The organism is Vibrio sp. R15-SG3-ISO1B, from assembly GCF_059833835.1.
Window position 1 is genome coordinate 56,797 of the sequence record NZ_JCBDGG010000033.1, and the last position, 48,067, is coordinate 104,863.

The following is a 48,067-nucleotide window of genomic DNA, read 5'->3' on the forward strand; positions in this document are numbered from 1 at the left end:
CCAATAAGGGGGAGAGCAGCAGTTCTACCTTGCGCCAATGTTTGTTCATCCACAAACTTTGTAAGATGGCAAAGGTGATGGCGCAGGCAAGATAGGTACTCACCAGTGCGCTGGTCAGGGTACTGCCGATGGCGCGTCCCACTCCCGGCCATTGCAACACAGTGTCATACGCAGCTAATGTGATTTGGTCAAAGCCGATGACCGGCATATACCCCAAAGAAGAGTGCATCACACCCAATATGCCGGGCATAATGGGCATGATGCAGATCAGTAAAACAATGAAATACGTCGCTCTAAACATCTGGCTCTCGTATTGGTTTGCTGGCTACTGGCCGTAGCGTTTCTGCCACTCGACTTCGAGTGCGGATTGCCAACTTGGGTGCGGCTCCGCCACAGATTTAAACAGCGTTGTATTTTTCGCGCTGCCCTGTAACACCTCATTCTTAAGCACTGACGGATCGCCCCACACATTCAAATCTCCTTTGCGTGATTGCGCTTCTGGGCTGAGTAAGAAGTTAATCGCCACCTTGGCGCCCTCGGGCGCATTGGCGTTCCAAGGAATCGCTAAGAAGTGAATGTTAGACAGGGCGCCGCTCTCCATCGCATAGGCCGCCGTGGTTGGGGCCAGCTTTCCGCTTGCTTGAGCGGAAAAAACCGCATTGGGATTAAAGGTAATCGCCAAGTCTAACTGTCCGTCGTCGAGCAATTGCAAAGTCTCTGCGGTACCTGATGGAAATTGCTTCCCTTGACGCCACGCGACCGTATGAAACTCATCGAGATATTGCCAAAGTGATGCCGTCACTGCATCAAACTGGGCCTCAGACACGGGCTTGGCGAGCGATGGATCATTGTTAGTCAGTTCAATCAACAGCGCTTTTAAAAAACTTGTGCCGTGAAATTCGGGTGGGCGAGGGTAGCTGACACGATTAGGGTAGGCCTTAGCGTAGCTTAACAGTTCACTAAAAGAGGCGGGCGGATTATTCAGTGTGGTGGTGTCATGGATAAACACCAGCTGTCCTACCCCCCAAGGTGCTTCAAGGCCAAGTGTTGGCTCTGAAAAATCACTGTCAACGGGCAGTGATTTATCGACATACTGCCAATTGGGCAGCGATTCAACAAATGGACCATAAAGCAGAGCGTTGTTTTTCATCGATTTAAAGTTTTCACCGTTGATCCACACCATATCAACGCTGCCCCCGATGTTTTTGTCTGCCGTTTTTTCAGCAATCAGGCGAGTCGTGGTCTCGGCAATGTCCGTCACTTTGACGTGTTTCAGAGTCACGCCGTATTGACGCTCTAGTTCAGAACTTGCCCAGCGCAAGTAGTTGTTGATCTCCTGGCTGCCACCCCAAGCATGAAAATAGACAGTTTGCCCTTTGGCTTTTTCAACTACCTGATTCCAGTTGTCGGCCGCTAGGCTACTAAACGTCACAAGAAGCGAGGTGAAGAGTGTGATAAACCTTGTCATGAGTATCCTTTCTGATGAACGTATTGAATGGTTGCGATAAACAAGTAGACCGGAGCCGCATTGCGATTCATTCATTATGAACGAAAAAAAACAAAAGTTTTACGGGCGAAAGAGAAATGTGGGTTAAATCAAGGCGCTGCGTTGGAAATAAAACTTGCGGACAATAAAAAGCAGCGCTTTGAGCGCTGCTTATCAATACACGTTGATGAGCGTGATGTGTTAGAACTTGAAACGCGTGGTAAACATCAATTGGTCGCCGTAGAAGTCGTTGATTCGAGCTTCTGCACCGAGAGAGAACAATTCGGTGGAGTGGAAACGTGCGTAGACAGAGCCTAACCATTGGTCTTTATCGTCGAGCGATAAGTAACCGCCGCCACCGCCGACTTCAAGTTGTGGCCCAAGCCACTGACGAACGCCTAAGTTAAGCTGCATGCCTGTTTCAGTGCTCTTGTTGTTGCGACCATTGAAATCCACCATACGGAAGAGCATCGAACCGGTCAGATCCGCCCAGTTGTTGATCGGTGCGTGAAAGCCAAGACCGACCGCTGAGTCGTAATCGCCTTCAAACTCTGAGTCAATGCGAGCAATAAAGTGTGCGTTAGGGTGGATGGACTTGCTCACGCCACCGCCGAAGGTCACTGGGCTTGCGCCGATACGAGCTTCGAAGTAGTCGTAACTAAAGTTACTCATAACCGCTGGGCTGTTTGGGTCCTCAGCAAATGATTGGCCAGATGCAAGCACTAGCGCCGCTGCTAAAATTGTTTTACGCATAATGGACGATAAACCTTTATCTTGTTAATTTCCTTGGTCTTTAGCGAGAGTGTCGCTATGACGATGTGTCAACATAATAATGCATCATAGCGAATGCCACTACACTAAATGTCATTGTTTTGTCGATATATCTAGCATTTAGCAAGTGATATGCCAAGATTTAGCCAGTGAATGGCTAAGGTGGTCGTTTATTCACCCAAGTCCAAACGGTTTTTCGCTATCGCGGCAAAGATGGCTTCTGTATCGAGCGTCGATGCCCAGTGGAGCGGATTGGGCTCATTGTCGATTACAAATTGGGTGAGTTGCTCTTTGATCACGCTTCGCAACTCCTCTCCGCGCCAGGGCTTCGCGATGTAAAAGTCGAGGCTCGAGTGATTAATCGCTTCCACGGTATCTTCTAGCCCCGCTTGTCCGGTGAGAAGTAATTTTCGCGTCGACTTTGTCTCTTCTTGCTCATTCAATTCAATCAGGAACTGGATGCCCGTCTGCTCTGGCATAATGTGATCGCAGAGAATCAGCGCCAAACGGGTACCTTCTTTAGCCGCCGACTGAATGATCTGTTTGGCTTCTGCGACCGACTCTGCCGCCTCGAGTACAAACGTCTCTTCAAAGCAATCCAAATCTTGCACTACGCTATCGAGGACTTCTCGCTCGTCATCCACGCACAAAATGAGATAGTTGTTCATACATGAGTCCTTGTTGTGTGAGACATGGGGTTGACTGGCAGCCAAACCGACATCTTAGTATAGGGGGCCAACTCTGGGTGATGGTGGCACTCCTCTTCGGTGAGTGAGACCACTTCTATCCTGCCACCGTGTTGCAGGACAATTTGCTGACAGACCGATAAGCCAATACCTAGGCCAAAATTGCCTTCTTTTTTGGTGGTGAAATTGAGAGTAAAAATTTTATCCAGTTGCGCTTTGGGAATACCACATCCGTTGTCTTTAAACGCCACTTCTAGCCAGTTGTCGTCATGAAGGGTGGTGGAGATCTCCAACACACCTTTGGCAGGAAAGACATCAATCGCGTTGGAGATAAGATTGGTCCACACTTGTTGCAGCGCGATAGGCTGACAGGAAATGAGAGGGATGTCGCCATAGTGCTTTTCAACATGATGGAATTTTAATTTGTTTTCAAAGATCACTAAGGTGTCTTCCAACCCTTCGTGTATGTCACTCAAATGAAAAGATTCATCATCGGGTCTCGCGTAACCTTTCAGGCTCTTGACCATATCTGCAATGCGCTGCGCGCAGACATGGATCGAGCGCAGAGTAGCCCCCGTGAGTTGATAGGCTTCGAGATCGGTGAGTTGGCTTAGCGTCTGCTGCGGGTGACGTTTTGCGCGCGTTAACCACTCTTCATCCTCATTAAGCCCTAGCTTGACCAGCTTTTTTGCCACGCGGCGATCAGAGACGCGCTTTTCAGCGGCGGCGGCGAGCTCGCGCTCTTGTGAGGTGGAGCGGGGCCGTGCAGTCAGGGCATGAGTGAGAATCTCGCTCCCCAATGCTTGTATCGGCTCGTCCCCTTGATGGGCGATCAACTGATGGATTTTGTCAGTGATGGTATCTGTGCCGCGCAGTATTGCGGCAATCGGGTTATTGAGCTCATGGGCAACCCCTGCAACAAGTTGTCCCAACATGGCCATTTTTTCTCTTTCGATCAGTTGTTGGTGGGCCAGTTCCAGCGACTCCAGGGTTTTTTGCAACTCAAGTTTGGTGGTAATGCTGCGTTGCAAACGGCGATTGAAATGGCGCAGTAGTAAATTGGTAAATAGTGGCAGCAGCGCAGTATTGGAGTGCATGACTTTGGCGAAGACGTCACGATCGAGTTTGATGACTTCTGTTTTCGTCAAAGTTATGGCGGTCGAGAATGACGCTTCGCCGGTGACAAAGGACATCCCGCCCACGATGCTGCCCTGACTGTGTCGGACGACTTCACGCTGAATGCCGAGATCATCTTTTTTGTACAGTGCCACTTGGCCTTCGGTGATGAACCACAGAAAGCGGTTTTCCTCGCCTTCTTTGGTTAACAGATGGTCGGCGGAGTAGGTACGACATGCGTTGGTATCATCTTGGTCAGCAAAAAATTCGCGCAGAGCACCGGTCACTTGTTCTGCTAATTGTTGGTCGGTCAGCGTGTGGTGATCGCTGATAAAGCCCTCGCGATAGCTTCGCATCTTCTGATCGATGTGGGCGCGAAGTAGGCGGTGTTGGTCTAGAACTTGGCTATAGCTGAGCAGATTGTCGCAATCGTTTTCGAGCACGAATGTGGTCAGTTCTTTCAATGCGGTACGTTCGACCACATTATCTTGCAAAGGCTTGGTTAAGCAGTGGTCAAGGCGGCCATCATTGACTGCGGATAAAATGGCTTGAATATCCTGCCCACAACTGACGAGCACTTTTCTTGCTAAGCGTGTTTGAGGGGACTTATCAAGGTGAATCAAGAAGCTGGCGCCATCAAACTGCTCATGGTGACTGGCGATCACTAACGCCATCTCCTGTTGTCTCTCGATGCAGAACTCGAGAATCGAGTGGGCGTCCTCGATGGTATCGGCAGTGTAAATGTCGAATTTAGGCGCAAAGGTCGCAAGTTCACGTCGCAGGATTTCAACGCTCACAGGGTTGTTGTCAAGGCACAATAATGCGTAATGATTCACGGCGTTTTCATTTTTTGGAAACCAACACATGATCCACTGTAACAAGCCTTACCAAACCATGTTGAGAGCTGAGTAATAGAATCTTTGCCAAAATCGAGAGAAAGACAATACTCTGATTTATCTCAATGTTTTTTGGTGTAGACTTGGGACAAATCTCCTTATCGGACACGTACATGCATCAGCTTAAAAAGATTGGCGCCATCGGTGGTGCCATTTCTCTCGCCCTTTGTTGGCCATTGGCCGTGGGGCAAATTGGTCAAAATGTTATTCAAGATGGCATTCGTCACCTAAACAGCGCGGCCATCAGTGCCGACGTCGTCAGTTACGATAGAGGCTACCTTTCCTCAAAGGTGACCACCCGCTATGTGATTCACGATCAAGAGCTCGCCGCCCAAATGGCTCAAGATGGCTTACCCAGCGAGTTTATCGTTCACAGTGATTTGACTCATGGCTTGGTGAGCCTTGACGCCGATTCGGTCATCGAAGGGCTAGAAGCCATTCCATTGACGCTGCACACCTCAACCCAACTCAACGGCAATACTCGTTATACCGTATCTATGGACAGTTGGAATTATGTCGCGCAAGGGGCCGATAACGCGGTGTTGTCGATGTCGCCATCGACGCTGAGCGGTCAGATCACTGTGCTAGGTGAAGTGAGCTACGAGCTGGATATGCCCGCTGCGGATATCGACTTTAACCACGGCGAGTCGCTGCATATTGTGGGTTTAAAAGGCAGTGGAAGTGGTAAGAAACAGGGCAGCTTTTGGTTAGGTGAGCAGACCCTATCTGTCGATGAAGTGACGTTGACGGATCCGGCTCAAGCGGTGTGGCTTGGCCTCAAGCAAGGTCAATACCGCGTCACCAGCTCTATGGACGAAGTGAATCAAACCGTCAGCAGTCAGCATGTTGTTCGTCTTAACGATGTTATCGGTCAAGAGGGCGAAGTGAAAAGTGTTGGTTTCGATCTGACTTTTGGTGGTTTAGATATGGAATCGTTCGACCATTTAGTGAATATCTATCAAAACAACCCTGTTCTCAGTGAAAATGAGATTGAGCAAGCAATTTCCCAAGTTGAGACCCTGTTTACCAAGGGGTTTTATCTCACTATGAACAAATTGGATGTCGATTTGGGTGACGGCGCAGTGTTCGATTCTACTTGGACTGTGGCAGTACCAGAAGGTACCTCTGGCATCTCACAAAACCCTATGATGGTAATCCCAGCGTTGACGGGCGAGATTAATACCTTTTTCTCCAACCAACTTGTTGAACAGTATCCGTTTATTAAGCAGGGTGTTGATGAAGCGATTGTGATGGAGTTTATCTCACAAACCCAGCAAGGCTACCAAATCCAAGCCACCCTCGAGCAGGGGAATTTGGTGTTTAACAATGGCCAGAAAATACCCTTGATGACTTTGTTTCTCTCTGCAATGATGCAGCCATAGTTAGGAAAACAAACCACTAAGCAAGAAAAGAGGTCGTAACACCTCTTTTCTTGCTTTTTATCTCGCAGAAAACGTGTTATTAATCCTAGCAATCTCTCAGAATGATCAAGGAATGTGAAATGGACAACGTATATAACTTCAGTGCAGGTCCAGCGGCGCTACCTAAAGCCGTGATGGAAAAAGCGCAAGCAGAATTTGTTAACTGGAACGCGCTTGGCACTTCGGTTATGGAGATCAGCCATCGCAGTAAAGAGTTTATTCAAGTCGCTGAGGAAGCTGAGCAGGATTTACGTGATCTGCTTAATATCCCAGACAACTACAAAGTCCTTTTCTGCCAGGGTGGCGCGCGCGCTCAGTTCGCTGCTGTACCGCTTAACTTGCTCGGTAATGCGCGAAAAGCCACCTACATCGATGCCGGTTACTGGGCACAAAGTGCGATAGAAGAAGCGCAGAAGTACTGTGATGTTGATGCATTCTCTGCAAAAACAGAGAAAGACGGCAAACTTGCTGTTGTCGCCGCGAGCGAGTGGCGTATCGATGCAGACAGTGCTTATGTCCATTTTTGTCCTAACGAAACCATCGATGGTATCGAGATCAGCGAACTGCCCGTGACTGACAAGCCGATTGTGGCGGACATGTCCTCCAACATTTTGTCACGTGAGATTGATGTGTCGAAATATGGGGTGATTTACGCAGGCGCGCAGAAGAACATTGGCCCAGCCGGTATCTGTATCGCGATTGTACGTGATGACTTACTGGAGCTTGCCAGTGAGGTGCTGCCAAGCTTTTTAAACTACAAAATTTTGGCGGAAAAAGAGTCGATGTTTAATACACCGCCGACGTTTGCTTGGTACCTCTCTGGGTTGGTGTTTAAGTGGTTGAAAGAGCAAGGGGGCGTGGCGGCTATGGAGAAAATCAACCAACAAAAAGCCGCGACACTCTACAACTACATTGACCAGTCAGATTTTTACATCAACAACGTGCATTCCGACAACCGTTCACGCATGAACGTGCCTTTCCAACTGAAAAAGCCGGAGTTGGACAGTCTGTTCCTAGAGCAAGCGAAAGCCCGCGGTTTGGTCGCACTCAAAGGTCACCGCGCGGTCGGAGGGATGCGTGCATCGATCTACAACGCGATGTCGCTCGAGGGTGTACAAGCCTTGGTGGACTTTATGGCTGAGTTTGAAAAAGCCAACGCATAACGGTATTTCTACCGCGTTGCTTAAAATAGAGATTAAAAAAAAGGGGCGTTTGCCCCTTTTTTGATCATCATTTATTAGCGGTGTTTGGGTTTTCGCTTGCCTTGGCCATTGGATCGGCCTTGCTCTGCAATCACATGATCGCGTGAGGCTTTACCCGCTGGCGCTTTGCCTTTCTTATTTCCGCTGTTTTTACTCGCTTTACCTTTTTCACTGCCATGCATTTTTTCAAAGCCAGGCTGAGATTTCGTGTGCTTAGTAGCAAAGCGATTGGAGCCGTGACGTCCGGACTTTCTGCGTTGTGCAGGCGTCTGGGCGGAAATGTCTTCAGCCGGAACGAGACAACTCGGCTTGTCACCGATCAGGTGCTTTTTACCCATGCTGATCAGCGCTTCACGAATCAGTGGCCAGTTTTGCGGATCGTGATAGCGCAGCAGAGCTTTGTGCAAACGACGCTGGCGCTCTCCTTTCGCAACGGGCACCACTTCACGCTGCTTATATTTAACGCGCTTGAGTGGATTCGTCTCTGAGTAGTACATTGAGGTCGCATTACACATCGGTGATGGGTAGAAGTTCTGCACTTGATCGCACTCAAAGTCATTCTTTTTCAGCCAAAGGGCGAGATTGAGCATGTCTTCATCTTCTGTGCCAGGGTGGGCGGAGATGAAGTAGGGAATCAGATATTGCTTCTTGCCTGCTTCTGCACTGTATTTTTCGAACATCTCTTTGAAACGGTCGTAGGCACCCATGCCCGGCTTCATCATCAGATCAAGCGGACCTTTCTCGGTATGCTCTGGTGCAATTTTCAGGTAGCCGCCCACGTGGTGCGTAACCAACTCCTTAACGTACTCTGGGGATTCAATCGCCAAGTCATAACGCACACCAGAGGCGATCATCACCTTGTTGATCCCCTCGACTTTGCGCGCCGCGCGGTAAAGGTCGATGGTGTGCTTATGGTCAGTATTGAGTTTATTACAGATGCCAGGGAAGACGCACGATGGACGACGACAGTTGATTTCCGCTTTCGGATCGCTACAGCCGAGGCGATACATGTTAGCCGTAGGGCCGCCCAAATCAGAAATAGTTCCGGTAAAGCCAGGCACTTTGTCTCGAATTTCTTCCAACTCATTCAAAATAGACTCTTGAGAGCGGTTTTGAATGATGCGGCCTTCGTGCTCGGTAATGGAGCAGAATGAACAGCCGCCAAAACAGCCACGCATGATGTTGACTGACGTCTTGATCATGTCATAGGCAGGAATTTTTGCTTTGCCGTACATCGGATGAGGCACGCGTGCATAAGGCAGACCAAACACGTAGTCCATCTCTTCTGTGGTCAGAGGAATTGGCGCTTGGTTGACCCATAGCTCTCGGTCACCGTGTTTTTGAATCAGAGCGCGTCCTGAGTACGGGTTTGTCTCAAGGTGCATGATGCGACTGGCGTGCGCGTAAAGTATGCGGTCATTGTTGAGCTTTTCAAAATGAGGCAGGCGTACTGCGGTGGTTTTCGCATCGTGGCGCGAAGGGCGAATCGTGATCGGTTGTGGCTTTGTCTCTTCTTGTTTCGCTTTGGTGTCGCACTGCTCTTCCACCACGTAAGGGTTTGGCGGAATAAACGCCTCTTTACGGGGCTTCTCAATACGTGATGAGTCGATGATGGTGTAACCTTCTGGCTCGGCCGCCAAGTTCACCGCGGTACCACGAATATTGGTCATATCCGCGATCGCTTCGCCGTCGGCTAAACGGTGTGCGACTTCAACCAGTGCGCGTTCTGCGTTACCAAACAGCAAAATATCGGCTTTGGCATCAAACAAAATGGAGCGACGCACTTTATCTGACCAGTAGTCGTAGTGCGCAAGGCGACGTAAGCTGGCTTCAATACCCCCCAGTACGATAGGCACACCTTTGTAGGCTTCACGACAGCGCTGCGAGTAGACCAGTGTGGCACGATCTGGGCGCTTGCCCCCTTCGTTGTTTGGGGTATAGGCGTCATCATGGCGTAATTTGCGATCCGCTGTGTAACGGTTGATCATCGAGTCCATGTTGCCAGCGGTGATGCCGAAAAAAAGGTTAGGTTTGCCAAGCGCCATAAAGGCGTCTTTGGTTTGCCATTCTGGCTGAGCAATAATCCCGACACGAAACCCTTGGGCTTCCAAAAGACGCCCGATGATGGCCATACCAAAACTGGGATGATCTACATAGGCGTCGCCTGTGACGATGATGATGTCACAGCTATCCCAACCTAAAGCATCCATTTCCTTGCGACTGGTCGGAAGGAATGGCGCGGTGCCAAAACACTCGGCCCAGTACTTTTTGTGTTGGTGAATCGGGGTAATATCGTTGAACATATTTTGCTCTCTGTGCCAGGGAGCGCGAATTATAGCGGCTTGTCATTCATCTATCTACCTCAACATAGCCCTCATTTTTTTACGTATAAACACGGCAGGTTAACGGATAATTTCGAGCATCCAGTCTAAAATTAACCTCATCAACATAAACCACACAGGTGTTTACGAGCATGGAAGAGAATTTTCAAGTGCATGCGCTTGAAACCACAGCAGAGCCTTCTAATCACCCCAAGTACAGCACGTTTGATTGGCGTTTGGACCTTAACAACCAGACTTTTAGTTGCGATCCCGATGCGATGCAGCTGTTGTTTGGTCAGAATGTGGCGAGCGTTTCGGCGAAGCAGTTATTCAAGCTGCTTCCTACGTTACACCGTAAGCGCTGTCATAGTGTGTTCAAGTCGGTGCTGAAAACCGGTGAGATGGACAGGTTCCATTGTTGTTTGCTGATCCCTCATGCCGTGTTCGCTTACGTTGAGTTTGACGTCAACAGAGAAGCGACCAACGTGCTTTCAGGCTGCTTTTCTCCACGTCTGGTGATCGGTTCCCGCTCGGACGCCAGTGACCTGTTTTGCTCCGCATTTGAAAGTGAGACGCGCGGTGTGGTCATCACCGACGCGCAAACTCGCATTTTGGCGTGTAATCGTCGCTTCGAACAAAATACTGGCTATTTACTCAATGAAATTGTGGGTTTGAAAACCAGTATTTTTAATGCCGACAAGTTGAGTGACGAATTTTATGAAGCGATGTGGGCGAGTGTCAATCGTTGTGGGGCATGGAGCGGGCCGATCATCACCTTGAAAGCGGATGGCTCCACCGTACCACAAGAGCTTTCAATTACGGCAATTGAGCGTGCCAGTGGCGAGCGTATCTATATTGGTGTTACGTCTGATCTCTCCATGCAGCTCGATAAAATTGATGGCTTGGAAACCGATGGTATTGATCTACTGACCTTATTACCCTCGCGAGACAGTTTCATTGCCGAACTGGAGCAGCAATGTGAACAAGCGCCGGATGCGTTGAATGCGGTGATGTTGGTATTGCAGCCAAAGTTTCCTGCCGATAAAGCGCATCAAGTCAAAAAGCAATTTGCCAGTTATTTGATTGAGAGCACCAAAGTGGCAAGCTGCGGCTATTTGGGTAATGGTCGTTTTGCGGTGTGTTTGTCGATAGCGGAATCCACGGCCGAAGGGCGAATTCGAGAAGTACGTAAAGCGGTGAAGAACTTTTTTCACCTTTTCAAGCGTGCCCAAGGGGAGATTGCCTTGGCATTGCGTGACGGATTAACCGGGGTATCGGTGTTGGGTGTCGATGCGAATAACCCTTCGCGTTTGATTTCACATGCGACTCAGGCGTTACTGGAGCTCAACCAGAGTGAAGGCAAACGTATTGCGTTTTTCGACCGAGAGATGCATCAAGCGCAAGAGCGCAAGAAAGCGTTGGAGGAGTTCGCGATCAAGTGCGTGAAAGGTGGTCTGGTGGATGTCCACTTCCAGCCTTTGGTTGATATTAAATCGGGTCAGATTGATAAGTTTGAAGCGCTGTGCCGTTTTCCTATCAATGATCAATTGAACACTAATACGCAAGAGATGGTGAGTGTCATTGAAGATCTCGATTTGATCGTCGAGCTCGACGATATGATTTGCCATCGAGCAATGTCGATGCTGCCCGAATTACAAAAGCGCTTTGGCGCTCAAGTGGGCTTGTCTGTTAACCGCTCCCTCAACTCAAAACACGATATTGGTGAAGTCTTGGGCCGTACGGTGCAGATGGTGGACAGATTGAAAATTGACCCTGATCGATTAACCATAGAGTTTACCGAAAGCGCCTATTTTGAGAGTGACAGCTATCAAGAATCGATGTTGTCGGCGATACGAGAGGCAGGTGTGCTCATCGCCGTGGATGATTTTGGCACAGGCAGTGCGTCATTTGAGTATCTCAATCGCAGCTATTTTGATGTGTTGAAGATTGATCGGGTGTTTGTGAGTGGCATCAGTGAAACCAGCCGTAAGTACCATTTGGTGGCTTCCATCACTAAGTTAGCGCAAAAGCTTGGCCTCAGGGTCGTGGCAGAGGGGGTGGAAACGGAACAAGAGTACCAGGTGATTGCCAGTCTTGGCGTCAATTATGTTCAAGGCTACTACTTCTCAAAGCCGATGAGCCTTGATGACCTTAGACTGGTTGAGGACTACTGCCAATTGCCCGACGCGCCACGATCAAGCAGTGGTGAGCCATCATTAGCGGATTTGGTGTCGCCCAATGTCAGCCACCTTAGCCCCACGGTGGCGCTGTCACTGATTTATCAGAAATTTCAGGACAAAACGATACAAGCCTTACCTGTGATCGATGAAGGGGAATGTCTGGGTGTGATAGAGCGCGCTTCGATGAATTTACACCTGACGCCCACCATGGGCACCGATTTAGAAAGCAGCAAAGAGCGCAACATGTGGCTGAAAACCGCGAACCGTATTATGTCGCCGCCTGCGGCGATCATCTATTGGCAAACCCCGCTCGATAGTATGGCGGCACTGTTGGAGCAGTACCCGCACTTTCCCTGGGTGTTGGTCGACAAGGAAGGCGCGTTCAAAGGCATTGTCGAGCAGCGCACTGTATTGAAGCATCTCACCAGTCTGTTATGATTCGCGCCTTGTTCATTCAATTATCTGACAGATTATGATTCCTGATTTGCTTGCCTCTTTCGCACCGATGTTGCTCGGCGCGCAATTGATATTAACCCTTATTCTCGTTAAAGGGGACATCTGCCCGGGCCAGCGTGGGCGTATTCATAAGGTATTACCCGCGATCGCGATTTTGTGGTTAGCGGTCGCCTCCTTACGTATTGAAGCCATGATGGTGGTGTTCGCTATCGGCTATTTCTATTCTCAGGTTCAAACTAAGAAAACACGAGTGCAAGGACCGTTATGGGTGATGTACTTGGCGAATGGTTTAGCGCTGGCTTACGTTGGAATCATGATAACTGAACAATCGAGCTTTGCCTCTGGATTGAGTGTTTTGGTTCAGATTGTGTTGCTAGGCGGATTGTTTGCCCATTTGCTGTTGACGGTGGCAAAAACGAGATTGCAAGCGTTTCATCGAATTTTACCTGTCGCGGGGGTGGCTTCTGCGATGATGATGAGCATTGCTGTGCTGCTTAAAGCGTCGGCATTGGACGAGCAGACACTCACCATGGCAACGCAGCCGTTGCTGGTCAGTTTTGCGCTGCTTATCAGTGCTGTGGTGGTCTGGAGCTGGCATATGTTGCTCAGTAAAAGCATCACTAAGCCGCAGTTGGCGGTTGCACTGGTGATGCTGCTGGGTGCGGTGACGGTTAACCAGGGCTTATTCGTTCTTTAGTCTCGGTCACTGTTATTTTTCTGCTGAAGGTCTAAGCTTGTGTTATCAACACGACAAAGGAGCGCAGCGATGGATCTTAGTAATGTTGGCCGTTTCGATAGCACGATTTTACTTGGTATCGTGAACGAGAAACTGAGACTGGAATGTGACAGTCTCGAAGAGTTGGTAAGCACCTATGAAATGGATGCAGAGACAGTGATTGGCAAATTGGATGTGCTTGGCTACCAATATGACCCGCTCACCAACCAGTTCAAGTCGAACCAACGATAGGACTTCACTCAATTCAGCGTCGATGTCGGTTCAATGCTTGACAGCGAAGCCAGGTATCGGCGCGACGAACTGTCTCGGTGTAACCTTTAGAGGTTACACCGTTTTTATGCCCTCTAAATGACTTTTCGACTGTTGCCGAGCGGTATGGAAAAACGCTTGTAAATAGCGTTTGCCCTTATCACTGTCTCTGGTAGCCGCGAACAGCCGACGCCACAGTCCGGATCCCAAAGGAATACTGGTGATCAAACCCTGACGAGAAAACTCACTGATTGCCCAGTTAGGTAACGCCGCGATACCGAGCCCCGCGGACACCATCTGCACCAACATCAGCGTATTGTCTGCTTGTTTCCACTTTGCCGGCTCCACCCCTGCCGGAGTCAAAAAGTGTTTCACTACATCTAAGCGTTTTTTCTGCACTGGATAGGAAATCATGGTTTCGCCTTCAAGATCGCGTGGCTCGATACGGTTTTTTGTCGCAAGCGGGTGCGTGGTCGAGGTGATCAAGCGCATTTCGAAGTCGAAGAGTGGTTCATAGTGAATTTCAGAGCGTGGTTGAATATCTGAAGTAATGACCAGATCCAACTCGCCACTGATCAATGCGGGTAGGGGTTCAAACGAGAAACCCGATGAAAAATCGAGTGTGACACTGGGCCATGCAATTTGATACTCACGCAGCGCAGGCATCAACCACTGAAAGCAGGAGTGGCAGTCTATCGCCATGTGCAGGCGTCCGTTGACGTCTTCTTTGAGGCTTGCCAACTCATTTTCTGCGCGCGCAAGCTTGGGCAGAACCTCATCGGCGACACGAAGTAAGATTTGTCCTTCAGAAGTGAATTTCACCGGACGAGTTTTACGCAAAAAGAGCGGACTGCCTATGCGAGACTCGAGATCTTTGATTTGATGAGAAAGGGCCGATTGGGTCAAGTGCAGTGACGTTGCGGTTGCGGTGAGTGATCCGGTATCTCGCAGTGATACTAATGTTTTCAGATGCTTAAGCTCGATCATTAATTTATTTCAACCTTTCCCTGTCTCAGATGAATAAAACTAACTTACTCGTTTTTTATGGGCGTGTAAACATCTAGACGTCCAATTTGATTTAATATACATTCTATAACAACAACGCCGACCCAATGGGTCGGCGTTGTTGTTGTAGGGATTGGTTTACAGTGCTTGACCATTCACCGTGACATTAACGTCAATGTTGCCACGAACGGCGTTGGAGTATGGACACACTTGGTGAGCGATTTTCGTCAGTTCTAGTGCTTGCGCATCGTCGAGAGCGAGTGCGACGTTCAAGCTCACGGTGAGTGCAAAGCCACCTTGCTCATTTGGACCGATACCGACTTCAGCGGTCACTGGCGCTTCTTTCAATGTGACCTTGCCTTCACGCGCAACGTGGAGCAGAGCGTTAGAAAAACAGGCGGCATAACCTGCGGCAAATAGTTGCTCTGGGTTGGTCGCTGCACCGGTACCACCCATCTCTTTCGGATAAGCAAGGCTAAGCAAAAGTTGACCGTCGTCAGTTTGAACCTGACCGTTACGGCCAGCAGATGCGGTTGCTTGAGTTTTGTAGAGTGTGCTCATAGGTATCTCCTTGGTTATTTAAGTTGTGCGCAATTTAATTGTTTGCAATCATATATCGAACCCAAGTTGTTTTGCAACTATATTGTGCACAATTTATTTTTAAGGTTAATGCTATGGACACTTGTCATTTGACGCCCCCCTTGAGTGATGAGGATAAAATAAAACTCGAGAATCAAGTCTGTTTTCCACTATACAGTGCGGCTAACGCAGTTGGCCGAGCATACAGACCGCTACTGGATGCATTGGATCTCACTTACGCGCAATACCTAGTGATGATGGTGCTGTGGGAGCAAGATGGCGTCAGTGTCAAAGAGCTGGGTGCTCGGTTATACCTCGATTCAGGGACCTTGACGCCACTGTTAAAACGTTTGGAAAACAAAGGGTTTGTAGAACGAGCGCGCAGTGAGAGTGATGAGCGCGTGCGGGTCCTCAATCTCACCTCGCACGGAAAAGCGTTGAAGCAGCAAGCCCTTACCGTGCCCACTGCGCTGTCATGTAAAATCAATTTACCCCTGGAAGAGATGGTGATGCTCAAGCAGCTATGTGAAAAAGTGCTTGAGCGTCTAGGTGAGTGAGGGAGAACGCCTCACTGCGTATCGTTACAACACTTCTTCTTTGTTAAAGAAACGGTTGAGCACACTCGCCAAGGCCTCTTTGGTAGCTGGCTTGGTGAGGCGACCATCCATCAGCTTGGCCATTTTCGTTACACTGGCGCTCTCTGCCTCTCCGCTGAGCGCAATAATAGGAATGCTTGGGTAAGACTCCTTGATGCGTCTCGAGGCTTCAAAGCCATCCATGACCGGCATCTGGATATCCATAAACACCAACTCAACGGGATTATCGTGAATGATGTCGAGCGCGGTTCGACCGTTATTTGCCATAATCACTCGATAGCCCAGTTGTTCCACGTACAGTTTGACTAACGCGCGTTGCACTTCTTTATCATCCACCACCAACACCACTGGCGCGCCCGGAGCGGTAGGGCTCGAAACCACTTGGCGATCACGCGGTTTTACTTTATTTGGAGGCTCAGCGGCGGGCGTTGATTTATTCGGCGTTATAACGGGCTTTTGCGTGGTGGGGGGAAAGCTTAACGTGAACTCCGTAAATTTACCTTGTTCTGAGCGGCACTGAATTGCCCCACCAAACGCTTTCATCACGCGTTGACAATAGCCCAGACCTAGCCCGCTACCACCACTCTTACGGTGACTGAAGAAATCATCAAAAATACGCTCAAGAAGATCCGCTGGAATACCTGGGCCAGTATCAGTGACAACGAGCCGGTTGTCGTTCTCCCCAAGCACGGTTTCAATGGTGATGTGGCTATCTGGGTAAGAGTCAAAATAGTAAATGGCGTTGCGAAGGAGATTGAAAATAACAAAATTAAACAGTGTCTCGTTTACCTTGGCGACAAAATCTTGATTCAGTTTTAGGTGGACACGGCGGCGAGTGGGTTCATCGTCAAAGCCATAGTTTTCGACAGCGCTGCGCACGCAGGCGCTGATCGATGTTGCCAACGCGGGCTCTTGATCCAGCGAGGCACTGTTCACCTCTCGCAATATGATATCGATCAGCTGGCGGCCACGCAGGACGGCTTGCTTGCCGCTGTCGACGTGTGTCATCAATTCAAAATGGGCGGGCAAATGGCGAATTTTTAAGTTGAGATGCTCAAACTCATACTGCACTTGGCTGAGTGGGTTACGCATTTCATGTGCAATGGAATTGGCTAATGCCTGAGACTGTTTGACCTTACGTTCGTAGTTGATGTGCGCTTGAACTTTGGAGAGCACCCGTTGCAGCGCTTCAAGTTCCTCATAGGAGAAGTTTAATCCGCCATCTTTCTCACTTGAGACCAAGACATGCGACAGTTTATTTCGACCTTCATAAATAGGCAGAACTAGGGCGGATTGTGTCTTTTTCATCGCTGAGCGAACTTGACTCAGTTTGCTACTGCCACTTTTCGCCATCGCTTCTTCCACCTCATCGAGCACAAGTGGTGCGGTGTGGGTTTCAAAGTAATCACGGTAAAAGCTTGCTCCTTGAAAGTCATCCAACAAGCGCAGTTTATTTTCAGGTACATCGAGGTAGCGAGCGAGTTTGTCCATCGCTTGCGTTGGTGAGTGATGAAATTCGTTCTCCAACTTGATGATTTTTTCCACCGGAGACACGGGATCGCCATACACAATATAGCTAATGGAACGTTGCAAGCTGCGGTAAAGTTTGGACCAAGATAAGCCAACAATCGCGACTATGGTGACCACCTCAAACGCGTGTGAATCATCAAATATGGGCAGTAAGGTGATGGCAGAAAAATAGACGAACAGTGTCACGGCGAAGCTCAAACCGATATACAGGATATAGCGCGAGCTATAAAAGCGAGAGGTAAGCAGCGCGTAGCCCATGAAGAGCATTTCGCTGACAGACAGTGCAGGTGGTAGCCAAGTCAACGAGAAGTCATTGAGGAAATAAGTAAAGCCAAGCTGAATGACCGCCGTTGAGCACATAAAAATGGCCATGCCAAGAATCATGTAGTTGATTCGAGTCCGTTGAATACGGTTTTCGCTTGCCGTTAGAGAGAGCAGATTGATAAACGTCAGCACCACTAAGGTGGCCAAACCGAGGAAAAAGGGCTGAGTATACGGACCAAACTCTAATACGAACTGACTGGGGCCTGAAATAGAGGCGCCTTGTACGGTCAAATCCGGTAAAAGGTTACAAGCCAAACCAAAAGCAAATACGCTCCAAGCCACAATGGATTGGAACACGGGGACGCGTTTACTTGCGTAATAGGTGCGCAGCTTAGCGGTAAAATGATACGCAGAAGCGAAGGCGACTAGCGCAGAAATATTGGCGACAATCGCCATCAAGACCGCCGTTTTCTCTCCGAGCAATGGCAGCAATCCGGTATGAAAGTAGTAGTTACTAACAATCCAAATAAACAAGCCAAATGTGTAGGTCACATAGTAAAGATAGCTGTTAAGACTGCTTGCACCGTGCTTTTTATACAGTGAGTAACAGAAGTAACTAGACCAAGTCAGTACCAACATCGCTGTCATAAACAGCACGATGGCCTTGGGGTACATAAGCTCTTGAAGGACAAAATTAAGCATGAGTTCTGGATTTCACCATGGGTTGACGATGTTGTGATTGCGCGTTGTTTTTATCGTTAGGTTGGCAGTATCGATGACCGCTCTGATTGTGATGATTCGCGTCTGTTCTGGAGAGCTCTGGAGTGCTTAGTTTTTGGTAATCATAGTACCTCAGTTCACCTTGTGGGAGGGCGAGTGAATCAAAGTAAGCGCGGGAAGAGAGTTGTTGCTCTAGAGTTGGTGAACCATCATACGAAAGGCAGAGTTTTAAAGCGCGTACACGACAATCCAGTGCTTTTTGAAAAAACACATTCGCCTCTTCGGCATAGTTTTCTTCTACCTGATAAAACCAAGCATGTTTTGCTTCCTCTTTAGAAACGGACGCAGAAATTGGTCTCACCGATAGGGGGCTGTTTGCTCGGGAGCGGTTGGTCGCCATGACGTTGTCGTGTTTATTGTTATGTGAACACTCTTGTTGTTTCACATAATTTGCGCAAATGCAACTTGGTTAATATTCTGGTTGGATCTTAATCCCAAGAAATGATGAGCGTGGTTCGGTGTGCGATGCAACAAAATCTGGATTGCGATAGTTTTGTGATCTAACGCAACTTAAGTGTTGGGTTGTTGATTTGATTATCAAAATGACATTATCCACTAGAATTGGACGATTTTTTCACAGAATTTTGGCATGATTGATCGCTAAGTTGCGTTAAAATCTATTTATAATTCTGATGCTTAGCGTTTCGTCACTGTTGGCTTTCTCGCCAAGTGATAGGCAGATAGATAAAAAAGTTGGCGAAAATCAGAAGCTTGGCATACACTTTTCAAAGTAACGCCGATATGTTGTTGATTGGCTTACCGAAAGTACTGGGTGTTGCCTTGGCGCAACTATGTTTAACACAGCTTTGAGGAAAGTTTTATGGCGCTCACAAAAGCCGATTTGGCTGAAAACCTGTTTGAAAAGCTTGGATACAGTAAACGGGATGCCAAGGAAACGGTTGAAGCGTTTTTCGAAGAGATTCGTAAAGCTCTAGAAAGTGGCGAACAGGTAAAACTGTCAGGGTTCGGAAATTTTGATCTTCGTGATAAGAATGAACGACCAGGTCGAAACCCGAAAACTGGTGAAGACATTCCTATCAGTGCACGCCGTGTAGTCACCTTCCGTCCTGGGCAAAAACTGAAAGCCCGAGTTGAAAATGTGAAAACAGAAGGTTGATCTGACAAACAGCGCCCTGTGCGATGATGGCAGTCCGAATTCCATAAAAAATCCCCAAGTCTTTGACTCGGGGATTTTTGTTTTTATGCCATGGCGATACAAGAGTGGGGGTTAGTCGCGCTTCCACAGGATGTGGCAAAACTTATGTTCTGGATCGCGGCTGACTAATAGACGTGCGAATACGTCATCCAACACGTCATTGTCTTCATTGACGAGTCCAACCCGAACCTCTGCATACGTCTCTTTGTCGACATCAAAGCCAACATGGCCCGCCCAATCTTCTCCGGTTTCAACCAGTTCGGCAGCACCACGGTCATCAAATTGCGCCGTAAACAGAATCACATCTGCGGGCTCAAGATTATCGGGAGCCATCTCTAGAAAGATGTCGTAGGCCGTGTCAATGGTGTCATCGTAAGAAATGAGATCAGACATATTACGCTCGGCTTGTGTATTTACGTTCAGCAGTGTTGATGATGACGCGATCGCCAGTGGCTATGTACTCAGGTACTTGCACGACAAGGCCAGTCGAGAAACGAGCAGGCTTGGTGCGAGCAGATGCTGACGCACCCTTGATCGATGGGTCGGTCTCTTCAATCACAAGTTCAACTGAAGCGGGCAGTTCAAGTGCAACCGCATTGCCGTTGACTAAAACCACGTGTAAGCCTTGAATCTCTTCAGTGATGAATAGCAAGTCATCTTCGATATCATCGCGTTTAAAGGTGTACTGAGTGTAATCTTCATTGTCCATGAAAATGTACTCGTCACCATCAACGTATGAGAATGCTGCGGCGCGTTTGAACATGTCGACAGTGTCAAGTACGTCATCGGACTTGTAGCGCTCATCAACGCGAGCACCAGTCGTGAGATCAGTGCAACGCAGTTTATAAATTTTTGAACCGCCGCGACCGCCAGGAGTCGTCACTTCAATATCTTTGATGAGTAGCGTTTTGCCGTTAGATACAATCGCAAAACCTTTCTTTAGCTCACTTGCCTTAGGCATGAACGTTTTCCTTCATATGGGTGTATTTTGGCGCATTATATATCAGTTATTCTTTGAGAAGGAATAACTTGATTGCACAGAGCGTGTGAGCGATCATTAAAGTCACCATTGATTGACAATAAGTTCAGACTGTTACCGCATGCCTCTTCCCGTTATCGACCCAACTCAACCGTTCCAAGCTCGTTATCAGCCTGCAATAGGGGAGCTGATGGCCTATTTACAAAGTGGGCTGGGTGACAATCTCCACAGCGTTTATCTCTATGGCAGCGTGGCGCGTAAAACGGCGGTCGAAGGGAAGTCCAATATGGATGTCATCGTGATTACGCATCGCTCTTTTAGCGATTCGCGGTCATCTCTGTTTAATACCATCAAATTTCACTTTCAAAAGCGTTATCCGTTTATTACTGGGGTTGCTTTTAAAACTGGTTTAGCCAGTGAGGTGGCGAGTTTAGAGGGTATTCTTTCTTGGGGATTTTTATTGCGTCATTGCGCGGTGTGTATTCATGGTGAAGATCTCTCGGAGTGCTTTGGCGATTATGAGCCGAGTTGGGAAATCGCTAAGCAGTGGAACATGGACGTCGAGGATTGGATTGCCGTGTACCGCAATCGAATTGCGCGCAGCAACAAACCCGAAGACCAAAGTCATGCTCAAATCATCATCGCCAAAAAGCTGCTCCGAGCAAGCTACTCATTGGTGATGGTTCGAGACAAACAGTGGTTCGATGATCCCATTGAGTGCGGCCAGCAATTCTTACGCTACCATCCTGAAAAGCAGCTCGACATTGAGCGCTTGGGGATTTTACTGTCTGGGCGTGTTATCCCTAAACGCTCTGTGGTGGGTCTGTTGGATTCCTTTGGTGATTGGTTGGTCAAACAGTACCAAAAGACGGAATTTAAAATCGGTTAGAACAAGCCAAGTTGAGGCTCACTCAAGCGTGCAAAGTCGAGCCCGATAAAGGGCAGAATTGCATCTGCGACGGGTTTGAGTTGTTTATCAATGTAGTGCTGATAATCAATCGGACTCTTTCGATACTCTTTGGGTTCAGGCCCTTGTGTGGTGATGAGGTATTCGATTCGGCCTTTGTTTTGGTATTGCAAAGGTCGACCAAGTTGCGCGTTTATTTCATCCGCCATTCGAGCGGCTCGCACATGAGGCGGAATGTTCTTTTGATACTCATGAAGTTTGCGCCGTAGCCTTTTCTGATACACTAACTCCTCATCAAAGCGCCCGTCTAACGTCTGCTCGACACAATCTCTAACGTATTGACACGGATCCTCACCGTGAAAGACTAAGCGATAGAGCTCATTTTGAAAGCGCTGTGCCAGTGGCGTCCAGTCTGTACGGGCGCTTTCCAATCCTTTAAACACCAGGTGTTCGTTGCTCTCGGTGACAATCAATCCTGCGTAGCGTTTTTTCGACCCTGTTTCTTGGCCGCGTATCGTTGGCATCAAAAACTTTTTGTAATGGGTTTCGTATTCCAGCTCAAGCATCGAGGTTAAACCGTATTCTTGGCTAAGATGCTCACTCCACCACGCATTAATGTGTGTGGTCAGTTGCTGGCCTATAGCATCAGCTTCTTGCTGGCTTAAGCTTGTCCCTAGTGACACAAAGGTCGAATCGGTATCCCCGTAGATCACTTGATAGCCTTGGGATTCAATCAGGCGTTTGGTCTGCTTCATGATCTCGTGGCCGCGCATGGTGATGCTAGAGGCGAGGCGTGTATCAAAGAAGCGGCAGCCCGAGGAGCCTAATACACCATAGAAGGAGTTCATGATGATCTTAATGGCCTGAGAAAAGGCCTTTTCATTGTTTTTCTTCGCTCTATCGCGTGCGGCCCATAAGGTTTCAATCATGGTAGGCAGAAAGTGGGTGCTGCGGTGGAACTGGCCGCCACGAAAGCCTTCCACCGCGTGGTGGGCCTCTTTACCCACCTCAAGCTTCAGCCCTTCGACTAGCCCGATTGGGTCAATCAGAAAGCTGCGAATGATCGAAGGGTAGAGGCTTTTAAAATCCAGCACCAGCACCGAATCGTACAAACCCGGGATTGAATCCATCACATAGCCCCCGGGACTGGCTAACCAGTTTTCAGGCTGTAAGTTGGGTGCCACGTAACCGGCGCGATGGATCTGCGGTAGGTAGAGGTTGGTGAATGCGGCGACAGAGCCTCCGACGCGATCCAACTCAACACCGGTTAACCGCGATCGTTCGATGGCAAAATCGAGCAAATGGGTATGGGCGAAGATTTTATTGACCAATACACAGTCTTGCAGGTTGTAGCGGGCGAGAGAGGGTTTGTCGTGTCGAAACATGTGGTTAATTTCATCCATGCGATCATGGACGTTGTGGATCTGTTTCCCTTCGCCAAGAAGCTCCTGAGAAACGGACTCCAATGACCAACTGCGAAAGTGGTAAGTCGCGGTTTTTAACGTGTCGATACCGTCCATGACGACGCGACCTGGGATCGAGATGAACGCTTGGCCGGTCGACGCAGATGAGCGGAAGTAGGCTTTTTGGTTGCCTCGCCCTAAGTAGAGCGCCATCTTGTGCCATTGGGCTCGTTTATCGAGCAAGCGAAAGTCAAAATCAATCACGTTCCATCCGATGACCACATCGGGATCATAGGTTTGGAACCAGTGAACCAGAGCTTGGAGGAGGGCTTTCTCATCACTGACCCACTCTATCGGAGTATCGGCGGCTTGTGGCGTACCCACCATAATCACGCGACTGTCTTTGGGGCTGTCTAACCCGATCGAATAGAGTTGGCCTTTTTCGGAGCATTCGATATCAAGCGACACCACATGGAGCGTTGGGGTGTATTGGCCTTGGCGACATTTGGCGTTGCTGACTCGCACATAGCCTGACTTTTGCTCTACGTGACCGACAAACTCTACGCTACCTTGAATAAATCGTTCCATGAGGAATCTATCCGCAAGGCGGATGTCGTCTTCCAAAACGAGGACATCTTGCTGCTTCAACTGTTGGCTGAAGGCCGTCGCCGTTTGAATGGTGGCACTGTAGCAAGCCGCGAGAGGGGTGTGGGTAAAGTCTTTCAGTTCGAGGGGTTGGATAGTGGCATCGAACCCATGCTGTAAGTTGATCTCGCGCGCTTGGTCTATATGCGATTGCGGGATAAAGAACACGGGTTTTTCGCCCTCAATGACCAGTTGCATCGGCCCTTGCACGGTAGAGAGCCAGAGGTCAATTTGAGTGCGGCGTCCAACATCGCGTGCTTGGCGTGTCAGTAAAAAACCGTGTTGAATGGTCATAGTAAAGCGTGTTCCTTGGTGAGCATGATAACCCCAATTGGATGCTGTTATGGGGCATGCTCGCCCAGTGTAGCACAGGCGGCTAAGGGATAACGTTAGTAATAAACGTAAGCCGTCAACTGCGCGAGAAGCTCGTCACGATGCCAGTGCCGGTAGCTTACTTCACTGCGAAGGGCGAAATCTGACGTCATGGACCAATGCCAGTGGGTACTGGCTTGCGCTTTGTGAGAGGCAGGAGAATCGAACAGACTAAGGTACTGCCCCTGTACGCTCACTTTATGCGCCTGATTGATTTGATAGAGCAGGCCCACCTCAGCCCCTGCGCCGAGAGTGGCTTGGTAGTCGGTCAGCGCACCACCACTTAATTCAGCGGAGAGCAGCGTATAGCCGTGTACGAGATTGGGGTCCCCCCATGCCTTTCCCACTCCCCCTTGGCCGAACCAGCGTCTGGACGTGTTGGTGCTATCGGGCTGTCTGTCAAAGCCTGTGCGAATATTCCATGCCCAACTGCTGAAGACGCGATTACTCGGCGCAAGCGCCATTGCGTCAATAACATACAGCTTCTCTAACCGGCTTGTGCCGTTGTCATCAAGGCTCATTTGCGCATCAAGAAAGCTAATTTGTGCGCCGGGAATAAATCCAGCTTGCGAGTCTAATAGATCATGATACGCGGCGCGCCAATCTAAGGTCAGCCGATGACGGTTGAGATCGGAGTAGCGGTAGCCTAGCCCGACACGCGCAGAACCATGCCCATCTTCAGGCGATACGCTAGGTACGGGGACGTCGCTGAAGGGTGAGGGGGTTTTAATGATACTGCGTTGATACAAAAGATCGGTGAGCTGTTTGGCGGTAGGGTCGCGTTCTAACCCTAGGTCGTAGAGCTCAAAGTTAAGCCACTCATAGGCGAACTCAAGGATCGCCGCACGTTCTGCATCACTGTATTCTGATGCGCTAGGGTAGATGCCCTTTTTTGCGCGTTGCGCCGCAGCAAAGCGCTCATCACTCATCGACTGCGATTGATGCAGTAAGCGTGTACCAAAGGCCGCACGATACTGCGGCGCGGCTAACAGATCTTGCGCAGCGAGGGCTTTGACTGTATCCGAAGGAATGGCCTGAACGGGGAACTGATCGACTAAATAGAGATCTTCACGAGCCAATTCCAAAAGAGCGAGCAGTTGGTAAGAGCAGTTTTCATCCAAGAAATAGTAATCAAATTGAGCTTGCTGCATTTCCCAGAGATGCAGTAAGACCCGTTCCACTTCATCTTCTGTTAAGTTGAGGGGGTATTCCCAAATATCTCTCGACTCGATGTCATTGTATTCCCTTACCTTTCTGTAATAGGGCATCACGGTATAGCGACCTGGATAAGCGCCAAACAACCCTTTCATCGCATAGAGTGCTGCGTTGTCTTGCGTTTCCGGCTCCGCGGCGAAATTCACCGCAAACGCCACTAACTCTTTATGACGCGTCTGGTCTTTGGCGTCGACGCGCAGCAGGGTGTGGCCAAACATGGAGGACGGGTTATTCATAAAAGCAGTAGGAAACACCAGTGTGAGTCCTTGAGGATCCAGTACCGCCTTCCATGTCTCCAACTCCGGGCAGTCGAGCGTCGCTCGTCGTCCTTGTTGCTCTTCAAGCCAAGTAAAGCGTGCGGGAAATTGGCACCTTGCAATGTGGGCTTGTGCTTCCTTCTGCTGATAGAACGCATGAATAGTCGCCTCAAGCTCTCGCTCTGGCGAACGCTTACCCTGTGCAGAGAAAAAGAATTCGTCCGAATCTACTTGGCTCTCTATACGGCCAGACCAATGGCTCTGATAGTGGCCCAGTTTCTGCCAATATGAAGAGTGAGCTAACGTTGCGACGTCTAGTGCGACCTCAGTCGGCGACTCGGCTTGCGCCAAGCAAAGAGGGGAAGAAAGTGCAAGTAAAGCGCCAGTGAGTGGCATCAGTTTTTTCATAGGTGGTCGGGGAGATCCTAAATCGGCTTGCGATGACTTTAACGCCAACATGCTGATAATACGAGTGTTACAGTGATATTCAATACAAGTTTGAGGGGATAAAAGACGCCACACAAGCGTGCAGCGCCTTTTAAGCGAGGATTAAATCGCGTAGTTGGCCAGTGTTTGGTCGCTTGAGACCAAGGCGTTGAGGTTGGTGAACACCTCTTCAGAGGTGACGTTTTCAGACTGGAACACTTGCGAGAAGTTCTCTTGCGCTAGCGTATTGAACGCGCCTTTATCTGATTCTTGGATGCCCCACACTTCAGAAAGTGTCGCGAGCGTTTCACCTTCGCCTTTCGCGATGTCACGCGCAAGATTGTCCATGTTGCCATCGATAAACAGGGCTAATTTCTGCGCTGAGTTGATCGTGCCGTTGCCATCACATCCCAATGTACCAAATGTAATACCAAAGGTTTGGTTACCGAACGTACCGTTTGTTGTGGCGCCTAGCACTTTGAAGACTTTGCCAGATTGACCATCAAAAATCATGGTACCTAGACCACAACCGATATCAGAATCGGCCATTGCGACGTTTGAGAGAGGAAGAGTTGAAGCCAGTGCTGCCACTGCGAGAAGCTTTTTCATACCATATCCTTATATCATTATGGTTCGTCAGCTTAATGCCAACGAGGGTTATGCAACGCAATTCGTTACATCCTTTTTATGAATAGTTGAAATTGATTGCATTTTCAATGCATAGCTACGAATAAAGCATTCATGCTCCAAATGTTGAGAATCTATCGCTTTAAATAGTGTCAAACTATTGATTCTTAGGTTAATTAAGTGCAGTCCAACAGTTATGAAAATAAGTTCTTGCTAAACTTTGCGTTTGGGCACATATTCAGTGCAGGCAATAAAAACCAAAATGAGTTAAACTAGGCAGCCATGCTGTTATCCACTGTATAAGTGGGTGCAGAGCCAAGTTAAAAGTGTGGAGATACAAGTTTGATAAATGTTTTCCTTGTAGATGATCACGAGCTGGTTCGCACAGGGATACGACGTATTATTGAAGACGTCCGTGGAATGAACGTAGCAGGGGAAGCTGTAAGCGGTGAAGATGCAGCAAAATGGTGTCGTAGCAATCATGCAGACGTCATTTTGATGGATATGAATATGCCCGGTATTGGTGGCTTAGAAGCGACAAAGAAAATCCTGCGATTCAATCCAGATGTAAAAATCATTGTTTTGACTGTTCATACGGAAAATCCGTTTCCAACGAAAGTGATGCAAGCGGGAGCTGCCGGTTATTTAACCAAAGGTGCAGGTCCTGATGAAATGGTCAACGCGATCCGCGTTGTTCACAGTGGTCAGCGTTACATCTCACCAGAGATAGCGCAGCAGATGGCATTAAGCCAATTCTCACCCGCCTCTGAAAATCCATTTGCTGATTTATCAGAGCGTGAGCTGCAAATCATGATGATGATCACCAAGGGGCAAAAAGTGACGGATATTTCCGAACAACTGAATCTTAGCCCCAAAACGGTAAACAGCTATCGCTACCGTTTGTTCAATAAGCTGCACATCAGTGGCGATGTTGAATTGACGCACCTAGCGATACGACATGGAATGCTCGACACCGAGACCCTCTAGTGACACAAACGTTTGACTCGGTAACCTTCCTTAAGACTGTGACCAATCAGCCCGGTGTGTACCGCATGTACAACACCGAGGCTGAGGTTATTTATGTCGGCAAAGCTAAAGACCTCAAAAAGCGCCTCTCTAGCTATTTTCGCAAAAATGTGGATAGCGAGAAGACTCGCGTGCTCGTTAGTCATATCGCCAAGATAGATGTCACCGTTACGCACACGGAGACGGAAGCCCTTATTCTTGAGCACAATTACATTAAGCAGTATTTGCCTAAGTACAATGTGCTATTGCGTGACGACAAATCCTATCCGTACATCTTTGTCAGTGGTCATAAGCACCCTCGGCTTTCAATGCATCGTGGGGCGAAAAAGCGTAAAGGTGAGTATTTTGGTCCGTATCCTGACTCTGGTGCTGTTCGAGAAACGCTGCATCTGATTCAGAAGATCTTTCCGGTTCGTCAATGTGAGGATACGGTATACAGCAATCGCACCCGCCCTTGTTTGATGTACCAAATTGGTCGCTGTGCTGCACCTTGTGTCAGTGACGTTATTTCTGACGCGGAATATCAAGAGTTGGTTGATCTCGTGCGCTTGTTCTTACAAGGCAAAGACAGCCAAGTGCTCTCGACGCTGGTGGAAAAAATGGAGCAGGCGAGTCAGTCACTGCGCTTTGAAGATGCGGCTAAGTTTCGCGATCAGATTCAAGCCATCCGCCGCGTGCAAGAGCAGCAATTTGTCTCTGAAGATTCGATGGACGACATGGATGTACTGGGTTTTGCTCAAGAGAAAGGCATCGCGTGTATCCACATCTTGATGATTCGCCAAGGCAAGGTACTTGGCTCTCGAAGCCATTTCCCTAAGATCCCAGCAGAGACCGATGCACAAGAAGTCTTTCACAGTTTCCTGACTCAGTACTACCTCGCGCACAATGAAGCACGCACCGTGCCGACGCGTATTATCTTAAATGCCGGGTTAAGCGACGAAACCAAAGCGTTGCAAACTGCGCTCAGTGAGCGGCTCGGTCGTAAAGTCCATTTTCATACCAATCCGACAGGGACACGGAGTCGCTACCTCAAACTGGCGAACACCAATGCACTGACGGCAATCACCACTAAGATCAACCATAAAATGACCATCTCTCAGCGCTTCAAAGCACTTCGGGAGGTATTGGGTATGGAGACGATCGCCAGAATGGAGTGTTTTGATATCTCACACACCATGGGTGAGAGTACGATTGCCTCTTGTGTGGTATTCAATCACGAAGGCCCATTGAAGCAAGAGTACCGGCGCTACAACATTACCGGGATCACCGGTGGTGATGATTACGCTGCGATGGGGCAAGCCCTTGAGCGCCGATACGCCAAGCAGCTTGATGTCGAAAAAATCCCCGACATTGTCTTTATTGACGGTGGTAAAGGTCAGCTTAACCGAGGCCATGACATCATTTCGCAATACTGGGGAGATTGGCCAAAGCGACCCAAACTGATTGGTATTGCGAAAGGGGTGACACGAAAACCTGGCCTCGAAACCTTAATCACCACCGATGGTGAAGAGTTCAACTTACCCAGTGACGCGCCTGCTTTGCATTTAATGCAGCACATTCGTGATGAGAGCCACAATCATGCGATTGCCGGGCATCGTGCGAAACGTGGTAAAACACGCCGTACGAGTGCACTTGAAGGCATTGAAGGCATCGGACCGAAACGTCGTCAGGCGCTGCTGAAATACATGGGTGGCTTACAAGAGCTCAAACGTGCGACTGTTGAAGAAATCGCCAAAGTTCCGGGCATTAGCCACTCTTTAGCAGAAAACATCTATCAAGCATTGAAACAATAAGAAAAATCCCGCAACATAAGAGCCCGCCAAAACGGCGGATTGCCAGCCGTACGCACACAAAAAGAGCCTTAAATAAATATGCGTTTAAACATTCCGAACCTACTGTCTTTGTTGCGACTTTTCTTGATTCCCATCTTCGTCGTGGCATTTTACCTTCCTTACGCTTGGGCTCCATTCGCGGCGGCAATGATTTTCTTTGTGGCAGGGTTCACCGATTGGTTAGATGGCATGTTGGCGCGAAAACTGGGTCAAACTTCCCGTTTTGGTGCGTTTATCGATCCTGTTGCGGACAAAGTGCTGGTGGCAACCGCCTTGATTCTGATTACTGAGCACTTTCACTCCATTTGGGTGACCATCCCTGCTGTCACCATGATTGCCCGAGAGATCATCATCTCTGCGTTACGTGAATGGATGGCGGAAATCGGCAAACGCGCCAGTGTCGCCGTCTCTTGGGTGGGCAAAGTGAAGACGGTGAGCCAGATGTTTGCGCTTTGGGTTCTGATTTGGCGTTACGATGATTGGATGATTTGGCTCGGCTACGCGGCATTATACGTCGCGACGTTTCTTACCTACTGGTCGATGGCGCAATACTTGTTGGCCGCCAAAGATGATCTACTCGACGAAGAACATCATTAATCCACTACGTTCATGTTTCACGCACACAGCCCGTCAATCGACGGGCTGTGTTGTTTCTAATGCTGAAGGTTCAGTGAAGGCGGGTTGTTGCGCCGGAACGTAGTGACTGAGTTGCTCTATAGGGCTTGGCATCGCAAAACAGTAGCCTTGCAAGAAATCCACGTCCAGTTTGGTGAGTTTATCCAAATGCGCGGTGGTTTCCACGCCCTCTACCACGACGCGCAGCCCAAGCCCTCTCGCCATCACGACGATGGTCGAGACAAAGTTTAGGTCGTTGTCGTTAAACACGATGTCTTTGACAAACGAGCGGTCAATTTTTATCTCATCAATCGGCAGTTTTTGCAGTAAAGAGAGAGAGGAGAAGCCGGCGCCGAAATCATCGAGTGAGATTTTCGCGCCCGCTTGGCTCAAGGTGGTGAGCGCTTGTAAGCAGGCGTCGAAATCTGTGATGGCGGCGGTTTCTGTGACCTCAAAACAAAAGCGGCTGACAGGAAGGTGGTGATGATGAATGATGGAGATCAGCTCATGGGCGAAGTCGGGTTGGATTAACTGCTTTGCACTCAAGTTGACAGAGACATGCTGGTAGCGGTTAAGGCTGACGGACTGTTTGATGTCGCGACACACCTGATGAATCAGATGCTTACCCAGAGCACCAATCAGGTTGATTTCCTCTGCGAGACGAATGAATTGATGCGGCGCAACGTGTCCAAGCTGCGGAGAGTGCCAACGCGCCAAGGCTTCCACAGCGGTAAAGTGATTGTCCGTTGGGGAAAACAGCGGTTGGTAGTGCATGACGATTTCGCGGTTTTCAATCGCGAGTTTGAGGTGATGCTCCATGGTCACTTTATCAAACAGGGATTCTTCGTCTTGTTGGCGATAACAGGCAGGCTGTGTTGCACCTTGGCGCTTGGCTTGGTACATGGCAATGTCTGCCCGCTTGATGAGATCATCGGGCGTTGTCGCATCCCACGGATACATGGCAATGCCAATACTGCCACTAGCGACCAGCTCAATCTCTTCGCAGTGCAGCGGTTTTTTGATGATGTCCAACATATCACTGGCGAGCGCCAGCGCTTGTTCGCGGTTTGCCACATCGCAAAAGAGTAAGAACTCATCACCCCCGAGTCGGGCGATGCGATGTGTCGCGGCTAATGTGCTTTGTATTTGTTGCGTGACATGTTGTAACAAGGCGTCACCGACATGATGACCAAAAGTATCGTTGATGAATTTAAAGCGATTTAAATCCATCAACATGACCGCTTTGGGCTGTGTAGGTAGGGCGGCAAGTTGGTTGTTCATGACTTCAATGATCTTGCGGCGGTTCGCTACGCCTGTTAGAGCGTCGTAATAGGCCATTTGACGGATTTTTTCCGCGCTCACTCGGCGCTCGGTGACATCGGTGACCGAGCCGATCATTTTCACCGCTCGACCCTGCGCATTATATAGGGCGGAACCGGCCGCATTGACCCACAATATCTCACCTTTCGAACTTTTTAAGCGAAATTCCAACTTGAACGGGGTTTGATCGCGCAGATGCTGCTTGAGCGCTTGCTTTAGCGTGTCTCTATCTTCATGGTGAGCTAACTCGATGACCTGTTCGAGAGGGTAGACGCCGCTGGTTCGGCTGCTCTCTATACCCACCATCGCCAGTAAACGACCATTGAGGCGAAAATGGTTGGCAGCGATATCCCACTCCCAAATACCATCGTTTGAGCTATTGGACACCACTTCGAGTTGTTCGAGCAGTTGCTGTGATTGTTGCTCGTTGTGTTTGCTGGTGGCAATCAGGGCGTCACGCTCGATAAACAGCGCCAGCATATCTAAATAGTTATTGAACATCGCCATCGAGTGAATGTTGACTTCGTCATTGATGGCGTCCACAACCGACACCAGTTTCCACTGCTGCTGGGTTCCGGTGGCGATCGGGATGATGGTGGCAATGTAGTAGGTATCGTGTTGGATAAACGGAAAACGCTCGATCCCATCGCTGATACGATGTTGACTATCCAACGTGCTAGGATGTGTCATCCCTTTCTCAGCCCAACTGTCGACGTGGTACTCACCATGACGCCCTGTGGCTAAACATGCCCAAGCGAGCGGACTGTTATAGATACTCTGGGCATCTAAGATGGCAGAGAAGCCCTCTTGAGCGAGGGAATAAAAGTTTTCGAAAATCTCAAACGACGATCGCCCTTCATTGGTCAGTAAAGCTTGGCGAATCGGGGAGCCGAGGGTGGGGTCGATGGCCTTGAGACCTTTACGAGGCTTAGTGCCACAGGAGCGCCGCACAATCAACTGTTGCTCGAGCGATGTGCTGATTCTTGAATAGGGTGCACCCTGCATCCGCTTAAGAGCTCGAAAGAAGACGTCTCGAGTGAGCGTCTCAAGCCTTTGGTCGACAGTGGTGAGCGGCGGGGTAGTGTGGTCGCCAAGAAAGACATTGTCTACGCCAACCACCGCGATGTCCTGCGGTACCTTTAGGCCCATGTGTTCAAGCTGTTCTATCATTCCGATCGCATTGTGGTCAGTGGCACAAATAATTGCGCTACACGGTGATTGGCGCTGTTGATAAAGCACCGCTGCTTCACGGCCGCCGGCCAGCGAGCAGTTGTTGACCTCGAAGATCATCGCTTGACTGGCAGGGTGACCATAGGCCTGTTGGATGGTTTTATAGGCAGAGAAGCGTTGTCGAATGTCATCAACGGTAAAATCGCCACAAAAGCCTATCTGGCGGTGACCAAGTGAGGTGAGATGCTGGTAGAGTGCGGTGATTCCCTGAGCTTGGTCGCTAAAAAAGTGTTCAACGTCCAATGAATAATGCCCACCCATTGAAAGGACGGGAATGTTGAGAGAGAGGGCATGTTCAACCAAACGTTCACTGGCGCAACCGAGCAATACAATGAGGCCATCTAAATGCTGAAAACCGACGGGTAAATCGAACTCTGGATGATCGCCACTGCGAATAAACATCAGGTTGATATTGTTCTCAAAGGCAAGCTGCCTGAGGGTCGCGTTTATCTCACCCATGTAAAATCCACTCAGCACCGGCATAATGATACCCAGCGTCGGTCGCGTTGGAATAAGGTTGTCTGGTTGCTGCATTGGGGCTTGTCTCTCCGCCATATTCTTTTTAGAACTTCATTCTATATAGAACTCAGTGCCGAACGAGCAGCAAAGCAAGATTTTGTTTCTTGGCTCACGCTCTGTGCAAGAGGGTACGGGGCCTAGCGCACAGTTGGTGTCGATCTGATTGACAACGAAACAGACAGAAACAAGGTGAAGAATTGGCGGAAATTGAACAGAAAATAGTTAATTTTGAAAGTTTTGGCGGTAAATTAGACAAACGATTCAAAAAATAAAAATTAGTGTTGACGAACAAGTTCGAATCCGTAGAATGCATCCCGTACCCAAGAGGAAGGCGGCAAACAAGCAGCTTAACTTGGTACGACGAAGGCGCGTTGGCAGAGTGGCTATGCAGCGGATTGCAAATCCGTGGACCTCGGTTCGACTCCGGGACGCGCCTCCATTTGCGACACTAGCTCAGTTGGTAGAGCGCAACCTTGCCAAGGTTGAGGTCACGAGTTCGAACCTCGTGTGTCGCTCCAAATTTTCAGATAGCGATAATTCGATATCTAGATGGTGTGTTACGTTTCCGTAACGGCATCACAAATTTAGATTTGTGTGCCCTGGTGGTGGAATTGGTAGACACAAGGGATTTAAAATCCCTCGGCGTTCGCGCTGTGCCGGTTCAAGTCCGGCCCGGGGCACCATCTAACGCATAAGTTATTAGCAAACCTATGCGACACTAGCTCAGTTGGTAGAGCGCAACCTTGCCAAGGTTGAGGTCACGAGTTCGAACCTCGTGTGTCGCTCCAAATTATAAGCTCTAGCAGAAATGCTGGGGCTTTTTGTTTTTGGTGATCGTCTGTGTCAGTGCATAGTGGTATCAATTGGTAGAGTGCAACCTTGACAAGGTTGAGGTCACGCTGATGTTCAAAAGAAAGCGAACCTCGTGTGTCGCTCCAAATTATAAGCCCTAGCAGAAATGCTGGGGCTTTTTGTTTTTGGTGATCGTCTGTGTCAGTGCATAGTGGCATCAATTGGTAGAGCGCAACCTTGCCAAGGTTGAGGTCACGCTGATGTTCAAAAGAAAGCGAACCTCGTGTGTCGCTCCAATTTATAAAGCCCTAGCAGAAATGCTGGGGCTTTTTGGTTTTTGGTGATCGTCCGAGCCAGTGAGTAGTATCACCGTCTTAACTTGTAGCCGATTTAGCTGCGGCGCAGGCACCCAGCGTTCTAAGACTTAGTCAGTTGAAACAGTTTTCCGCTGTCTGTACTAAACACGATGCCTCCGTTGGGGAGCACTTCGATATCTCGGATACGTTCACCTAAAGACTCCAGTAAGCGCGTCTCTTCGATGATGTTGTTGTTTTGCAAGGTCAATACGTTGATATGGGTGAGTTTTAAAGCCCCAGCGAGAAGTTTGCCATCCAGCTCAGGAAACGCCTCGCCGCGATACAGCACTAACGAGCCAGGTGCGATAGAAGGGACATACACTTTTCGGGGAGAGGTCACGCCGGGCGCTTCTTCAGCTTCACCCACCGCAAGCGGCCCCCAATACTCTTTGCCGTGCGATGTGATAGGCCAACCATAATTCGCGCCTTTTTCTATCAGATTGATTTCATCGCCGCCACGTGGCCCATGCTCTATAGACCAGAGTGTTTGACTTGGGCCGTCGTAAAACAGTCCTTGGGGATTTCGGTGACCATAGCTCCAAATTTCTGCTTGCGCGTCCTTCTCGGTAACAAAAGGGTTGTCTTTTGGGGCTGAACCATCGAGATGAATCCTTAGTATCGAACCTGCATGCGTGGAACGGTCTTGACCATTGGGCCGCTCACCACGGTCGCCAATGGAGAGGTAAAGGTATTGGTCATCAAAGGTAATCCGACTGCCAAAATGGCGACCGGTATCAGAGCCAGATTTTGTCACGAGCAGTTCACGCCACTGGCTGAGTTTACCCGCTTGAATCGTTGCAGTTGCCAGTGCGGTTTCAAGCGCATCGCCGACACGCTTAGTGAAGGTAAAATAGTAGCGTTCGCTCTCGAAAGGCGAACGGGCGACATCCAACAATCCACCTTGTCCCGACACCGCCACATCGCTGACTTGATGGATGGCCGTGTAGCGCTGAGAGTTGAGATTCACCTGACCGATTTCGCCATTTCTCTGGCTGATAAGTAAGGTGGTGTCATCGACAGCGGCGATTCCCCAAGGGACGTTGAGCCCGGAGACGATAAGATTGGCTTGCCACTCGTTCTCTGACGCTTGCGCAGTGGCGTAAGTGACGTTCAGTGAAGCAAGTGTACAGATTAAAAAAGCGCGCGTGAGAAATAGCTTGGTCATACATCGTCCTCTGAGTTAGAGCCGAAAACTAGTCGGTTATGAATGATTTTAGCATCCATACGTCGCAGCCGTTGTGCTCTGTTTCGTCCATTGGTTCGGATAAGTGTGTAAAGCCTAAGGATTCATACAGAGCGATGGCTTGCGTCATGCTTGCGAGAGTGTCGAGATAGCACTCTTCAAATCCGGCGGATTGAGCGAACGCCAAACATTGCAACGCCAACGCTTTGCCGATTCCGAGACCGCGAGTTTCAGGTAATAGAAACAGTTTCTTCAGTTCACAGCGCGTAGCGGATTGGCCAAACGGCGCCAAACCACACCCACCAACGACTTTGCCATCTGAGAGAGCAACCAAGTAGAGGCTGCGTTCGCTCGGTCGGTAGTGCTCACTCATGGCGAGAACTTCGGCATCGGAAGGGCCAAAGCCTTCCCCAATCGCGCCGAACTCTTGCCCGACACGTTTGATAATATGGCAGATTGCATCGTTATGTTCTGCTGTGATTGGGGTGATGGTATGGTCTGGAGTGCTGGTATAGCTCGGTGTGCCCAATTCTGATTCCTTGTTCGTTTAAATGTGTGTTACCTACGATAGGCTTAAATAGAGTTTTATCAAGGCTTGGGGCGAATTTTCATTCAAAGGCAGTAATTATCACGATTTCGGTTTGGATTTGACCTTGGCATTCGTTACTATATACAGCTATTTGAAAATGCCCACAATCCCTTTTGGGAACCTTATGGACACTACCACTTATGGCGGTTGTGATTGACCGACATAGGGTAATGAGGAAACGATGCAACATCTACAAGAGATCATTGCTAATGCGAACGCAGCCATTGATGCTGCGACATCGCTTGTCGCACTTGATGAAGTGCGTGTTCAATACCTAGGAAAAAAAGGTGAGCTAACGGCTCAACTTCAAAGCCTAGGTAAACTGCCACCGGAAGAACGTCGCGAAGCGGGTCAAGAGATCAACAAAGCGAAAGGTGTGGTTCAACAAGCTATCGCGGCGCGTAAAGATGCCCTTCAACGCGCAGAGCTAGAAGAGAAACTGGCCGCTGAAACCATCGACGTGACACTCCCTGGTCGTCGCATCGAAAACGGTGGTTTGCACCCGGTGACTCGTACGGTTGAGCGTATCGAGCAGTTCTTTGGCGAGCTAGGATTCAATGTTGAGTCTGGTCCTGAAATTGAAGACGCTTTCCACAACTTTGATGCCTTGAACATTGCAGAGGATCACCCAGCTCGTACGGATCACGACACCTTCTTCTTCAATCCAGATTTGATGCTGCGTACTCACACATCGGGTGTACAGATTCGTACAATGGAAAACGGTCAGCCTCCTTTCCGTTTCATTGCACCTGGCCGTGTTTACCGTAATGACTATGATCAAACGCACACGCCAATGTTCCACCAAGTGGAAGGCATGCTGGTGGATGAAAACGTCAACTTTGCTCAGTTAAAAGGCATCCTGCACGACTTCCTATGCAACTTCTTCGAAGAAGAGGTTCAGGTACGTTTCCGTCCATCTTACTTCCCATTTACTGAGCCTTCAGCGGAAGTGGATGTAATGGGCAAAAATGGCAAATGGTTGGAAGTTCTCGGTTGTGGCATGGTTCACCCGAACGTACTTCGCAGCGTTGGTATCGATGCGGAGAAATACTCTGGATTTGCATTTGGTATGGGTGTCGAGCGTTTGACTATGCTGCGCTACGGCGTCAACGACTTGCGTGCGTTCTTTGAGAACGATCTTCGTTTCCTTAAACAGTTCAAGTAATCCAGGGGATACATCACTATGAAATTTAGCGAATCATGGCTTCGTGAGTGGGTAAACCCTTCAGTCTCGACTGACGAACTTACTCACCAAATCACAATGGCGGGTCTAGAAGTAGACGACGTACTACCTGTTGCTGGTTCTTTCACAGGCGTTAAAGTAGGTAAAGTGGTTGAGTGTGGTCAACACCCAGATGCGGACAAACTGCGTGTGACTAAAGTCGATGTTGGTGCAGAAGAGCTGCTAGACATCGTGTGTGGCGCGTCGAACTGTCGCCAAGGTATCAAAGTGGCTGTCGCAACGGTTGGCGCTGTGCTACCGGGCGATTTCAAAATCAAAAAAGCCAAGCTGCGTGGTCAACCATCACACGGCATGCTGTGTTCATTTTCTGAGCTCGGTATTGATGTTGAATCTGATGGCATCATGGAGCTAGCAGAAGACGCAGTCATCGGTACTGATTTCCGAGAATTCCTAGGTCTTGACGATGTAACCGTTGACGTAGACCTAACGGCGAACCGTGCGGACTGTTTCAGCATCCGTGGTATGGCGCGTGAAGTTGGCGTTCTCAACCGCGCTGACGTAACTGAGCCAGCGGTGAACCCAGTGGCTCCTGTTATCGATGATCAAGTCTCTATCGAAGTGAAAGCGCCGGCGGCGTGTCCACGCTACCTTGGCCGTGTGGTTAAAAACGTTAACGTTCAGGCTGAAACGCCGCTTTGGATGCAAGAAAAACTGCGTCGCTGCGGTATTCGCTCTATCGACCCTGTGGTCGACATCACTAACTTTGTTCTGCTAGAGCAAGGCCAGCCAATGCACGCATTCGATCTTGCTAAGATTGAAGGTGGCATCGTGGTTCGTATGGCAGAGCAAGGCGAAAAGCTTACTCTTCTAGACGGCAGCGAAGCTGAGCTAAACGCAGATACGCTAGTGGTTGCAGACCACAACAAAGCTCTAGCTATTGCGGGTATCTTTGGCGGTGAAGAGTCTGGTGTTACGACTGAGACTAAAGACGTACTACTTGAGTGTGCATTCTTTGCACCAGACCACATCCGTGGCCGCGCGCGTAGCTACGGTCTACATACGGATTCTTCCATGCGTTTTGAGCGTGGTGTGGATTTCGCACTACAAGCTAGCGCAATGGAGCGTGCAACAGAACTTCTTGTTGAGATCTGTGGCGGTGAAGTCGCACCTGTTGTTGCTGTAGAGTCAGAAGCTGACCTACCAAAAGCAAACACAGTAGCTCTACGTCGCACTAAGCTAGACAGCCTACTAGGTCACCACATTGCTGATAGCGATGTTGTTGAAATCCTAGAGCGTCTTGGCTTAGCGGTTGAAACAACAGATGCAGGTTGGACAGCAACAGCACCGACATGGCGTTTTGATATCGCTATCGAGCAAGACCTAATTGAAGAAGTCGGTCGTATCTACGGTTACGATAACATTCCTAACCAAAACCCAGCCGCAGCACTTAAGATGCACGACCACGTTGAAGCGAACATTCCGCTAAAACGCGTTCGTAGCTTACTTGTTGACCGTGGTTACCAAGAAGCGATCACTTACAGCTTCGTTGAGCCTGAGCAGCAAAAACTGATCGTTCCGGGTGTTGAGCCACTCATCCTGCCATTCCCAATCTCTGCGGATATGTCAGCAATGCGTCTTGGTTTAATTCAAGGCCTGCTTAACACTGTGGTTCACAACCAAAAGCGTCAACAGCCACGTGTTCGTCTATTCGAATACGGCCTACGTTTTATCCCTTGTGAGTCTGCTGAAAACGGTATGCGCCAAGAGCCAATGCTTGCTGGTGTTATCGCAGGTACTCGCAGCGAAGAGCACTGGGACATCGAAACCAACACAGTTGATTTCTTTGACCTTAAAGGTGACCTAGAAGCGGTGCTTGAGCTAACAGCTAACGAAGCCGCTTACTCTTTCGCAGCGCTTTCTGCTGAAGACAAAGCCGCAAACCCAGCGCTTCACCCTGGTCAATCTGCAGCTATCATCGTTGATGGCAAGCAAGTTGGTGTAATTGGTACCGTTCACCCAGAGCTAGAGCGTAAGTTTGGTCTAAACGGCCGTACTATCGTATTCGAAGTGGAATGGTCTGCAATCAACACCAAAGTGATTCCAGAAGCGGTAGCGCTTTCTAAGTTCCCATCAAACCGTCGTGACATCGCGGTCGTTGTTGACGAAGCCGTCGCTTCTGGCGACATCGTTGCAGCATGTCTAGAGCAAGGTGGTGAGTTCTTGAAAGGCGCGAAACTGTTCGATGTTTACGTTGGTAAAGGCGTTGAAGAAGGCAAGAAGAGCCTAGCCATCGCTCTGACCTTGCAGTCGGTTGAGCGTACGCTCGAAGATGCGGACATCGCCGGTGCGGTTGACGCCATCGTCGCGCACATCTCGGATAAGTTTGGCGCGAGCTTGCGCGATTAATTGTCCATATTGGCTGAGTAATAGAGAGCCCGAAGCGACTTCTTCGCTTCGGGCTTTTTTATCTCTATCGCTCTGCATCTCAACGGAAGCAGAAAAAATTACTGTCAATAATGTTGTATAGTATGACAAAATATGTGTGCTGAGCGTGAGTTTCGTGCTTCAGTGAAGGTTACACTATCACTCCCCCCAAGTGTGTTGTTGCGTATCGATGAGATCGGTGACGCAATAGTTTTGCCCAAAAAAGCAAACGTTTGCACCAAGGTGATAAGACAGAAATAGATACAGATAATTGAATATTAAGGGTTAGTTGTGGAAAAGTTTTTTACAGCATTAGATCAGTTGGGGTTAGCTTGCACCCCAACTCAAGAAAATTCTCAGACGCTCCTTTGGGATGGCGTGGTGGACAATCAAGGCACAGAGACCAATGTTTGGATTCGTTGGTGCAACGAATTCAAGCGCCCGATTTATTGCAGTTTTGGCTTTCAAAGTTATTGCCATGCATTGTTTATCCGTAAGAACTTTGACAACGCATACCCTATCAGCGCTTAATTTCGTGTGGCTATAGGTCACAACTGAAAAAGCAAAACGCCCCATTATCAATGATATGGGGCGTTTTTTGTTATTTAAGACATTCAACTCACAAAAAAAGAGCCCCGCTCAGGCGAGGCTCGGCGTCAAAAACATGTTTTGACTGCAGGGGTTAGTTTAGGCCGTCGCGGTGGCCACCGCTTTGGCTTTGTCTCGCGCACCGAGTACCAATGTCAAACCAAAGGCGACAGCGAATGAGATGGCCATACCGGCGACATAGTATCCAATCTTATCAGGGGTGATTGAGATAATGCCCGGTAGTCCTGCTGCGCCTAGTGCTTGCGCTTTCACGTTGAATAAGGTGACAAACGCACTCGCCGCCGCTGCGCCAATGATGGCAGCGATGAAGGGGTAGCGCAGTTTGAGGTTCACACCAAACATTGCCGGTTCGGTAATACCGAGCAGAGCTGTGATACCAGATGGCATTGCGATACCTTTCAGTTTTGTCTCTTTGGTGGTGATGCCGACCGCAAGTGCTGCTGCACCTTGTGCGACGTTCGACATTGCCGCAATCGGGAAGATGAAGGTACCACCGGTTACAGCGATGTCTGCCAATAGTTGAGTTTCAATCGCGATAAAGCTGTGGTGCATGCCGGTGATAACAAACGGCGCATAAATAAAACCAAACAGCGCGCCGCCAATAAAGCCAGCCGAGTCGTAGAGCCAGTTGAGACCATCACCGAGCAAGAAGCCGATATCACGGGTAATAGGTCCAACGAGTGTGAACGTCAGGAAGCCCGTAATGAAGATCGCCAGCATGGGTGTCAGCAAGTTATCCAACACAGATGGGATAAACGAACGTAGGCCATTTTCGACTTTCGCTAAGATGAACGCTGACACGAGTACAGGCAGAACCGAACCTTGATAGCCGACTTTCTGAATCTCAAAACCAAAGATGTTCCAAGTCGGAATCGTACCTGCAACGCTCGCGCCGCCAAAACCCCAACCATTGAGCAAATCTGGGTGGACCATCAACATACCCAGTGCTGCGCCTAAGAAGGGGTTACCACCAAATTTCTTACTGGCAGAGAAAGCGAGAAGAACTGGCAAGTAAACAAAAGGCGCATTGGCGAAAGTGTTAATCATACTTGCAAGATCGGCGAGGCCTGGGTTTGCGTCAATGAGTGACTGTCCTTCAATGAACAGACCCGTCGCGGTCAGCACATTAAACAGACCCATCAACAGACCTCCCGCCACAATGGCAGGGATGATAGGGACAAAAATGTCCGATAGCCCCTTAACAGCGCGTTGGACGATGTTCTGCTTTTGTGCACCCGCAGAGGCAACGTCCGACGTCGACATTTCGCTCATGCCAGTCAGTTTCGCCATTTCTGCGTAGACTTGGTTGACGATGCCTGAGCCAAAGATAATTTGGTATTGCCCTGCCACTTTAAACTGACCTTTGACGCCATCGAGATTGCCGATAGCCTCTTCATCGATTATCGAATCGTCTTTCAATGCTAGGCGAAGACGAGTCGCGCAGTGGGCGAGTGCTTGGAGGTTATCTTTGCCTCCTAGCAGCGTGAGCAGCTCTTTTGCAATGTTAGGATAATTCATTCCGGACCCCAGTTTGGTTCGTTACTGTTGATTATATACAATTCTCGCTTGTTCTCTTTGGGAACGTTTGCAATATGGATTTTTGGAGATTTAACCTATTCAGTCAAAGAATATTGGATGTTTATGTGAGATGGATCGGTTTATATTTTTTGCTAAATCGTTTGAGCAGAGTGATTTTTGCGGTGTTTTTTGCTAATTTTTGCAAACAATCCCAATAAGTTAACCCAAGGAATTCCGATGGCGAGCCTACATGACGTCGCGAAGTTAGCCGGCGTCTCTAAATCGACGGTATCCCGAGTCATTAATGATGAATATGGCGTGAAAGAGGCCACCAAGCAAAAAGTGATGAAGGCAGTCGAAGAGGTCGGTTATGTGGTGAATCAGGTTGCCAAAGACCTTAAATCGCAGAAAACCAATTTGGTGGGCGTCATCGTTCCTCGTATGTCATCAAACGCTGTTTCCCTCGGTGTTGATGGCATCAGCGCGGCGTTTGATGCCGCAGGAAAACACGTATTGTTGGCGAGCTCTCAACAGCTGTCAGAAAAAGAAATTGAATACATTCAGGTGTTTAATCAAAAGAGGGTCGAGGGTATTGTGCTCTATGCGACCCATATTGACATGCAATTGGTCGATGCTATCCGCGCCTCTCGCGTTCCCGTTGTACTTGTCGGGCAAGATGGCTCTCTGTTCAACATACCCAGTGTGGTACACGATGATTTGCGCGTGGGCTTTGAAGCGGGTCACCGCTTATTGGATGTGGGCTGCAAAAACATCGGCTTTATGGGGGTAAGAGACTCCGATATCGCTGTCGATAGCTTGCGTTCGCAAGGCTTAGAGCAAGCCCTAAGCATGCGCGGCGCACAACCTCTGCTGTTCCATAGTCATGGAGAGTTTTCGGTTGATTCGGGTTATGCGCAGATCCCGTCGCTTATCGAGCAATACCCTCAATTGGATGGCCTATTTTGTGCGACGGACCGCATTGCCGTTGGCGCGATCAAGGCCTTGCAAGAGCGTGGCATTCGAGTTGGCGAGCAAATCAAAGTGCTCGGAGTGGGGAATGATGAACTGGGCTATGTGGTATCACCGAGTTTATCTACCTTTGGTTATGCCTTTGATAAAGCGGGAGAAAAAGGTGCCAAGCTACTGCTCGATTTGATCGAAGGCCAACCTCAAGAAATGAGTAAAGTGGTATTAACGTTTCATCGGGTTGATCGAGAGACGTGCTGATCCCTTGATACTCAGATTTTTATCTTCAGTTAGGCTACTGGGACACATGCTATCAAGCACTTAGCCTTAAAACGACCACTGAAGTGCGGTTCATGACGGACTCATTGCTTGCTCAAACCATCATTTTTGATTAATCTTGCAAACGTTCCCAAAATTTTAGGTGTTGAGCCATGTCGTTTGAATACTACGTTGCGCTGTGTGGCGGTGAAGAAAATCTCCTTCGAGTCCTAATCCCCGATAGTCGGTTGATCTTTGCGGTGAAAGAGAGGGATTGCTTGTCAGATGAACTCGACCTCAAGGCCATAAGCCGTGTCGGTGACGAATGGCAAGTAACTTTTGTTCGTCCCTCAGACATAGAAGCCGAGCTTCTCCAGCTTGGGCAAAAGATAGCAAAGCGTCAGCAACTAGCGCTCAGCGAGGCCATGGTGCCTGTCGCGTGCTCATATCGTCCTAAGTGGCACGTTTCTCCGCCGCAAGGGCTTCTCAATGATCCAAATGGCTTTATTTATCATCAAGGGCAATACCACCTCTTCTATCAATGGTACCCGTTTGGTTGCGTGCACAAAGACAAATACTGGGCTCACCTGACCAGTAAAGACTTAGTCAATTGGCATTGGCAGCCAGTGGCATTGACGCCATCGGATTGGTTCGACAGTCATGGCGTATTCTCGGGTCATGCGCTGAGTGATGATGAGACATTAATGCTGTTCTACACAGGTAACACCCGGATTGATGAGCAGCGGGATCGGCACACCACGCAGTGTCTTGCGACTTCAACCGATGGCATTCATTTCATCAAGCATGGCCCAGTGATTGATTCGCTGCCACCAGGCGTGACTGCCCATATTCGCGATCCCAAAGTGATACGTCACCAGCAGGAGTGGTTGATGTTGCTCGGTGCGCAAACCACCGATCTGAAGGGGCGCCTGGCGGTGTATCGCTCTGATGACTTGCGCAACTGGACTTTCTCGGCTTTGCATGGTGATGAGCTTGGCGATTTTGGTTATATGTGGGAGTGCCCTGATTGGTTTGAACTCGGTGGGGAGACGTTTGCTGTACTTGGCCCGCAGGGGATCGAATCGTTCTCGCCTCTCAATACCATTCCACACCATAACGGCATTGCCCGCGCATCATGGGATGGTCAGCAATTGCAGTTGGAGGATTTTGTACACCTAGATTACGGTTTTGACTTCTATGCGCCCCAAACGTTGTTAACACCTGATGGTCGACGTGTCATGTGTGGCTGGATGGGCTTACCTGATGAGGTGGATCAGCCATCCAGTGACCACGGTTGGGTTCATCAACTGACGGCGCCACGCGAGCTCACTTACAGGGATGGGAAATTGTATCAATGGCCTGTTGAAGAATTGATGCAGCTAATGATAAACTCCAGTATATTAACATTGTCTAATGTAACTCAGCGTCTCGACGTAAACAGCTATCAACTAGAAGTTGAACTGCAATGGGGGCAGACGTTAAACCTTTTCGAAGGTCATGGGCAAAAGGTAGCTTTGACCGCAGACGCTAACCACCGCCGGTTGGTACTAGATCGCAGTGAGACGCAAAATCGCGCTCAAGATGAATGTCGAGAAGTGCCGCTGACCAGTGATAGCGTTCGTTTACTGATTTTAGTCGACACGTCCAGTGTCGAAATATTCATTAACAGCGGTGAAGCGGTGATGACCTCAAGAGTGTTTGTCGATGCTCAGTCGACGGGCATTTCGGTCACGGGAGCGGCAACCCGTGCTGAACTGAGATATATGAATCAAACGACGGAGCCATTTGTTTAGCGGTTCGTCGAAGTTGATAAAGGGCGACCAATGGCAGTATCGGAATACCTCGCATCGAAGGAAAAACAAGATCAGGGTTTAGCATCCGCAAGTTACTCATTTATAGCACGACAGCCTATTTTAGATAGTAATCGAGAGATTCATGCCTATGAACTTTTGTACCGCGACGGTGAGCACAACGGTTTTCCGGTGCATATGGATTCCTCTTTGGCGACGCGAAAGTTGCTTGCGGAGCACTTCCTCAGTTACAAAGCGAGAGTGTTGGAATCCTACAAAGGGTTTGTCAATTTCAGCCAAAGTTGCTTGATAGATGGTGTTCCTTTTGACTTTCCCAGCGATTCTTTAGTGGTGGAAGTATTAGAGCAGTGTCAGCCCGACGAAACGTTGTTTCAAGCGCTCAGCAAGCTTAAGAAAGCAGGTTACACCATCGCATTAGATGATCATGTTTTCGATTCGAACTGGCAACGGTTTTACCCGCTTATCGATATTATTAAAGTCGACATTCAGCAAACTTCCATGCCCAAAAGCGCGCTAATGATTGAGGGTTTAAAACATCTCGATATCACGTTTCTTGCGGAGAAGGTGGAGACAAATGACGAATTTGAAAGGGCCAAAGCGTGTGGCTTCACACTTTTTCAAGGCTACTTTTTTACTAAGCCGGAAATCATAAAGAGTCGAAAAATTAACGCGTCATTTACCGACTTGATGTCATTATCTGAGAAACTCTCTGCAGATATTATTGATTTTGACGAAATTAGCCAAATTGTGGCGAAAAATCCGGTCCTATCACTTCAACTTCTGAATTTCATCAATGGTAGTTGTAAGCTTCGTGCGCCGATTCAATCCGTCAAGCAGGCAGTGGCTTATCTTGGTGAAGACAAGTTGAAGAAGTTTGTCACTTACGTATTGATTTCCTCACTCGCGCCCGGCAAACCAGAAGCTTTGTTTCTCATGTCATTACACAGAGCAAAAATGGCGGAATTGTTGGTGCACTATATGCGTCGATCAAGCCTAAAAAATCTTGCATACCTTTGCGGTTTGCTGTCTCTGATCGATGGCATTCTCGATATAGATATGCGTGAGGCTTTGCAGTATATCCACTTAGATAGCACCATTAAGCAAGCATTGATTTATCGAAGCGGGACTTTGGGGCAGTTAATTGATTTATTTGAATATATTGAAGCGTCAGAGTGGGATAAGATCGATCAAATTCGTCGATCCCTAGACGTGAATGACCAAGATATCATTGGTTGTAATGTTGAGGCGTCAATGTGGCTTAATGAGCTTTCAGTGCAGCCCGATTAGTATTTCTATCAATGATCATTATATCGCCCCATCTGCTCAGAAGAGCCAAACGGGGCGATGAATCCTCCATCAAAGGCGCTTAGAGTGCAGTGATATAATCGCGTAGCGCACTTTCGGATGGCAATGCGGTCATCGCGCCTTTTTGGGTTGTCGCAAGTGCGCCACAGCCATTGGCCCACTCAACGGCATGATGAATAGCCTCTTGGTTATCCCATTGATCGTATTGAGAGAGTTTAGCCAGCAGGCCGCCCACGAACGCATCGCCTGCACCTGTCGTATCGATGGGTTGAATCGCCTTTCCAGCTTGTAGGGTCTGCGTTCCCTCAAACACCACCAACGCACCTTTCGCGCCTTGCGTGACGACCACCAAGCGGTTGTTGTTACCCTTAATCGCCTCTAGTCCGGCATCGAGTGTGTGGGTCTGTGTGAGGTACATCAGTTCATCGTCAGAAAACTTAAGCACATCTGCCAGCTCAAGTGCTTGGCGAACAACCGGTAAAATCTCACTAGGGTTAGCCCACACTTCTTCTCGCAGGTTAGGATCAAAACTCACATAGCCCCCGGCTTGTTTAATTCGACGCATCGCTTCCAAGGTACTACTGCGGCTCGGCTCATTCGCCAGTGCAATAGAGCAGACATGCAGCCAATCTCCGGCAGCAAACTCAGGAATATCGCTGGGGATCAAGAACTGGTCGGCGCTGGGTTTGACCATAAAGGTGAAGCTGCGCTCACCGCTGTCGTCCAGATCGACGATGACAGTCGATGTGCGCTGTTCTTCATCAAGCCGCATGCCCTGTGTGTTGACCTTTTCTGCGGTTAAGGTCTCTTTCATAAATCGGCCCAGTGGGTCGTTCCCTACACGGCCGAAAAATCCACTCTTGCCGCCTAATCTGGCGATGGCAACCGCCACGTTTGCGGGTGCACCGCCCGGACATTTTAAGTAGGTGGTGTCGGAATCTGGAATCAGGTCGACAACCGCGTCACCTGTCACCCAAATCATGCTCATGCTCTGTTCCTCGCATAAATAAATATTGGCTCATTATAAAGCTAAATCGGTTTAGCTAAATGCTAAACGGACTGTTTTGTGGTTTAGATCGTTTAATTTCTGACAAAAATCGGCCTAGGTAGAGTAAAGATAGTATTTCCTTCTCAGCGGGGTAAGATAAGGACCGATTTTGAGGTAAAGAAAGGCTGAGGGTGATGAACAAAAGGCCCAAATTGGCAGATATCGCGGCGTTGGCAGGGGTATCGAAATCGACGGTGAGTTTTGTGCTTAACGGACATGCAAAGAAACACCGAATTCATGCAGAGACGGTTGAAAGGGTACTAGCGGTAGCCAAAGAGCACAACTACGCCCCCAGTTTGTACGCACGGGCGTTGAAATCAAGTCGCACCTACAGCGTCGGCTTAGTGATTCCCGATATCCTCAATATGGGGTTCGCCACTATTGCCAAAAGGCTTGAGCAGCTAAGCCGAGAGGTGGGCTACCAACTCTTAATAGTCTCTTCAGAAGACGATGCCGATATGGAGCAAAGCGTCATCAAACACTTGCTGGAGCGCCAAGTAGACCTACTGCTGGTGGCCAGTGCAGCGCAAAATGCCGATTTTTTACTGGATGTCAATCAACACACGCCCGTCATCACCTTTGACCGCGTGTTTGAAGGTAGTCCCCTTTGTGGTGTGAAAAGTGATGCGACTGCCGCCACAAAGCAGGTGGTGGCAAAACTGTGTCACGAGTGCAGCGAGTGCGTTTATATCGGCGGGCAGCTTACGCTCTCTACTAGCCAAGAGCGATTTGAGGGGTATCGACAAGGATTAGTCAGTGCAGGGCTCGATTATCAGCCACAGCATGTGTTGATCAAAGATTATCAACCTCAAAGTGGCTATGAGCTGATTGAGCAGGCTCACCGGTCTATGGGACGTTTACCCCAAACGGTTTTTACCGCCTCATATTCCATTTTAGAGGGCGTGCTCCGTTATCTCAGTGAACACAAGCTATTAAATGCCGACATTCGTCTCGCGACATTCGATAACTATTCGATCCTTGATTGTCTGCCGCTGGCGATCGATTCCATTGAGCAAGATTGTGAGCAAATTGCACTGGCACTGTTTGAGTGTGGTAAACAGTTACTTGAGAGCGATGAGCCCCTAGAGTTGCACCGTAGCCTAGCGGCCAAAATCCATTATCGAGATACCCGCTGACGTAAAGCGGTAATCTAGGTGTTGTTTATCACTTTGATACCACTCGGCGGGCATGGCGTTTAGCAGGCCCGCCTTTTTTAATTGGT

General features: G+C 49.0%; 38 protein-coding genes and 5 tRNA genes (1 of these 43 cut by a window edge). 23 read left to right on the top strand and 20 right to left on the bottom strand.

Going from position 1 to position 48,067, the window contains the following annotated elements; translation table 11 throughout:
- The 5 genes from AC6R0S_RS09850 to AC6R0S_RS09870 all read right to left on the bottom strand — a co-directional run.
- Positions 1 to 301, bottom strand: partial view of an ABC transporter permease gene (locus AC6R0S_RS09850; protein WP_500637818.1) — the start only. The gene continues 1,442 nt to the left of window position 1, outside the view; only the first 301 of its 1,743 coding nucleotides appear in the window; it begins with the start codon at positions 299 to 301; its stop codon lies beyond the left edge, outside the window.
- 24 nt (positions 302 to 325) lie between these two features.
- Positions 326 to 1,468 carry an ABC transporter substrate-binding protein gene (locus AC6R0S_RS09855; protein WP_500637819.1) on the bottom strand — a complete coding sequence of 381 codons (1,143 nt, stop codon included), beginning with the start codon at positions 1,466 to 1,468 and terminating at the stop codon, positions 326 to 328.
- A 219-nt stretch (positions 1,469 to 1,687) separates the two neighbouring features.
- Positions 1,688 to 2,239, bottom strand: coding sequence for a hypothetical protein (locus tag AC6R0S_RS09860; protein WP_500626877.1), 552 nt, complete (start codon positions 2,237 to 2,239; stop codon positions 1,688 to 1,690).
- Positions 2,240 to 2,427: 188 nt separating this feature from the next.
- Positions 2,428 to 2,925: a response regulator gene (locus tag AC6R0S_RS09865; RefSeq protein WP_500631594.1), complete on the bottom strand. Its 498-nt coding sequence runs from the start codon at positions 2,923 to 2,925 to the stop codon at positions 2,428 to 2,430.
- Positions 2,922 to 4,895: an ATP-binding protein gene (locus tag AC6R0S_RS09870; protein ID WP_500637820.1), complete on the bottom strand. Its 1,974-nt coding sequence runs from the start codon at positions 4,893 to 4,895 to the stop codon at positions 2,922 to 2,924. The genes AC6R0S_RS09865 and AC6R0S_RS09870 overlap by 4 nt, the downstream gene beginning before the upstream one ends.
- Before the next feature lie 173 nt (positions 4,896 to 5,068).
- Here AC6R0S_RS09870 and AC6R0S_RS09875 point away from each other — a divergent pair, with 173 nt between their 5' ends.
- Positions 5,069 to 6,337, top strand: coding sequence for a DUF945 family protein (locus AC6R0S_RS09875; protein ID WP_500632478.1), 1,269 nt, complete (start codon positions 5,069 to 5,071; stop codon positions 6,335 to 6,337).
- Between the two features lie 119 nt (positions 6,338 to 6,456).
- On the top strand, positions 6,457 to 7,539 hold the full coding sequence (gene serC, locus AC6R0S_RS09880; RefSeq protein ID WP_500632477.1) for a 3-phosphoserine/phosphohydroxythreonine transaminase: 1,083 nt from the start codon (positions 6,457 to 6,459) through the stop codon (positions 7,537 to 7,539).
- A gap of 74 nt (positions 7,540 to 7,613) precedes the next feature.
- Here serC and AC6R0S_RS09885 read toward each other — a convergent pair whose 3' ends face one another.
- The gene (locus AC6R0S_RS09885; RefSeq protein ID WP_500632476.1) at positions 7,614 to 9,881 is read right to left on the bottom strand and encodes a YgiQ family radical SAM protein; all 2,268 of its coding nucleotides are present in this window, start codon (positions 9,879 to 9,881) and stop codon (positions 7,614 to 7,616) included.
- Between the two features lie 170 nt (positions 9,882 to 10,051).
- Between AC6R0S_RS09885 and AC6R0S_RS09890 the strand changes: the two genes are divergently transcribed.
- From AC6R0S_RS09890 to AC6R0S_RS09900, 3 genes are all read left to right on the top strand, one after another.
- Positions 10,052 to 12,517, top strand: a complete 2,466-nt coding sequence (locus tag AC6R0S_RS09890; RefSeq protein WP_500637821.1) for an EAL domain-containing protein — start codon at positions 10,052 to 10,054, stop codon at positions 12,515 to 12,517.
- Between the two features lie 34 nt (positions 12,518 to 12,551).
- Entirely contained in the window at positions 12,552 to 13,232 is a 681-nt protein-coding gene (locus AC6R0S_RS09895) for an HI_1241 family integral membrane domain (protein ID WP_500637822.1), read from the top strand.
- Positions 13,233 to 13,301: 69 nt separating this feature from the next.
- Positions 13,302 to 13,502 carry a DUF4250 domain-containing protein gene (locus AC6R0S_RS09900; RefSeq protein ID WP_334550693.1) on the top strand — a complete coding sequence of 67 codons (201 nt, stop codon included), beginning with the start codon at positions 13,302 to 13,304 and terminating at the stop codon, positions 13,500 to 13,502.
- 93 nt (positions 13,503 to 13,595) lie between these two features.
- On the opposite strand, the gene AC6R0S_RS09905 is transcribed toward AC6R0S_RS09900, so the two are convergent.
- Together AC6R0S_RS09905 and ohr are read right to left on the bottom strand one after the other, a co-directional pair.
- A complete protein-coding gene (locus tag AC6R0S_RS09905) occupies positions 13,596 to 14,507 on the bottom strand; it encodes a LysR substrate-binding domain-containing protein (RefSeq protein ID WP_500637823.1) in 912 nt (303 codons plus the stop codon).
- Positions 14,508 to 14,663: 156 nt separating this feature from the next.
- Positions 14,664 to 15,086, bottom strand: coding sequence for an organic hydroperoxide reductase Ohr (gene ohr / locus AC6R0S_RS09910; protein WP_500637824.1), 423 nt, complete (start codon positions 15,084 to 15,086; stop codon positions 14,664 to 14,666).
- A 113-nt stretch (positions 15,087 to 15,199) separates the two neighbouring features.
- Between ohr and ohrR the strand changes: the two genes are divergently transcribed.
- Positions 15,200 to 15,661: a transcriptional regulator OhrR gene (gene ohrR, locus AC6R0S_RS09915; RefSeq protein ID WP_500637825.1), complete on the top strand. Its 462-nt coding sequence runs from the start codon at positions 15,200 to 15,202 to the stop codon at positions 15,659 to 15,661.
- A 24-nt stretch (positions 15,662 to 15,685) separates the two neighbouring features.
- Here ohrR and AC6R0S_RS09920 read toward each other — a convergent pair whose 3' ends face one another.
- Both AC6R0S_RS09920 and AC6R0S_RS09925 read right to left on the bottom strand, forming a co-directional pair.
- On the bottom strand, positions 15,686 to 18,196 hold the full coding sequence (locus tag AC6R0S_RS09920; protein ID WP_500637826.1) for a response regulator: 2,511 nt from the start codon (positions 18,194 to 18,196) through the stop codon (positions 15,686 to 15,688).
- Positions 18,189 to 18,614, bottom strand: coding sequence for a hypothetical protein (locus tag AC6R0S_RS09925; RefSeq protein WP_500637827.1), 426 nt, complete (start codon positions 18,612 to 18,614; stop codon positions 18,189 to 18,191). The genes AC6R0S_RS09920 and AC6R0S_RS09925 overlap by 8 nt, the downstream gene beginning before the upstream one ends.
- A gap of 480 nt (positions 18,615 to 19,094) precedes the next feature.
- Between AC6R0S_RS09925 and ihfA the strand changes: the two genes are divergently transcribed.
- A complete protein-coding gene (gene ihfA, locus AC6R0S_RS09930; protein WP_334550680.1) occupies positions 19,095 to 19,391 on the top strand; it encodes an integration host factor subunit alpha in 297 nt (98 codons plus the stop codon).
- A gap of 111 nt (positions 19,392 to 19,502) precedes the next feature.
- On the opposite strand, the gene AC6R0S_RS09935 is transcribed toward ihfA, so the two are convergent.
- Positions 19,503 to 19,823, bottom strand: coding sequence for an HI1450 family dsDNA-mimic protein (locus AC6R0S_RS09935; protein WP_334550678.1), 321 nt, complete (start codon positions 19,821 to 19,823; stop codon positions 19,503 to 19,505).
- Position 19,824: 1 nt separating this feature from the next.
- The gene (yeiP, locus tag AC6R0S_RS09940) at positions 19,825 to 20,391 is read right to left on the bottom strand and encodes an elongation factor P-like protein YeiP (RefSeq protein ID WP_334550677.1); all 567 of its coding nucleotides are present in this window, start codon (positions 20,389 to 20,391) and stop codon (positions 19,825 to 19,827) included.
- Between the two features lie 139 nt (positions 20,392 to 20,530).
- On the opposite strand from yeiP, the gene AC6R0S_RS09945 reads away from it, so the two are divergent.
- Positions 20,531 to 21,298, top strand: a complete 768-nt coding sequence (locus AC6R0S_RS09945) for a nucleotidyltransferase domain-containing protein (RefSeq protein WP_500627956.1) — start codon at positions 20,531 to 20,533, stop codon at positions 21,296 to 21,298.
- On the opposite strand, the gene AC6R0S_RS09950 is transcribed toward AC6R0S_RS09945, so the two are convergent.
- The 3 genes from AC6R0S_RS09950 to AC6R0S_RS09960 form a co-directional block, all read right to left on the bottom strand.
- Entirely contained in the window at positions 21,295 to 23,658 is a 2,364-nt protein-coding gene (locus tag AC6R0S_RS09950; RefSeq protein WP_500637828.1) for a DNA polymerase II, read from the bottom strand. The two genes, AC6R0S_RS09945 and AC6R0S_RS09950, sit on opposite strands and share 4 nt — an antisense overlap.
- A 95-nt stretch (positions 23,659 to 23,753) precedes the next feature.
- Positions 23,754 to 25,616, bottom strand: coding sequence for an Lnb N-terminal periplasmic domain-containing protein (locus AC6R0S_RS09955; protein ID WP_500637829.1), 1,863 nt, complete (start codon positions 25,614 to 25,616; stop codon positions 23,754 to 23,756).
- Positions 25,617 to 25,757: 141 nt separating this feature from the next.
- Complete coding sequence (locus AC6R0S_RS09960; protein ID WP_334550671.1) at positions 25,758 to 26,243, bottom strand: DUF3015 domain-containing protein; 486 nt, start codon at positions 26,241 to 26,243, stop codon at positions 25,758 to 25,760.
- Positions 26,244 to 26,603: 360 nt separating this feature from the next.
- On the opposite strand from AC6R0S_RS09960, the gene uvrY reads away from it, so the two are divergent.
- From uvrY to pgsA, 3 genes are all read left to right on the top strand, one after another.
- A complete protein-coding gene (uvrY, locus tag AC6R0S_RS09965) occupies positions 26,604 to 27,248 on the top strand; it encodes a UvrY/SirA/GacA family response regulator transcription factor (protein ID WP_334550669.1) in 645 nt (214 codons plus the stop codon).
- Positions 27,248 to 29,080: an excinuclease ABC subunit UvrC gene (gene uvrC / locus AC6R0S_RS09970; protein ID WP_500637830.1), complete on the top strand. Its 1,833-nt coding sequence runs from the start codon at positions 27,248 to 27,250 to the stop codon at positions 29,078 to 29,080. The genes uvrY and uvrC overlap by 1 nt, the downstream gene beginning before the upstream one ends.
- Positions 29,081 to 29,158: 78 nt before the next feature.
- Positions 29,159 to 29,716 (top strand): CDP-diacylglycerol--glycerol-3-phosphate 3-phosphatidyltransferase, encoded by a 558-nt coding sequence (gene pgsA / locus AC6R0S_RS09975; protein ID WP_334550665.1) that lies wholly within the window; start codon positions 29,159 to 29,161, stop codon positions 29,714 to 29,716.
- Positions 29,717 to 29,749: 33 nt separating this feature from the next.
- On the opposite strand, the gene AC6R0S_RS09980 is transcribed toward pgsA, so the two are convergent.
- The gene (locus AC6R0S_RS09980; RefSeq protein WP_500637831.1) at positions 29,750 to 32,839 is read right to left on the bottom strand and encodes an EAL domain-containing protein; all 3,090 of its coding nucleotides are present in this window, start codon (positions 32,837 to 32,839) and stop codon (positions 29,750 to 29,752) included.
- A 329-nt stretch (positions 32,840 to 33,168) separates the two neighbouring features.
- Here AC6R0S_RS09980 and AC6R0S_RS09985 point away from each other — a divergent pair.
- The 5 genes from AC6R0S_RS09985 (at position 33,169) to AC6R0S_RS10005 (ending at position 33,891) form a co-directional block, all read left to right on the top strand.
- Positions 33,169 to 33,242: transfer RNA gene (locus AC6R0S_RS09985), tRNA-Cys, on the top strand.
- 3 nt (positions 33,243 to 33,245) lie between these two features.
- Positions 33,246 to 33,321, top strand: a tRNA-Gly gene (locus AC6R0S_RS09990).
- A 78-nt stretch (positions 33,322 to 33,399) separates the two neighbouring features.
- Positions 33,400 to 33,486 (top strand) — tRNA-Leu (locus AC6R0S_RS09995).
- A 29-nt stretch (positions 33,487 to 33,515) separates the two neighbouring features.
- Positions 33,516 to 33,591, top strand: a tRNA-Gly gene (locus AC6R0S_RS10000).
- A 208-nt stretch (positions 33,592 to 33,799) separates the two neighbouring features.
- Positions 33,800 to 33,891 (top strand) — tRNA-Gly (locus AC6R0S_RS10005).
- A gap of 121 nt (positions 33,892 to 34,012) precedes the next feature.
- On the opposite strand, the gene AC6R0S_RS10010 is transcribed toward AC6R0S_RS10005, so the two are convergent.
- On the bottom strand, positions 34,013 to 35,116 hold the full coding sequence (locus AC6R0S_RS10010; RefSeq protein ID WP_500637832.1) for a PQQ-dependent sugar dehydrogenase: 1,104 nt from the start codon (positions 35,114 to 35,116) through the stop codon (positions 34,013 to 34,015).
- Between the two features lie 28 nt (positions 35,117 to 35,144).
- Complete coding sequence (locus AC6R0S_RS10015) at positions 35,145 to 35,663, bottom strand: GNAT family N-acetyltransferase (protein WP_500637833.1); 519 nt, start codon at positions 35,661 to 35,663, stop codon at positions 35,145 to 35,147.
- Positions 35,664 to 35,904: 241 nt separating this feature from the next.
- Between AC6R0S_RS10015 and pheS the strand changes: the two genes are divergently transcribed.
- The 3 genes from pheS to AC6R0S_RS10030 all read left to right on the top strand — a co-directional run bounded on the left by pheS (position 35,905) and on the right by AC6R0S_RS10030 (position 39,861).
- Positions 35,905 to 36,888, top strand: coding sequence for a phenylalanine--tRNA ligase subunit alpha (gene pheS, locus AC6R0S_RS10020; RefSeq protein WP_334550655.1), 984 nt, complete (start codon positions 35,905 to 35,907; stop codon positions 36,886 to 36,888).
- A gap of 18 nt (positions 36,889 to 36,906) precedes the next feature.
- Positions 36,907 to 39,312, top strand: a complete 2,406-nt coding sequence (gene pheT / locus AC6R0S_RS10025; protein ID WP_500629372.1) for a phenylalanine--tRNA ligase subunit beta — start codon at positions 36,907 to 36,909, stop codon at positions 39,310 to 39,312.
- A gap of 309 nt (positions 39,313 to 39,621) precedes the next feature.
- On the top strand, positions 39,622 to 39,861 hold the full coding sequence (locus AC6R0S_RS10030) for a hypothetical protein (RefSeq protein WP_334550651.1): 240 nt from the start codon (positions 39,622 to 39,624) through the stop codon (positions 39,859 to 39,861).
- 156 nt (positions 39,862 to 40,017) lie between these two features.
- On the opposite strand, the gene AC6R0S_RS10035 is transcribed toward AC6R0S_RS10030, so the two are convergent.
- Positions 40,018 to 41,457: a sucrose-specific PTS transporter subunit IIBC gene (locus tag AC6R0S_RS10035; protein ID WP_500626853.1), complete on the bottom strand. Its 1,440-nt coding sequence runs from the start codon at positions 41,455 to 41,457 to the stop codon at positions 40,018 to 40,020.
- Between the two features lie 237 nt (positions 41,458 to 41,694).
- On the opposite strand from AC6R0S_RS10035, the gene AC6R0S_RS10040 reads away from it, so the two are divergent.
- From AC6R0S_RS10040 to AC6R0S_RS10050, 3 genes are all read left to right on the top strand, one after another.
- Positions 41,695 to 42,684, top strand: coding sequence for a LacI family DNA-binding transcriptional regulator (locus tag AC6R0S_RS10040; RefSeq protein ID WP_500629371.1), 990 nt, complete (start codon positions 41,695 to 41,697; stop codon positions 42,682 to 42,684).
- A 170-nt stretch (positions 42,685 to 42,854) separates the two neighbouring features.
- Positions 42,855 to 44,474, top strand: coding sequence for a glycoside hydrolase family 32 protein (locus AC6R0S_RS10045; RefSeq protein ID WP_500637834.1), 1,620 nt, complete (start codon positions 42,855 to 42,857; stop codon positions 44,472 to 44,474).
- Positions 44,475 to 44,504: 30 nt separating this feature from the next.
- Positions 44,505 to 45,779: an EAL and HDOD domain-containing protein gene (locus tag AC6R0S_RS10050; protein ID WP_500637835.1), complete on the top strand. Its 1,275-nt coding sequence runs from the start codon at positions 44,505 to 44,507 to the stop codon at positions 45,777 to 45,779.
- A gap of 79 nt (positions 45,780 to 45,858) precedes the next feature.
- Here AC6R0S_RS10050 and cscK read toward each other — a convergent pair whose 3' ends face one another.
- Positions 45,859 to 46,785, bottom strand: a complete 927-nt coding sequence (gene cscK, locus AC6R0S_RS10055; RefSeq protein ID WP_500632458.1) for a fructokinase — start codon at positions 46,783 to 46,785, stop codon at positions 45,859 to 45,861.
- A gap of 191 nt (positions 46,786 to 46,976) precedes the next feature.
- Between cscK and AC6R0S_RS10060 the strand changes: the two genes are divergently transcribed.
- Positions 46,977 to 47,981: a LacI family DNA-binding transcriptional regulator gene (locus AC6R0S_RS10060; protein WP_500637836.1), complete on the top strand. Its 1,005-nt coding sequence runs from the start codon at positions 46,977 to 46,979 to the stop codon at positions 47,979 to 47,981.
- The last annotated feature ends 86 nt before the right edge of the window (positions 47,982 to 48,067 follow it).

What these genes read in the sequence shown, in the direction of transcription:
- AC6R0S_RS09855 (WP_500637819.1), bottom strand. Translation starts at nt 1,468, where the DNA reads ATGACAAGGTTTATCACACTCTTCACCTCGCTTCTTGTGACGTTTAGT.
- AC6R0S_RS09860 (WP_500626877.1), bottom strand. Translation starts at nt 2,239, where the DNA reads ATGCGTAAAACAATTTTAGCAGCGGCGCTAGTGCTTGCATCTGGCCAA.
- AC6R0S_RS09865 (WP_500631594.1), bottom strand. Translation starts at nt 2,925, where the DNA reads ATGAACAACTATCTCATTTTGTGCGTGGATGACGAGCGAGAAGTCCTC.
- AC6R0S_RS09875 (WP_500632478.1), top strand. Translation starts at nt 5,069, where the DNA reads ATGCATCAGCTTAAAAAGATTGGCGCCATCGGTGGTGCCATTTCTCTC.
- serC (WP_500632477.1), top strand. Translation starts at nt 6,457, where the DNA reads ATGGACAACGTATATAACTTCAGTGCAGGTCCAGCGGCGCTACCTAAA.
- AC6R0S_RS09885 (WP_500632476.1), bottom strand. Translation starts at nt 9,881, where the DNA reads ATGTTCAACGATATTACCCCGATTCACCAACACAAAAAGTACTGGGCC.
- AC6R0S_RS09890 (WP_500637821.1), top strand. Translation starts at nt 10,052, where the DNA reads ATGGAAGAGAATTTTCAAGTGCATGCGCTTGAAACCACAGCAGAGCCT.
- AC6R0S_RS09895 (WP_500637822.1), top strand. Translation starts at nt 12,552, where the DNA reads ATGATTCCTGATTTGCTTGCCTCTTTCGCACCGATGTTGCTCGGCGCG.
- AC6R0S_RS09900 (WP_334550693.1), top strand. Translation starts at nt 13,302, where the DNA reads ATGGATCTTAGTAATGTTGGCCGTTTCGATAGCACGATTTTACTTGGT.
- AC6R0S_RS09905 (WP_500637823.1), bottom strand. Translation starts at nt 14,507, where the DNA reads ATGATCGAGCTTAAGCATCTGAAAACATTAGTATCACTGCGAGATACC.
- ohr (WP_500637824.1), bottom strand. Translation starts at nt 15,086, where the DNA reads ATGAGCACACTCTACAAAACTCAAGCAACCGCATCTGCTGGCCGTAAC.
- ohrR (WP_500637825.1), top strand. Translation starts at nt 15,200, where the DNA reads ATGGACACTTGTCATTTGACGCCCCCCTTGAGTGATGAGGATAAAATA.
- AC6R0S_RS09920 (WP_500637826.1), bottom strand. Translation starts at nt 18,196, where the DNA reads ATGCTTAATTTTGTCCTTCAAGAGCTTATGTACCCCAAGGCCATCGTG.
- AC6R0S_RS09925 (WP_500637827.1), bottom strand. Translation starts at nt 18,614, where the DNA reads ATGGCGACCAACCGCTCCCGAGCAAACAGCCCCCTATCGGTGAGACCA.
- ihfA (WP_334550680.1), top strand. Translation starts at nt 19,095, where the DNA reads ATGGCGCTCACAAAAGCCGATTTGGCTGAAAACCTGTTTGAAAAGCTT.
- AC6R0S_RS09935 (WP_334550678.1), bottom strand. Translation starts at nt 19,823, where the DNA reads ATGTCTGATCTCATTTCTTACGATGACACCATTGACACGGCCTACGAC.
- yeiP (WP_334550677.1), bottom strand. Translation starts at nt 20,391, where the DNA reads ATGCCTAAGGCAAGTGAGCTAAAGAAAGGTTTTGCGATTGTATCTAAC.
- AC6R0S_RS09945 (WP_500627956.1), top strand. Translation starts at nt 20,531, where the DNA reads ATGCCTCTTCCCGTTATCGACCCAACTCAACCGTTCCAAGCTCGTTAT.
- AC6R0S_RS09950 (WP_500637828.1), bottom strand. Translation starts at nt 23,658, where the DNA reads ATGACCATTCAACACGGTTTTTTACTGACACGCCAAGCACGCGATGTT.
- AC6R0S_RS09955 (WP_500637829.1), bottom strand. Translation starts at nt 25,616, where the DNA reads ATGAAAAAACTGATGCCACTCACTGGCGCTTTACTTGCACTTTCTTCC.
- AC6R0S_RS09960 (WP_334550671.1), bottom strand. Translation starts at nt 26,243, where the DNA reads ATGAAAAAGCTTCTCGCAGTGGCAGCACTGGCTTCAACTCTTCCTCTC.
- pgsA (WP_334550665.1), top strand. Translation starts at nt 29,159, where the DNA reads ATGCGTTTAAACATTCCGAACCTACTGTCTTTGTTGCGACTTTTCTTG.
- AC6R0S_RS09980 (WP_500637831.1), bottom strand. Translation starts at nt 32,839, where the DNA reads ATGGCGGAGAGACAAGCCCCAATGCAGCAACCAGACAACCTTATTCCA.
- AC6R0S_RS10010 (WP_500637832.1), bottom strand. Translation starts at nt 35,116, where the DNA reads ATGACCAAGCTATTTCTCACGCGCGCTTTTTTAATCTGTACACTTGCT.
- pheS (WP_334550655.1), top strand. Translation starts at nt 35,905, where the DNA reads ATGCAACATCTACAAGAGATCATTGCTAATGCGAACGCAGCCATTGAT.
- pheT (WP_500629372.1), top strand. Translation starts at nt 36,907, where the DNA reads ATGAAATTTAGCGAATCATGGCTTCGTGAGTGGGTAAACCCTTCAGTC.
- AC6R0S_RS10035 (WP_500626853.1), bottom strand. Translation starts at nt 41,457, where the DNA reads ATGAATTATCCTAACATTGCAAAAGAGCTGCTCACGCTGCTAGGAGGC.
- AC6R0S_RS10040 (WP_500629371.1), top strand. Translation starts at nt 41,695, where the DNA reads ATGGCGAGCCTACATGACGTCGCGAAGTTAGCCGGCGTCTCTAAATCG.
- AC6R0S_RS10045 (WP_500637834.1), top strand. Translation starts at nt 42,855, where the DNA reads ATGTCGTTTGAATACTACGTTGCGCTGTGTGGCGGTGAAGAAAATCTC.
- AC6R0S_RS10050 (WP_500637835.1), top strand. Translation starts at nt 44,505, where the DNA reads ATGGCAGTATCGGAATACCTCGCATCGAAGGAAAAACAAGATCAGGGT.
- cscK (WP_500632458.1), bottom strand. Translation starts at nt 46,785, where the DNA reads ATGAGCATGATTTGGGTGACAGGTGACGCGGTTGTCGACCTGATTCCA.